At 57.6% G+C, this 49518-nt stretch carries 78 protein-coding genes and 1 tRNA gene (1 of these 79 only partly in view); 25 read left to right on the forward strand and 54 right to left on the reverse strand.

Annotation, left to right across the window (positions count from 1 at the left end; translation table 11 throughout):
• Positions 1 to 2: 2 nt before the first annotated feature.
• Positions 3 to 197, forward strand: a complete 195-nt coding sequence (csrA, locus tag D8U73_RS17935; RefSeq protein ID WP_007938114.1) for a carbon storage regulator CsrA — start codon at positions 3 to 5, stop codon at positions 195 to 197.
• A 91-nt stretch (positions 198 to 288) separates the two neighbouring features.
• Here csrA and D8U73_RS17940 read toward each other — a convergent pair whose 3' ends face one another.
• The 3 genes from D8U73_RS17940 to D8U73_RS17950 all read right to left on the reverse strand — a co-directional run bounded on the left by D8U73_RS17940 (position 289) and on the right by D8U73_RS17950 (position 1870).
• Positions 289 to 744, reverse strand: a complete 456-nt coding sequence (locus tag D8U73_RS17940) for a DUF2214 family protein (protein ID WP_056853684.1) — start codon at positions 742 to 744, stop codon at positions 289 to 291.
• A 145-nt stretch (positions 745 to 889) separates the two neighbouring features.
• A complete protein-coding gene (locus tag D8U73_RS17945) occupies positions 890 to 1084 on the reverse strand; it encodes a hypothetical protein (RefSeq protein WP_056853685.1) in 195 nt (64 codons plus the stop codon).
• A 717-nt stretch (positions 1085 to 1801) separates the two neighbouring features.
• A tRNA-Ser gene (locus tag D8U73_RS17950) sits at positions 1802 to 1870 on the reverse strand.
• 184 nt (positions 1871 to 2054) lie between these two features.
• Between D8U73_RS17950 and D8U73_RS17955 the strand changes: the two genes are divergently transcribed.
• The 3 genes from D8U73_RS17955 to D8U73_RS17965 all read left to right on the forward strand — a co-directional run bounded on the left by D8U73_RS17955 (position 2055) and on the right by D8U73_RS17965 (position 3618).
• Positions 2055 to 2264: a hypothetical protein gene (locus D8U73_RS17955; RefSeq protein ID WP_130905276.1), complete on the forward strand. Its 210-nt coding sequence runs from the start codon at positions 2055 to 2057 to the stop codon at positions 2262 to 2264.
• Between the two features lie 254 nt (positions 2265 to 2518).
• Positions 2519 to 2887, forward strand: coding sequence for a hypothetical protein (locus D8U73_RS17960; protein WP_241668533.1), 369 nt, complete (start codon positions 2519 to 2521; stop codon positions 2885 to 2887).
• A 23-nt stretch (positions 2888 to 2910) separates the two neighbouring features.
• The gene (locus D8U73_RS17965; RefSeq protein WP_130905278.1) at positions 2911 to 3618 is read left to right on the forward strand and encodes an SOS response-associated peptidase family protein; all 708 of its coding nucleotides are present in this window, start codon (positions 2911 to 2913) and stop codon (positions 3616 to 3618) included.
• Here D8U73_RS17965 and D8U73_RS17970 read toward each other — a convergent pair.
• Positions 3615 to 3845 carry a hypothetical protein gene (locus tag D8U73_RS17970; RefSeq protein ID WP_130905279.1) on the reverse strand — a complete coding sequence of 77 codons (231 nt, stop codon included), beginning with the start codon at positions 3843 to 3845 and terminating at the stop codon, positions 3615 to 3617. The two genes, D8U73_RS17965 and D8U73_RS17970, sit on opposite strands and share 4 nt — an antisense overlap.
• Before the next feature lie 309 nt (positions 3846 to 4154).
• Here D8U73_RS17970 and D8U73_RS17975 point away from each other — a divergent pair, with 309 nt between their 5' ends.
• Entirely contained in the window at positions 4155 to 4418 is a 264-nt protein-coding gene (locus D8U73_RS17975) for a hypothetical protein (protein WP_130905280.1), read from the forward strand.
• Positions 4419 to 4451: 33 nt separating this feature from the next.
• Here the strand turns inward: D8U73_RS17975 and D8U73_RS17980 are convergent, their stop codons facing one another.
• The 11 genes from D8U73_RS17980 to D8U73_RS18030 all read right to left on the reverse strand — a co-directional run bounded on the left by D8U73_RS17980 (position 4452) and on the right by D8U73_RS18030 (position 13637).
• Positions 4452 to 4964 (reverse strand): lysis system i-spanin subunit Rz, encoded by a 513-nt coding sequence (locus D8U73_RS17980; protein WP_130905281.1) that lies wholly within the window; start codon positions 4962 to 4964, stop codon positions 4452 to 4454.
• On the reverse strand, positions 4961 to 5386 hold the full coding sequence (locus D8U73_RS17985) for a cell wall hydrolase (RefSeq protein ID WP_130905282.1): 426 nt from the start codon (positions 5384 to 5386) through the stop codon (positions 4961 to 4963). The genes D8U73_RS17980 and D8U73_RS17985 overlap by 4 nt, the downstream gene beginning before the upstream one ends.
• A gap of 62 nt (positions 5387 to 5448) precedes the next feature.
• Positions 5449 to 5817, reverse strand: a complete 369-nt coding sequence (locus D8U73_RS17990) for a phage tail protein (RefSeq protein WP_130905283.1) — start codon at positions 5815 to 5817, stop codon at positions 5449 to 5451.
• Complete coding sequence (locus tag D8U73_RS17995; protein ID WP_130905284.1) at positions 5814 to 6149, reverse strand: hypothetical protein; 336 nt, start codon at positions 6147 to 6149, stop codon at positions 5814 to 5816. Before D8U73_RS17995 ends, D8U73_RS17990 begins: the two co-directional genes overlap by 4 nt.
• A complete protein-coding gene (locus D8U73_RS29545; protein ID WP_241667849.1) occupies positions 6149 to 7369 on the reverse strand; it encodes a hypothetical protein in 1221 nt (406 codons plus the stop codon). The genes D8U73_RS17995 and D8U73_RS29545 overlap by 1 nt, the downstream gene beginning before the upstream one ends.
• A gap of 23 nt (positions 7370 to 7392) precedes the next feature.
• Positions 7393 to 8052, reverse strand: coding sequence for a hypothetical protein (locus tag D8U73_RS18005; RefSeq protein ID WP_130905285.1), 660 nt, complete (start codon positions 8050 to 8052; stop codon positions 7393 to 7395).
• A complete protein-coding gene (locus tag D8U73_RS18010) occupies positions 8049 to 8405 on the reverse strand; it encodes a hypothetical protein (protein ID WP_130905286.1) in 357 nt (118 codons plus the stop codon). Before D8U73_RS18010 ends, D8U73_RS18005 begins: the two co-directional genes overlap by 4 nt.
• Positions 8406 to 8408: 3 nt before the next feature.
• Complete coding sequence (locus tag D8U73_RS18015; RefSeq protein ID WP_130905287.1) at positions 8409 to 11972, reverse strand: phage tail protein; 3564 nt, start codon at positions 11970 to 11972, stop codon at positions 8409 to 8411.
• Positions 11973 to 12030: 58 nt separating this feature from the next.
• Positions 12031 to 12642 carry a tail assembly protein gene (locus D8U73_RS18020; RefSeq protein ID WP_130905288.1) on the reverse strand — a complete coding sequence of 204 codons (612 nt, stop codon included), beginning with the start codon at positions 12640 to 12642 and terminating at the stop codon, positions 12031 to 12033.
• A 55-nt stretch (positions 12643 to 12697) separates the two neighbouring features.
• A complete protein-coding gene (locus D8U73_RS18025) occupies positions 12698 to 13048 on the reverse strand; it encodes a hypothetical protein (protein WP_130905289.1) in 351 nt (116 codons plus the stop codon).
• 94 nt (positions 13049 to 13142) lie between these two features.
• Positions 13143 to 13637, reverse strand: a complete 495-nt coding sequence (locus D8U73_RS18030) for a hypothetical protein (RefSeq protein WP_130905290.1) — start codon at positions 13635 to 13637, stop codon at positions 13143 to 13145.
• 472 nt (positions 13638 to 14109) lie between these two features.
• Here D8U73_RS18030 and D8U73_RS18040 point away from each other — a divergent pair, with 472 nt between their 5' ends.
• Positions 14110 to 14355 (forward strand): hypothetical protein, encoded by a 246-nt coding sequence (locus D8U73_RS18040; protein ID WP_130905292.1) that lies wholly within the window; start codon positions 14110 to 14112, stop codon positions 14353 to 14355.
• Positions 14356 to 14448: 93 nt separating this feature from the next.
• Here the strand turns inward: D8U73_RS18040 and D8U73_RS18045 are convergent, their stop codons facing one another.
• From D8U73_RS18045 to D8U73_RS18090, 10 genes are all read right to left on the reverse strand, one after another.
• Positions 14449 to 15213 (reverse strand): C40 family peptidase, encoded by a 765-nt coding sequence (locus tag D8U73_RS18045; RefSeq protein ID WP_130905293.1) that lies wholly within the window; start codon positions 15211 to 15213, stop codon positions 14449 to 14451.
• A 2-nt stretch (positions 15214 to 15215) separates the two neighbouring features.
• Positions 15216 to 15968, reverse strand: coding sequence for a phage minor tail protein L (locus D8U73_RS18050; RefSeq protein WP_130905294.1), 753 nt, complete (start codon positions 15966 to 15968; stop codon positions 15216 to 15218).
• A gap of 11 nt (positions 15969 to 15979) precedes the next feature.
• Entirely contained in the window at positions 15980 to 16321 is a 342-nt protein-coding gene (locus tag D8U73_RS18055) for a phage tail protein (RefSeq protein ID WP_130905295.1), read from the reverse strand.
• A gap of 3 nt (positions 16322 to 16324) precedes the next feature.
• Positions 16325 to 19339, reverse strand: a complete 3015-nt coding sequence (locus D8U73_RS18060) for a phage tail tape measure protein (RefSeq protein WP_130905296.1) — start codon at positions 19337 to 19339, stop codon at positions 16325 to 16327.
• Between the two features lie 27 nt (positions 19340 to 19366).
• Complete coding sequence (locus D8U73_RS18065; RefSeq protein ID WP_130905297.1) at positions 19367 to 19639, reverse strand: DUF1799 domain-containing protein; 273 nt, start codon at positions 19637 to 19639, stop codon at positions 19367 to 19369.
• Between the two features lie 47 nt (positions 19640 to 19686).
• Positions 19687 to 20070, reverse strand: a complete 384-nt coding sequence (locus D8U73_RS18070) for a phage tail assembly chaperone (RefSeq protein WP_130905298.1) — start codon at positions 20068 to 20070, stop codon at positions 19687 to 19689.
• 9 nt (positions 20071 to 20079) lie between these two features.
• The gene (locus tag D8U73_RS18075) at positions 20080 to 20727 is read right to left on the reverse strand and encodes a phage tail protein (protein ID WP_130905299.1); all 648 of its coding nucleotides are present in this window, start codon (positions 20725 to 20727) and stop codon (positions 20080 to 20082) included.
• 70 nt (positions 20728 to 20797) lie between these two features.
• A complete protein-coding gene (locus D8U73_RS18080) occupies positions 20798 to 21214 on the reverse strand; it encodes a phage tail terminator-like protein (protein ID WP_130905300.1) in 417 nt (138 codons plus the stop codon).
• Positions 21211 to 21807, reverse strand: coding sequence for a hypothetical protein (locus D8U73_RS18085; RefSeq protein WP_130905301.1), 597 nt, complete (start codon positions 21805 to 21807; stop codon positions 21211 to 21213). The genes D8U73_RS18080 and D8U73_RS18085 overlap by 4 nt, the downstream gene beginning before the upstream one ends.
• Positions 21804 to 22172, reverse strand: coding sequence for a hypothetical protein (locus D8U73_RS18090; RefSeq protein WP_130905302.1), 369 nt, complete (start codon positions 22170 to 22172; stop codon positions 21804 to 21806). The genes D8U73_RS18085 and D8U73_RS18090 overlap by 4 nt, the downstream gene beginning before the upstream one ends.
• 22 nt (positions 22173 to 22194) lie before the next feature.
• Here D8U73_RS18090 and D8U73_RS18095 point away from each other — a divergent pair, with 22 nt between their 5' ends.
• A complete protein-coding gene (locus D8U73_RS18095) occupies positions 22195 to 22497 on the forward strand; it encodes a hypothetical protein (protein ID WP_130905303.1) in 303 nt (100 codons plus the stop codon).
• Here D8U73_RS18095 and D8U73_RS18100 read toward each other — a convergent pair.
• The 16 genes from D8U73_RS18100 to D8U73_RS18170 form a co-directional block, all read right to left on the reverse strand.
• Positions 22494 to 22997 carry a DnaT-like ssDNA-binding protein gene (locus tag D8U73_RS18100; RefSeq protein ID WP_130905304.1) on the reverse strand — a complete coding sequence of 168 codons (504 nt, stop codon included), beginning with the start codon at positions 22995 to 22997 and terminating at the stop codon, positions 22494 to 22496. The two genes, D8U73_RS18095 and D8U73_RS18100, sit on opposite strands and share 4 nt — an antisense overlap.
• A gap of 57 nt (positions 22998 to 23054) precedes the next feature.
• The gene (locus tag D8U73_RS18105) at positions 23055 to 23462 is read right to left on the reverse strand and encodes a hypothetical protein (protein ID WP_347239001.1); all 408 of its coding nucleotides are present in this window, start codon (positions 23460 to 23462) and stop codon (positions 23055 to 23057) included.
• Positions 23453 to 23638 (reverse strand): hypothetical protein, encoded by a 186-nt coding sequence (locus D8U73_RS29735; protein ID WP_347239002.1) that lies wholly within the window; start codon positions 23636 to 23638, stop codon positions 23453 to 23455. Before D8U73_RS29735 ends, D8U73_RS18105 begins: the two co-directional genes overlap by 10 nt.
• A gap of 50 nt (positions 23639 to 23688) precedes the next feature.
• A complete protein-coding gene (locus D8U73_RS18110) occupies positions 23689 to 24657 on the reverse strand; it encodes a major capsid protein (protein WP_077046647.1) in 969 nt (322 codons plus the stop codon).
• A gap of 10 nt (positions 24658 to 24667) precedes the next feature.
• Positions 24668 to 25375 carry a hypothetical protein gene (locus tag D8U73_RS18115; RefSeq protein WP_130905305.1) on the reverse strand — a complete coding sequence of 236 codons (708 nt, stop codon included), beginning with the start codon at positions 25373 to 25375 and terminating at the stop codon, positions 24668 to 24670.
• An 81-nt stretch (positions 25376 to 25456) separates the two neighbouring features.
• The gene (locus D8U73_RS18120; RefSeq protein WP_130905306.1) at positions 25457 to 26125 is read right to left on the reverse strand and encodes a hypothetical protein; all 669 of its coding nucleotides are present in this window, start codon (positions 26123 to 26125) and stop codon (positions 25457 to 25459) included.
• 44 nt (positions 26126 to 26169) lie between these two features.
• Entirely contained in the window at positions 26170 to 27261 is a 1092-nt protein-coding gene (locus tag D8U73_RS18125; protein WP_130905307.1) for a minor capsid protein, read from the reverse strand.
• Positions 27236 to 28696 (reverse strand): DUF4055 domain-containing protein, encoded by a 1461-nt coding sequence (locus D8U73_RS18130; protein ID WP_130905308.1) that lies wholly within the window; start codon positions 28694 to 28696, stop codon positions 27236 to 27238. Before D8U73_RS18130 ends, D8U73_RS18125 begins: the two co-directional genes overlap by 26 nt.
• Complete coding sequence (locus tag D8U73_RS18135; RefSeq protein WP_130905309.1) at positions 28693 to 29994, reverse strand: terminase family protein; 1302 nt, start codon at positions 29992 to 29994, stop codon at positions 28693 to 28695. Before D8U73_RS18135 ends, D8U73_RS18130 begins: the two co-directional genes overlap by 4 nt.
• Complete coding sequence (locus D8U73_RS18140; RefSeq protein WP_130905310.1) at positions 29981 to 30442, reverse strand: DUF2280 domain-containing protein; 462 nt, start codon at positions 30440 to 30442, stop codon at positions 29981 to 29983. The genes D8U73_RS18135 and D8U73_RS18140 overlap by 14 nt, the downstream gene beginning before the upstream one ends.
• Positions 30443 to 30472: 30 nt before the next feature.
• Positions 30473 to 31096, reverse strand: a complete 624-nt coding sequence (locus tag D8U73_RS18145; RefSeq protein WP_130905311.1) for a putative metallopeptidase — start codon at positions 31094 to 31096, stop codon at positions 30473 to 30475.
• A gap of 338 nt (positions 31097 to 31434) precedes the next feature.
• Positions 31435 to 31638 carry a DUF2158 domain-containing protein gene (locus D8U73_RS18150; protein ID WP_130905312.1) on the reverse strand — a complete coding sequence of 68 codons (204 nt, stop codon included), beginning with the start codon at positions 31636 to 31638 and terminating at the stop codon, positions 31435 to 31437.
• A 69-nt stretch (positions 31639 to 31707) separates the two neighbouring features.
• Entirely contained in the window at positions 31708 to 31956 is a 249-nt protein-coding gene (locus D8U73_RS18155) for a hypothetical protein (RefSeq protein ID WP_130905313.1), read from the reverse strand.
• The gene (locus D8U73_RS18160; RefSeq protein WP_130905314.1) at positions 31953 to 32144 is read right to left on the reverse strand and encodes a hypothetical protein; all 192 of its coding nucleotides are present in this window, start codon (positions 32142 to 32144) and stop codon (positions 31953 to 31955) included. Before D8U73_RS18160 ends, D8U73_RS18155 begins: the two co-directional genes overlap by 4 nt.
• The gene (locus tag D8U73_RS18165) at positions 32144 to 32374 is read right to left on the reverse strand and encodes a hypothetical protein (RefSeq protein WP_130905315.1); all 231 of its coding nucleotides are present in this window, start codon (positions 32372 to 32374) and stop codon (positions 32144 to 32146) included. Before D8U73_RS18165 ends, D8U73_RS18160 begins: the two co-directional genes overlap by 1 nt.
• Positions 32375 to 32433: 59 nt before the next feature.
• The gene (locus tag D8U73_RS18170) at positions 32434 to 32769 is read right to left on the reverse strand and encodes a phage holin, lambda family (RefSeq protein ID WP_130905316.1); all 336 of its coding nucleotides are present in this window, start codon (positions 32767 to 32769) and stop codon (positions 32434 to 32436) included.
• On the opposite strand from D8U73_RS18170, the gene D8U73_RS29215 reads away from it, so the two are divergent.
• A complete protein-coding gene (locus tag D8U73_RS29215) occupies positions 32759 to 33253 on the forward strand; it encodes a hypothetical protein (protein ID WP_177435536.1) in 495 nt (164 codons plus the stop codon). The two genes, D8U73_RS18170 and D8U73_RS29215, sit on opposite strands and share 11 nt — an antisense overlap.
• Positions 33254 to 33438: 185 nt before the next feature.
• On the opposite strand, the gene D8U73_RS18180 is transcribed toward D8U73_RS29215, so the two are convergent.
• The 9 genes from D8U73_RS18180 to D8U73_RS18220 all read right to left on the reverse strand — a co-directional run bounded on the left by D8U73_RS18180 (position 33439) and on the right by D8U73_RS18220 (position 39258).
• Positions 33439 to 33651 carry a hypothetical protein gene (locus D8U73_RS18180; protein WP_130905318.1) on the reverse strand — a complete coding sequence of 71 codons (213 nt, stop codon included), beginning with the start codon at positions 33649 to 33651 and terminating at the stop codon, positions 33439 to 33441.
• A 120-nt stretch (positions 33652 to 33771) separates the two neighbouring features.
• Positions 33772 to 34317 carry a hypothetical protein gene (locus D8U73_RS18185; protein WP_130905319.1) on the reverse strand — a complete coding sequence of 182 codons (546 nt, stop codon included), beginning with the start codon at positions 34315 to 34317 and terminating at the stop codon, positions 33772 to 33774.
• Positions 34318 to 34648: 331 nt separating this feature from the next.
• Positions 34649 to 35251 (reverse strand): recombination protein NinG, encoded by a 603-nt coding sequence (locus tag D8U73_RS18190; protein WP_130905320.1) that lies wholly within the window; start codon positions 35249 to 35251, stop codon positions 34649 to 34651.
• Positions 35248 to 35718 carry a hypothetical protein gene (locus D8U73_RS18195; RefSeq protein WP_130905321.1) on the reverse strand — a complete coding sequence of 157 codons (471 nt, stop codon included), beginning with the start codon at positions 35716 to 35718 and terminating at the stop codon, positions 35248 to 35250. Before D8U73_RS18195 ends, D8U73_RS18190 begins: the two co-directional genes overlap by 4 nt.
• Positions 35718 to 36512 (reverse strand): hypothetical protein, encoded by a 795-nt coding sequence (locus tag D8U73_RS18200; RefSeq protein ID WP_130905322.1) that lies wholly within the window; start codon positions 36510 to 36512, stop codon positions 35718 to 35720. Before D8U73_RS18200 ends, D8U73_RS18195 begins: the two co-directional genes overlap by 1 nt.
• Positions 36499 to 37470 (reverse strand): phage replication protein, encoded by a 972-nt coding sequence (locus tag D8U73_RS18205; protein WP_130905323.1) that lies wholly within the window; start codon positions 37468 to 37470, stop codon positions 36499 to 36501. Before D8U73_RS18205 ends, D8U73_RS18200 begins: the two co-directional genes overlap by 14 nt.
• Position 37471: 1 nt before the next feature.
• Positions 37472 to 38194, reverse strand: a complete 723-nt coding sequence (locus tag D8U73_RS18210) for a Rha family transcriptional regulator (RefSeq protein WP_130905380.1) — start codon at positions 38192 to 38194, stop codon at positions 37472 to 37474.
• Between the two features lie 149 nt (positions 38195 to 38343).
• Complete coding sequence (locus D8U73_RS18215; protein ID WP_130905324.1) at positions 38344 to 38766, reverse strand: phage regulatory CII family protein; 423 nt, start codon at positions 38764 to 38766, stop codon at positions 38344 to 38346.
• 276 nt (positions 38767 to 39042) lie between these two features.
• Positions 39043 to 39258, reverse strand: a complete 216-nt coding sequence (locus tag D8U73_RS18220; RefSeq protein ID WP_130905325.1) for a YdaS family helix-turn-helix protein — start codon at positions 39256 to 39258, stop codon at positions 39043 to 39045.
• A gap of 87 nt (positions 39259 to 39345) precedes the next feature.
• Between D8U73_RS18220 and D8U73_RS18225 the strand changes: the two genes are divergently transcribed.
• The 15 genes from D8U73_RS18225 to D8U73_RS18295 all read left to right on the forward strand — a co-directional run bounded on the left by D8U73_RS18225 (position 39346) and on the right by D8U73_RS18295 (position 46610).
• Positions 39346 to 40011 (forward strand): S24 family peptidase, encoded by a 666-nt coding sequence (locus D8U73_RS18225; protein WP_130905326.1) that lies wholly within the window; start codon positions 39346 to 39348, stop codon positions 40009 to 40011.
• A 2-nt stretch (positions 40012 to 40013) separates the two neighbouring features.
• Complete coding sequence (locus tag D8U73_RS18230; RefSeq protein ID WP_130905327.1) at positions 40014 to 40214, forward strand: hypothetical protein; 201 nt, start codon at positions 40014 to 40016, stop codon at positions 40212 to 40214.
• A gap of 67 nt (positions 40215 to 40281) precedes the next feature.
• Positions 40282 to 40992 (forward strand): hypothetical protein, encoded by a 711-nt coding sequence (locus D8U73_RS18235; RefSeq protein WP_130905328.1) that lies wholly within the window; start codon positions 40282 to 40284, stop codon positions 40990 to 40992.
• Positions 40993 to 40994: 2 nt separating this feature from the next.
• Positions 40995 to 41522, forward strand: coding sequence for a PIN domain-containing protein (locus D8U73_RS18240; protein WP_130905329.1), 528 nt, complete (start codon positions 40995 to 40997; stop codon positions 41520 to 41522).
• 92 nt (positions 41523 to 41614) lie between these two features.
• Positions 41615 to 41851 (forward strand): hypothetical protein, encoded by a 237-nt coding sequence (locus D8U73_RS18245; RefSeq protein WP_130905330.1) that lies wholly within the window; start codon positions 41615 to 41617, stop codon positions 41849 to 41851.
• Between the two features lie 128 nt (positions 41852 to 41979).
• Complete coding sequence (locus D8U73_RS18250) at positions 41980 to 42231, forward strand: DUF1654 domain-containing protein (RefSeq protein ID WP_130905331.1); 252 nt, start codon at positions 41980 to 41982, stop codon at positions 42229 to 42231.
• Positions 42232 to 42642: 411 nt separating this feature from the next.
• A complete protein-coding gene (locus D8U73_RS18255; RefSeq protein ID WP_130905332.1) occupies positions 42643 to 42915 on the forward strand; it encodes a hypothetical protein in 273 nt (90 codons plus the stop codon).
• Between the two features lie 320 nt (positions 42916 to 43235).
• Positions 43236 to 43658: a hypothetical protein gene (locus D8U73_RS18260; RefSeq protein WP_130905333.1), complete on the forward strand. Its 423-nt coding sequence runs from the start codon at positions 43236 to 43238 to the stop codon at positions 43656 to 43658.
• Positions 43655 to 43846, forward strand: coding sequence for a hypothetical protein (locus tag D8U73_RS18265; RefSeq protein ID WP_130905334.1), 192 nt, complete (start codon positions 43655 to 43657; stop codon positions 43844 to 43846). The genes D8U73_RS18260 and D8U73_RS18265 overlap by 4 nt, the downstream gene beginning before the upstream one ends.
• On the forward strand, positions 43843 to 44037 hold the full coding sequence (locus D8U73_RS18270; RefSeq protein ID WP_130905335.1) for a hypothetical protein: 195 nt from the start codon (positions 43843 to 43845) through the stop codon (positions 44035 to 44037). The genes D8U73_RS18265 and D8U73_RS18270 overlap by 4 nt, the downstream gene beginning before the upstream one ends.
• Before the next feature lie 156 nt (positions 44038 to 44193).
• Positions 44194 to 44931 (forward strand): hypothetical protein, encoded by a 738-nt coding sequence (locus D8U73_RS18275; RefSeq protein ID WP_130905336.1) that lies wholly within the window; start codon positions 44194 to 44196, stop codon positions 44929 to 44931.
• Positions 44928 to 45491 (forward strand): siphovirus Gp157 family protein, encoded by a 564-nt coding sequence (locus D8U73_RS18280; protein WP_130905337.1) that lies wholly within the window; start codon positions 44928 to 44930, stop codon positions 45489 to 45491. Before D8U73_RS18275 ends, D8U73_RS18280 begins: the two co-directional genes overlap by 4 nt.
• Before the next feature lie 7 nt (positions 45492 to 45498).
• Positions 45499 to 45741 carry a hypothetical protein gene (locus D8U73_RS18285; protein ID WP_130905338.1) on the forward strand — a complete coding sequence of 81 codons (243 nt, stop codon included), beginning with the start codon at positions 45499 to 45501 and terminating at the stop codon, positions 45739 to 45741.
• A complete protein-coding gene (locus D8U73_RS18290) occupies positions 45738 to 46202 on the forward strand; it encodes a hypothetical protein (RefSeq protein WP_130905339.1) in 465 nt (154 codons plus the stop codon). The genes D8U73_RS18285 and D8U73_RS18290 overlap by 4 nt, the downstream gene beginning before the upstream one ends.
• Positions 46203 to 46283: 81 nt before the next feature.
• Positions 46284 to 46610 (forward strand): hypothetical protein, encoded by a 327-nt coding sequence (locus D8U73_RS18295; protein WP_130905340.1) that lies wholly within the window; start codon positions 46284 to 46286, stop codon positions 46608 to 46610.
• Here D8U73_RS18295 and D8U73_RS18300 read toward each other — a convergent pair.
• On the reverse strand, positions 46597 to 46845 hold the full coding sequence (locus D8U73_RS18300; RefSeq protein WP_130905341.1) for a hypothetical protein: 249 nt from the start codon (positions 46843 to 46845) through the stop codon (positions 46597 to 46599). The two genes, D8U73_RS18295 and D8U73_RS18300, sit on opposite strands and share 14 nt — an antisense overlap.
• A gap of 103 nt (positions 46846 to 46948) precedes the next feature.
• Between D8U73_RS18300 and D8U73_RS18305 the strand changes: the two genes are divergently transcribed.
• Positions 46949 to 47350 (forward strand): hypothetical protein, encoded by a 402-nt coding sequence (locus D8U73_RS18305; RefSeq protein WP_130905342.1) that lies wholly within the window; start codon positions 46949 to 46951, stop codon positions 47348 to 47350.
• 39 nt (positions 47351 to 47389) lie between these two features.
• Here D8U73_RS18305 and D8U73_RS18310 read toward each other — a convergent pair whose 3' ends face one another.
• From D8U73_RS18310 to D8U73_RS18320, 3 genes are all read right to left on the reverse strand, one after another.
• On the reverse strand, positions 47390 to 47605 hold the full coding sequence (locus D8U73_RS18310) for a hypothetical protein (protein WP_130905343.1): 216 nt from the start codon (positions 47603 to 47605) through the stop codon (positions 47390 to 47392).
• Positions 47606 to 47746: 141 nt separating this feature from the next.
• Positions 47747 to 48097 carry a hypothetical protein gene (locus D8U73_RS18315; RefSeq protein ID WP_130905344.1) on the reverse strand — a complete coding sequence of 117 codons (351 nt, stop codon included), beginning with the start codon at positions 48095 to 48097 and terminating at the stop codon, positions 47747 to 47749.
• Positions 48090 to 48470, reverse strand: a complete 381-nt coding sequence (locus tag D8U73_RS18320; protein WP_130905345.1) for a DUF6864 domain-containing function — start codon at positions 48468 to 48470, stop codon at positions 48090 to 48092. The genes D8U73_RS18315 and D8U73_RS18320 overlap by 8 nt, the downstream gene beginning before the upstream one ends.
• 224 nt (positions 48471 to 48694) lie before the next feature.
• Here D8U73_RS18320 and D8U73_RS18325 point away from each other — a divergent pair, with 224 nt between their 5' ends.
• Positions 48695 to 49518, forward strand: the 5' portion of a protein-coding gene (locus tag D8U73_RS18325) for a DNA cytosine methyltransferase (RefSeq protein ID WP_130905346.1). Its footprint extends 739 nt past the window's final position; the window shows 824 of its 1563 coding nt (coding positions 1-824); the start codon lies at positions 48695 to 48697; its stop codon lies off the right edge, out of view.

Below are 49518 nucleotides of genomic sequence, written 5' to 3' on the forward strand. Positions count from 1 at the left end.
CCATGCTGATACTCACCCGCAAAGTCGGTGAAAGCATAAACATTGGTGATGACATAACGATCACCATCCTCGGCGTAAGCGGCCAGCAAGTCAGGATTGGCATCAACGCCCCGAAAGACGTTGCGGTGCATCGCGAAGAGATCTATCAGCGCATTCAGGCTGGCCTGACTGCTCCGGACAAGCCGCAAACTCCCTGAATCCTGATGCAGTCAGTAGCCAGCCCGTTCACCCCCGGAACGACGGCTGGCTAAAGATTCTCGAAATGCAGCGCCGTTCCCCCCACACTCGTTACCCAAACGTCACGCCACGCGCCATACCAGTGGCTGCCATGACCATCAGCAGCATCAACATCCCTTCAACGTGACTGATGCGCGCAAACAGCTTCGCCCGCCCAGCCTCGATCGCCGTACCGCGCGCCAGCGCTACTCGCCATTTGATCAGCGTGATCATGGGCGCTACTTCCAGCAGCAGAATCAGTACAAACAGGGTCATCTTCAGATGAAACAACGGCTGTTGCAGGTAATAGTCCGTGCCCTTTTCAAATCCGCCAAACGCTCGCATCCCACCGGTTACCAACAGAATGAGCGCGGAAATTCCCCAAAGGTTGTCTGCGATCAGCACACTGCGAACTTCCCCCGTGCCAGCCGCCAAACGTCGAAAATTCGTACCACGCACAAGAACCGCCCAGAATCCCAGCACAACCGCTAAAAGATGCACGGCCGCAAGAAGCCAGTGAGTCAGCATCGAGACACTCCTTTCAGGATGAGTTGAATCAGCCTGTCAGTAGTAGCCCATCAATCAAAGGATTGCACTGGCGAGAAACTGCCGGGTTTGCCATAGCGATCCATACGCCAGATACGAAGAGCCCAGCGCAATGGCTGGGCTCTGGTTATTTTCTGTTTTCCATCATTTTATCGGCGAGGGCCTTGGCCCTTTCGATCAATAGATTCTGCCTGTCTTCGTGAGTCGCACCGCCGACGACAGGTGCCGTCAGATTACTTTCGGCAATCAACGCAGCGCAAAAATATTGATCCCAAACAGTCCTGTTTTCGGACGACTGCTGGTTCGTTTGATCGGAGATCATTGGTGACTCCTTTGGATCAGATCACGCCCGAGTCACAGCGTTACAGGATCCATCTTAGAAGTACATGAGTGGCGATCCACGGTGATGCTTGAACCACAGCCCATTGAAGCAGAAGGCAAATGAACAGGTAAGCCGCAAAGAATTGCATCATCGCACGCTTCCCCATCAACACCTCTCCTGCCTCATGAACCAAGTCATGCGCCTGGCCGCCCGTTCTGATTGGATGAAGTTTGATGGTCGCAGTTCAATATCGAGCTGAAATGATTGTCATTTGGACTGCATCGAAGGTGCAGAAGCCTTCTTTTCCTCCAGGCTGGCATTCTTGCCTTCGGCTCGGCAGCGCCTGCAAGTGGTGGGTACGGGAGCCCAGCTGCAGTGATAGCGAAATTGCTCGCCGCATACAGAACAAATTGTCTCCGGCCACTCCCTGTTTCTACGTTCGCTCGTCAACGTTGCTTTCAGCTTTCGCATCGACTCGAGATTCTTCGCGCCCATGAAAACTCTCCGGTTTTTTTGCTCACGGCCAAACGTTTTTTTCTTTAATCACCGACTGGCGCACTGCCGACGAGTTCAATGCAGAAGCTTGAGCGGTATGATGTTTTAGAGGGACGCGCTGAACTGGCGTTCTGAGGTGGGTGCTTTGCAAATCGCAAAAAGCAAAAAGGGGTTACCGTTTCCGGTAACCCCTCTAGACCGCCCAGCAGAGCGGATTTTGTTTGGTAGGCGCGATTGGACTCGAACCAACGACCCCCACCATGTCAAGGTGACCCCGAAACCTACGCAACCATTTGATATATAAGGAAAATATAGCAAATCTTAGGAGGTACGAAATCGCTACGTCACTCTATAAGAATCAATAACTTAGCGTTGTATATTCCTACAGTAGTTCCCTCCCCACGGTGTCATGCCAGTCGTTAAATATCCTTTCAACGCGGTGCTACGCTTCCTTGATCCACGGAGGAAAAAGCACATGCCGAACTCAGATCTACTCCCTTCCCTGCTCTTCAAAATCAACGAGAACCAGCTTGCCCTGGAAGCGGCCATCATGGAGCTTTCAAACTGGGTCGAGCAGCGAGGTGCGGCCGACGTTGCCGAAAACGTCCGTGGCGCCTTGGACGCGATCGACCGAAACGAGGAGTTCATCAAGATGACGCTGGCAGTGATGATGACTCCTGAATGACCCTCGACAGGAGCAGGCGCGACATTTAATTATGACGTCAACGCGGGGACGGATGGGGGATAGGCCGTGGATTCAAGGGCCAAACCTTTCCGATTCCCCGCCCTGCTCCGACACTCCCCGCAAAATTGGCCCAAGAATTGGCCCAGCCATCCCCGGCGTTCTGCCAAACAAAAAACACTCCCCGTCGCCTCGCTCTCGCGGAAATGTCGCGCCTCAATTACTGTATATGCAAACAGTATTGGTAAGGCATTACCGTGGATCCCTACGAAATTGAAGACACCAGCGACTGGCTCGGCTGCCCGACTGAGCTTGAGACATGCCGTCACTTTTTGCGCATGTACGAAAATGAAGTCCAGGAATTGACCCTTCAGCTCCGCAAGTCCCGCAGAGACATCTTCAACCTGGTGCAAATGCATGCGGAGGTATCCGAGGAGCGTGATCGACTGCGGGCCGAACTGAACCGGGCGCTCATCTCTGCGTCAGATGCCAATAGAAGGGTCACGGATATCGAGACCAAGACCAATTGGGAGCTAATGGCCAACACCAAGGTGATCAGCGAGCTCCATGCAAAGCTGCGCGAGCTGACCGGCGTGGATCCGTTCACCCAAATTGCGAAAAGCTGATTGCCCATTCCAGGATCCGACCTATGTGTGGACGACTCTCGCAATACGATGGCATACACGATTTCGTCGCGGCGTTGAGCATGCCCAACCCATTGGTGAACAACACCGGCGAATTGCCGTTTCAACGCTACAACGCTTCGCCGAGTACGCAACTCGCCCTCTTCCACCAGGAAGGCGACTACTTGCACGCCGACATGGTGCGCTGGGGATGGCGGCCGCATTGGGCCAAGGATCGTGCCGCGCCGATTAATGCCAGGGTCGAAAAGGTCGCCCACGGTCCGTTCTTCCGGGCGATCTGGCCACACCGGGCGATTATCGCGATCAACAACTGGTTTGAGTGGGTGGACGAAGGCGGACCGAAAAAGCAGCCCTACCTCATTCGCCGACGGGACCGAGCGCCGATCCTGTGTGCTGCAATCGGCCAATATCCAAATTCGGAGCATGAGCCGAGCGAACACGATGGCTTCGTCATCATCACCGCTGACAGCGCTGGTGGCATGGTGGATATCCATGACCGTCGTCCCGTGACGTTATCGCCGGAACTGGCCAGAGAATGGTTGGATCCTTCCACACCCAAGGAACGCGCCGAGCAAATGGTATTGCTGCAGGGTGAGCCCACTGAGGCGTTCGAGTGGTTCAAGGTGGATCGGGCCATCGGCAACGTACGGAACCAAGGTCGAGACCTGATCCAACCAGTGGAAGGCGAATCAGAAGGGAACACTTTGTTTTAGGTAGAGGCCAGGGACTTGAGTCGATCTTCCAGCGCCGTTTCAAATATGATGTAAAGCCGCTCTGCATCACCTGCACGCAAGGCTCCCACCGTCTCCATGCCCAACACAAAACCCTCGGCACGGGCGCCGGCCTTAACAGCAACGATCATCGACTCAGCTCGTTTGATTTGTGCAAGGAGGCGATCAGCTTCACGCCGCGGCTTGGGGCCGAGTACGACATCTTCCACTCACCGCCTCCCCCTTTATCTGCACTACGACATCCAATACATCACCAGGACGACCACTGCCACCCACCCCAAGGTGAGCAGGAACGAGAGTCCGGCAAGTTGCTTATCCATGGCCGATGCCTCATCCCCCTGTCGAAGAATCATGGGGCAACCTGACACCGGTGACAAGAATGGCGGCATGCCATCACTGAGCAAGCTGTTAACGCTCATCCCGAGCCGACGCTAAACATCTAATGACAACGGCCGATAGCACTGGAAACGCCTCATATTCGAGGCTTATCCCGATTGACAGCTACAAAGGCAAAGCTGATGAACAACATTTACCTTCTCATTGAGCATGGCCAGGACCAAGGCGAAGTGTACGTCCTCGGATGGTTCGACAACGAAAAGACAGCAAAAGATGTGGCCGAGGAAAAGGAGTGGGAGGAGTATCGCGCCAGCATGAAAGCCGAGCACTCGTGGTCAAATCACAAGCCGTTGTCGCCAGACCAAACAAAATACCGTCGTTTTTGGATCAAAGAGATTTCTAAGTTTGATCGCGTGCCAGTTCCTAGGTCTTCGGCTGTTCATTGAACCTCTGCTGGAACTTCAAAGCAGGATGCCAGTTTAGCGGGGAGTGCTGATTTCCCGCACATAGGCCTGGCACGCAGCCAGCGCGATCAGTCCCCGGTCGCCTTCAACGGTGATGGCGATAATTCGTTGAGCATGCGCTGGGTCAAGTTCGGCTCGAACGGCTCCATGAACCAAGCCGACGGCGCCGGCGGCGGCAGGCACTGAACAGCCACCGGCTGAACCATGGGCGAGGACGACTGACAGCCGCAGATCAGAAGTAGCAAGACGATCGCGCAGGCGAGCCTGATCTTTTTGGGCATTGGTTAAAGTCTCGTGGTGGGATTGGGCGCTGGCCGCCAGGCGCTGCTCGAGCACCAGGCGTTTGTCCTGCTCGGTTTTCTGTGCCGCAGCGCCGACCATGGCCAGTTGATTGAGGGTGTCGGTGTGTAGTCGCGATTGCTCGGCCAGTTGCGCGCCGTACCGCCAGCACTGAATCTGCCAAGCACAGATGGCGCCCAGCAGAACAAGCGCCAGCGCGCCGACCACCCTCAACGCCACCGGGCTCATGGCACATCCTTGAAGAACACATGACCGCCCAACTTCAGCGTCTGCTTTGCCTTCGCGGCCCATGCCGGCGGCGTCTTCATGGCGATCGCGTAATAGTGCGTGGAGCCGCCGGTTGGATCTGGCACCTTTCCATCAATCACCTGGTCAGCGGCAATCCGCGCTTGTGACAGTTCGCGGAAAGGGATCTGCTTCACGCCAATCAGAAATTGATAGTTCGGGTCAGTCTTGTTCCAGCAGCTGAACTGGTATGGCTTCTGGCACACACCGGCATAACCCTCCCCCCACCACGACTTGGTCTTGCTGTCGTCCACACGGTTGCGAATAGTCCAAGCCACGGCGATCTGCCCCGCCAATGATTCCCCGCGAGCTTCACCCCACAGCGTGCGGGCTAGTATGTTGCGGTCCTTTTCAGTTACAGGCATCACTTTTCTCCAGGCAAAAAAATACCCGCTCGATGGCGGGTGGTCGGTGACGCTTGTGCGTTTTAAGCGTCCGGTGCTTGCAGCGCTTCAGGATCGGCGGCAATCACAGGGATGGCTGGGATGGTCGGCCACGCCGGTGATGCATGCCAGCCCGGTTGCTTGGTGACTTTGCCCAAGGCGAATTTATAGGCCTTCCAAGCGGCCAGGCTGGTCATCAGCGCCGCCTGTTCAGCTTCGTCCTCTTCTGTCGCCTCTCCGGCATCAATGCCGTACCCGATCGTCTCGATTCGATCTTGGATGCGCGCAATCTGTGTAACGGCCTGGGTGTTGCGCCCTGCAAGTTCAGCCTTCATCAACGCTAGGTGCTCGGCATCGGCAGCGGCTTCTTTCATTTCACGGGTTACCAGCTGCGTCCAGTCGATGTTGATCATTCTGCAACCTCCTGCTGCGGTTCCGGATCAGGGAGCGGTCGTGGCAATGCTACGGGACCGTCAGGAACATTGCTCAGCAATTGCGGAGTGGCTTGCTCCGGGCTGTAGTTGGCCGGTACAGGGTAAAGAAGTGACAACTTGATCACCCCCTCTTCTTTGGTGATCTGACCCAGAGAAAACCATTTCGAATGCACTGCTGTGCCGGGTAAGGAGTCCCCATCCTGCAACGGCGACAGATCGAACTGCTCGCCATTGATGAACAGGCTATCGCCCTGTTTCACCAGATCGAATGGTTCATTGTCCAGGCGCTGGCCGTATACCGTGATATCCATTACTTCCACCTCCCGACAGCCAGAACTGAAATGATGATGCTTCCCGTAACCAGCGCGGAGTGATACGCCGCCCATGTGCCCCAGGTCGAAGCCGTGCCGAACAATTGTTGGCCTGCCCAACCGCCGCCGCTCGCAGAGGAAATGCCGAACCCAAACATCTCGTAATCACCGACAAAAGGCACAGCAAAAGGCCCCATATCGAAGTTCACGCTTTTGAACACGTTCCCGTTCGCCGCAGTACCGCCACCGATGGTGACTTGTTTGCGATTCAGCAGGGACCCATCGGCGCGCTTCTCGTAATAGCAACTGTTGATGTAGCCGCTTTCGAGAATCGCGCCATTCGGAACACCTGCAGAGTCGGAAACAGTGCCGACGATGTTCGATTTCTTGTACGCATCGGTAAGTCCGAGCGCGCTCAACAGCGCCGTGAGCGAGGTAACACCGGTGCCGCCCTGGGCAACGCTCAGAAATGTCTGGCCAGTTGGATACAGGCAGAAGTAATCGTCAGGAGCCCAGACTCCCGCGCTCTTCCGGCGAAGTGCGACCATCGAAGCCGTTCGGTTGACGATGATTTGGCTTTGATGATTCGCGGTCCAGGTCATCGCAATACCGCTCGAACCTGCGGCGAACGGCACAGTGGTGCTGCCCAATGCCCACGGAATGTTCAAGGCGCCTGTATTGATGCCGAACTTCTGACTGACCGCGATTGCGTTCAGGTCGGTAGGATTGTCGGATGACAAGGCGCCCCAGCCCCATGCGCCGTTGAGCATTACCCGGCCAGCAGTTGAATCGGTGAGGCTGGTTTGGATATTCACCACCGCTGCGGTGCCAAGACCTAGCCCTGTCCGCGCATCGACCTGGTTGGCGCCACCCGTACCACCCTTTTCAACCGGCAACACTTCGTAGTTGCCAGTGGTTCCGAGTGCCGCGAGCTTTGCGCCGTAGGTGTTCACCAGAGTTCGAAGTGCATCTGCCGAATCTTTGACGTAGCCCTGCATGGGCGCAATGGCGTACGAACCAGCTGCGGCGGTCGCCCCCTTATAGGTCGGCGAGATCGCCATCGCCGTATCACTGGCGATGTTGGTGATTTCATACCAACCGCCGTCCGGGCCGCGAAACGCATCGCCCACCCGACCATTGGACAGAAAAGCGGTCCCCGTGCCGATGACGGCATTGGAATTCAAGGTGACAGAGACCGTTCCTGATTTGTACCAAGGCATTGGTTATCTCCAGAAGAATTTGATCAGGCCAGTAACTTGGCGCAGAGGAATGGCCGGTGGCCTTGATCGGTCCAGGCGTTGGTGGCGAGGCTGTACATCCTGATCTGGCCATTGGCGTAATCCACGCCCAAGGCGCAACCACCGCCGGATGAGGCGTTATGGCAGTTCATGGCAAACGGGTTCAGCGAGATGTATTCCCCTGAACCGAGCAGTTTGTTGATCGCCCAGATGTAGCGCCGACCTACGGTCAGCACCTCGTCACCGATATAAACCCAGTTGCCTGCGGCGTAGGTCACCACAACAGCCGGCGCGCCGCTGTCGTAAACCAGAGCTCCAGTCGGCCCCCACAAACGCATGCCGTATGCTGCGGTGCCCATCGACGCCCAGGCCGCGACGAAATACTGTCCACTGAGGGTGGCGGTAACGTTCGAGGCTTTCATCGTGAAACCGGTCCAGTTCCCAGGACCACCGGTGAACCAGACGGAGATCGGAACCTGCATCACTCCGGCATCCGGCCGGATAAACACAATCGGCGGATCCAGGCTCGTAATGGGTCTGGCGAAAACCCCGGAGGCGTCCGTAGTGCCGGCGTAACTCCCTCTCGTCAGCATGCACAGCCGGGGCAACTCCGAGTCGATCTGAACAAAGGCATTGTCGTTGATGCTCTGAAATCCATAGCTCATGTGGCGAACCTTATCGCGTAGCCCTTGGCGACGATCCGTGTCTGGCCAACGGATGCGCCGGCTGAAGGGTTTTTCGGCAGGACTGTCACAACCCCTGTACCGGTGGTGACATAGGGGTATGACTTGGTATTGCCCAAGCTGTCGTTTTCCGCCGTTTGCACGTCCTGTGCCCTGGTCGGGATGATCATGAACACGCAGTTGGCCGGATTGAAGCCCGGGATGCTGATCGTGTAGCTGGGCACGGCTCCGCTGAAATCGATCACGCCCTGCCATAGCACCTGGTAGGTGAAGCTGTTGGTGTCCATGGCGAGCTGACCGCTCTCGTTGAAGACACGCAGGCCAAATAGAGCCATTAATTACCCCAGATAGCCGAGACGAACACGCAGTACGTTGTTCGCGTCGTAGACCGACACGTTCAACGAGTTGATCACCAACCGCCCCTGACCCGGGACGATGCCGTTGATCTCCAGTGTTCCGTCTTTGTTGAGAATCCAGCCTTGCTGGCCAGCGATGTAGTTCGTCGAGCTGATGTAGCTGCCGATCTTGGCGTTGGTGATGGTGCCGTCCTGAATGAAGGCAGAGTTCATGAACACCTGACCACCCTGAACCGCGAACGGTACCGAGATCGCGCCGCCGGCGATGGTGTTGACGATGGCGAACCGGTCCGCGCTCACTAGGAACTGACTCTGCAAGCCGGCTCCGGTGTTTTCGATACTCAGGCCAATGCCCGCGGCGACATACTTGCCGTCCGCCGTGAGCTGCATCTTCACCGACCACATGGTCGAGAGCTTCCCGGCGGTGTCGGCGTAGGCCGTGGCCGTTTCCTGAATAGCCGCCGTGTTTTCGCCGACCTTCACGTTGACCTGAGTGATCGCCGTTGCGGTGGCTTCCTTGTCGGTGGCCACAACCTGCCGCAGATCGCTGACATTAGCCTCGTTCTCCCCAACCACAGCAGTCAGCGTGGTGACCTTCTGCGCAGTGGCGAGGTTTTCCGAGGCCCGCACTTTCTCTTCGTTCGCGATCGCGGCCGTACTGCTCCAACCCTTCAGCGCATCGGCGAGATCGCCTTCCCCGTTGTCGTCCCGGTATGCAGCACTCAAAGCCTGAAAGGCCGTGGCCTGCGCCGTGATCTCGCCGTCGAGCTCGATGATGTCGGCCGTGTTGAAGGCAACCTGCTGCGCCAATCCGTTCGCCGTTTCGATCGATTTGCCGATGTCCAGCCAGTAGGCCGGGTTCGGCGGCGGCGTGTTGATCGGCACGGCGCCAGTGGCTTGGTATAGACGCTGCCCCATGCGAACCATGTCTTCATCGACATAGGTCTTCTCCGGGTCGTACAACAGGATGTCATCCAAGGCATCGATCTGCTCCTGCAGGCCGGGGATCTTGTCGATTTCATCGAGGATGTCCTGGCCCAGTTCAGTGCGCCCGATCTGCCCGGCGATCATTTCCAGAATCGGCGCAGCCTCAGAACTCGACTGTCCCTGCACACCAAGCCCCACCGGATACCACGGACCGATGTTGCCGATCCGGTCGACCAGGCGCGCCCAGAAGTAAAAGGTCACGCCGGCGGCCAGGCCGAGCATCGAGAAGTCGCTCTGCGGGTATGACAGGTCCGTCAGCTTGGTTGCCGCCTCCAGGCTGGTCGACGGCCCATACCAGATTTCCGTGCGCTGGGTGTCCTCGGCGCCAGCCGGGAAGCCCCACTTCAGGTAGATGCCGAACAGCAGCGGCGAGGCCGTGAGGTACGACACCGCCGGCGGTAGCCCTTGCTTGCCGCTGAGGTTGGTCAGGATCGAATTGCGCCAGATCGACGAGATATCGAAGGCGCTCACCGCGCGGACGCGGGCCACGTAGGCACCGGCGTAAATGCCGACCACGTCAATGCTGGTACCGCCTGTGCGTTGCAGCTTGATCCAGTTGCCGCTGTCCTTGCGCCATTCCACGTCATAGCCCACTGCGCCGTTCACCGCAGGCCATGTAATGGTCATGGTGGCGACGGCGATGCCCTGGGATACCACCGAGTTTGCAGTTAGGGTGACGCTCGCCGGCGCCGGTACCACGGTGATTGGGATGACGCTGATCGGCCGCTCTTCCAGGCGAGCGCCGGTATCGATGTGCGCAAATTTGCTCGGGTCGTACTGCACGGCCGAGATCTCGAATACACCTGGCTCTGGCCGCGAAACGGCGGTCACCCTGTACAGCGGCACGGCCAGGTCGTCGGCATCCAGCGCCCAAATTAATTCAGGCTCAGGCGCGATCGAATAGTCGACGGTCACAGTTACAGCGCGGCCGGCCACAGACTGTACTGTGCGCCCCTCACACTTGCCGTTCGGCAGGTTCAGGATCAGCCGGTCCCCTGCCTTGGCCTGGGTATCGCGCTCCAGCGTGACAGTGCGGCCGGCAACTGCGGAGATGCGCCCACCTATCGGCCGGCCCGCGAGGAGCTCGTCCGCAATGGGGATGACGTAGCCAGGCAGTGGAATACGGCCATCTAGCCCAACGCGGAAACTGACGGCGCGATCCTTGGAGTTGGTGAGCAATGCCCATTTACCCCGGCGCTGAGCCTCAGACTCGCGGTTGCAACCGATTGCGCTGATCTCCAGTACGTTGTCGCCGTAGCGCCGCTGCAGCTTGGCATCGGTCACCGCCGTTACGTCGGTGTCGTAGTTATTCTCCGGGTTGTCGTAGCTGATCAGAGCGCGGCTGTATCTGGTCCGCTCCGATGCGCTCGAGTAGGTGAACTTGCCGTCAACAACGTTCGCCCGGGTGTAAGCGAAGTCAAAATCGGTCGCGCGCGGCATGTCGGACAGCGTGAAGACCTGGCCCTGCGCCCAGTAGGTCATGCCCCGGTAGATGGCCGAGATGTCACGCAGTAGCGACCAGGCGTCAGCTTTGCCCTGAAGGTTGATATTGCAGAGGAAACGCGGCTCTTGCCCGCCCTTTCCATCCGGTACCAGTTGGTCGCAATACTGGGCGATGCGGTACAGCTCCCACTTGTCCACCTGCCACGGCTTGATGCGCCGGCCCAGGCCAAAGCGGTCGTTTACGGTGATGCCGTAGGTGATCCACGCGGGGTTATCGGTCCAGGCTTCCTTGAAGGTGCCATCCCAGATGCCCGTGTAAGAGCGCGTGTCCGGGTTGTAGTTGCTCGGGACCAGCCATTTGCGGCCTCGGCATTTGACCGTCACCGCCGGAATATTGCGAAACTGCTCTGCCGAAAACTCGATGTAAAGCAGCGCAGTGTTCGGGTACCGCAACTTCGCATCGATCACTTCAGTGAAGCCGGCGATATTCATCATGTCGGCGATTTTGTTGTTGTTTTGGTTCGGCGTGATGCGGGTGACGCGCATCAGCCACCCACTGGTTGCCGCAGGCAGATCAATACGGCGAGTGCGCTCGTATGGGCTGGTGGTTTTGCCATCCACCGCTTCGCTAAGCACCTGTTGATAGGCGCCGCCGTCGGTTGCCAATTCCACTTTGTATTCGATTCGGTACCCGTTCACGTTGCCGCTGGCATCAACGGATTGTAGGGCCGGCCAGGCGAAGCGCAGGCGCACAGCCGAAAGCTCAGTGTTGCTGATCCCTCGTACCCAGGGCGTACCGCTGCGCAACTCAACGCCCAAGGTTGTTTCGTTCTCAACCGATGGAATGCCCTGGATATAGTTCTGCTCAACCGAGCCGCTGCGGAACTCCCACTTCACGTTCGGGAAGTTCATGTTTCCCTGTGGGTCTTGCAGCGGTGTGTTGTCCAGGTAGATGTCCTGCGCGGTCGGGTTGCCAGCGAACTCGCCCTCACCCATCGCAATAAGTATCTTTGCCAAGGCCACCGAGCGCAGGCTGTCCGGCGCTTCGGTCGGAGTCTTTGGCTTGTCCGATCCGCCCTTGGCTCCAAAAACTTCCAGCTTCTGTGCTGCGCCCATGCGTTTCTCCAGGCAATAAAAAACCGCCTCAAGGGCGGCCGGGTATTCGTAGGTCTGGTTACATTTGGTCTTCGGCGTAGATAGCGGCGCTGATAATCGCCCCGCCCCAACGGCGGTCGCCTGCGCATAGCGGTACCGGATTGCCAGATGCAGTGGTATTTTTGGCACTGCCGAATGCGTAGCCAGGGGTGTTTTCGGGCGCGGCGCTGGTCTTGAGCCCTTTTGCAGCAGGGCTGAGCATTTGGATTACGCCGCCGATGACCATAGATGCGCCCATGGTAATAAGTGCAGACCCAAATGGTGCACCAGCGCCGAACGTACCACCCGTGATAATCAGGCCGACGACGATCAGTACTGATCCGATAATCGTCTGCAGGCCGCCAGCCTTCTTGCTCCCCGTGATGATTGGCGCGATTCGAATATCGCCGTCACCGCTGAAGCCCAGCTCTTCCTCTCCAATATTGGTTTTCCCGCGGAACACTGCGAATTCAATTCCCCGTGACTTCGCGTTCGACAGGAATCGTTCGAAGCCGGGAATTTGAACGCAGAGCGCTTTGATGGCTTCAGCTGGCGACCGAACAGCGAGTCGGAAGGAACGGCCAAACTGCCGGAGTTGGCCATAAAGCTTAACCGTCGTCATCGGCTGATAGTTGATTGCCAGAGCAGACATACTTTTCTCCAGGTAATAAAAAACCCGCCGGAGCGGGTTTCAAAATGGTTCGTTTTCAGAGGCAGCTTTGCAGAGCCGTCAGTCGTTTTGCGGAGATCCAGTTGTTCAGCACTGCGTAATACTTTGCTACGGCACCGGACGCGCCAGGCTGGATATCGACGAAATATTCGGAGCCTGCCGTGAATACTGTGTAGCCGCTGTCTCGACCCGGCTGCAACGTGGCTTCAGGCGTTACTCCGAAAAGGGATTGGTTCTGCCACTCGTACTGGACACACTGAGCGACGGCCTTATCGGACTTCTTCGAGTACAAAATTTTGTCCGGCCCCTTCTGCCTGGCTTCGTTCATCGTCGGCGCCATGCACCCCGCCAGCAGCATCACGGCCACCGCCCCTATCAAAATCCGCATGATTCTTCCTCGTCCTGAAAGGGGCGACTGTAGCATCGGGGTGACAGAAACGAAAAAGCCCAACATCGGGTTGGGCTATGTCTAACACTCCGCTTTAAACGTTAGCAGCGAGGCGAGGTTTTGATCTAATGGTGATCTCCACTTGCTCGGTGGTGACTCCGTATGTTTCAGCGAGAGCATCGATAGCGTTATCCATACTCAGTAGACCGAAGACGTCGGGCTGAGCCTTAAACGCCACTGGATCTCCGATGGTGAAGAAAAGCTCATTTTCAAATGTGCTCAGGAAGACGCCAAATCCGTTGTTCCTGTATTTTCCGAAGGCTTCCTGATACTCCGGCATGCTGCCTTTGCCAAAAACGTCACGAACTTCAGAGAATCGCACAGTCAATGGCCCCCCCTCTGTTCGAGGAATTACTATTTCCTTGATTTTGGCTACCCACGTAGGCACGTGTTCAGAGCAAAGAATTAGATAGTCGACACCAAGCCATCCTGCATGCTCATTCACACTCGCATGAAGTGGCATTCCCCTTTCGACAAGGATGGCAGCAAATTGATTCGCGGAAAGTCGAATAGAAACGGCATTGACCATAATGACCACTCATTGAGAAAACACCGACTGTACAGTGGCACTGTCCACCTATCCAGCGTGGATGAAAGGCCAGTGGCATGAGATGAGCTTTGAGTAGTAGCGTTGTGCCTCCAAAAATGCGACACAGGGAGTCTCAGCATGGCGTTAGTTACGGCAGAAACAAGACCGCTGGTTTTGAATACCAATCAGCCCGGCAACGCTCACTGGAATACGCTTTACGGAATTGGCGAAACCGTACCCGTATCCGGTATCTACCGTTGCGAAGGCTGCGGTGATGAAATCACTTCAAATGCCGGGGACCCGTTCCCACCTCAAAATCGGCACCAACATCAAAATCGATCCGTTGCCGTTCATTGGCGACTGATAGTCCGCACACAAACAAGTTGATTGAGCAGAGTGCCCAGTTCTTTGCCTGCATGCCCAAGGACTGGGATTGCGCCAATTTCGGCGCGTTTATGACCCGGAGGTCGATGTGAAGTACGAAGTGAAACCTTTTGAGCACGGCGTTCTCATGGCGCTTTTGTCGCTTACTCATGCATTGAAACAGACACCAGGGTTCAATGAAGAAGCGCTGCAACGAGCAGCACAGTTTTTCAAAGAGGTGCCTGCAGGTGGGTGTGAAAGCGGCGAAGCAAGAGACGCCTACGAATGGCCGCTTGAGGTCATTCTGAAAGATGTTTCCTACATCGAAAAAATGCTGGAAAACAAAGGCAACTAACCCTTTGTTAGCCGCCAGACCGGTTCGCCACTGGCGGTTTTAGCTGCTGACTCAATTACACTTTGCATATTTTTCTCCCGCGGCGACGCCGCATCACGTAGTTGGTTGTGCATCTTTGTGCCTGAGGATCAGCCGTGTTTTGTCCAACCACGGCCCGCCGAAAACAATGACCTCTGACGGCCTGCCGTACAGGTGGTGCAGCAGGAACGGACCGGGGCCGAACGTCGCCGCATCCTCACCCGGCAGCGCCGGATCAGTGCCAAGGAAGATACCGGCGTGGTTCGGGTAAACCGTCCGCCCTACTTCCATCACAATCATGTCGCCGCGCTGCGGCTGGTCAACTCGGTAGAAGCCGGCGGCCTCGTAGTTCGCTTCGTACAGACTGGTGTTGTCCTTGCTCTCCCACCAGCCATCGGCACGCTTGAAGGCTTCGAATTCCAGCCCCCACTCGCGCTTGTACCAATCGGCGCAAACCTTCCAGCAGTCCCAAGCACCATGCACGAATGAGCGTTTCAGCAGCGGTACTTCACCGGTGGGAACGATGGTGCGCAGGTCGCCTTCCGGCCAGCTCAGAATGTGCCAGGGCATGGCCGTCGCTTCGCACATGGCGAGGTCACGCGGTGACGGCCTGCTGGTGGCGTCCGGATGTGAATGAACCACACCGATAACCTCGCCGATGTCCTCGGCCGCGGCGTACTCCTCCGGATCGATCCGGAATTCCTCGTTCGGCTCGGTTGAAACATTGCGGCACGGGTAGTACTGCTGCTTGCGACCGAAGCCCAGCAGCAGCCCGCAGCACTCTTTCGGATACTCAGCTGCCGCGTGCGCCTGGATCGCGTTGAAGATGTGTTTTCGCATCGTCAGCTCCTTGCGATCAGGGACACCGCGGGGAATCCGCCGTGAGGAAGTTGGTTGTTCTGGCCGAAACGCAACTTGCAGGATTTCAGACCGCCCTTGCACTCGTCCTTGCTCGGGTCATCCGTTGGGTTGTCGTCGTCATCGAACATCGCGCCACCGGTGTAGTTGCAGTTCGGACCACGGTAGCCGCCGGTCATTGCCCAGTGGCAGAAAGTGGTCATCTGGCGCCCGGGCAACCCGTGATTGTCGATTTCCCCAGGCGATGAAAGCTCCCATTGCACAACCTCGCCGTCCTCGCCGGTCTTCTGGTCGATGAACCAGATCTCCAGGGCCTCCTGGGTTGGATCAGCAGTCGGATTTCCCTCGGGAAAATTCGCCGTATCCAGGTACTTGGCCAGGGTTTCGCGCACGGTGAGCTGAAACTTCAGCAGATCATCGAAAGCCAGGCACAGCGCTGTGATTCGCCCATTGACGTTGCCGGCCATAAACACTGGCCGCGTTGCGCTGCCGTTGCTGTCAGCGCCGATGCCGTCGATCTGCACCGGCCAGGCAGCGTACTCATTGCCCTGCCACCAGATCGACTTCGCGGGGAGTTCCTCGACTGAACCTTCGTAGGCCAGCAGCTCTTCGGGCGTGTGCGGAATCGCATGGGCATGAAAACGTAGCACGTCGGCGCCGTACTCCGTGCCATCGATTTCAAACAGACGAATTTCGCCACCGGGCTCCAGCTTCTGGATGTCCGTGATGAGTGCCATGCGGCGTTACCTCAGGGATGAAAGGTTTGTTCGAACGTTGCGGCAAGGCTGTAGACCGCGCCGCCTTTGTGGGATGGCTGATAGCCGTCCGGGCATTTGTACAGACCGAGTTCACCAAGTGGCGGCGTCCAAAGGAACGCCTTTGCCCCCTGATGGCGATCGAGGAAAGCAATGATCTCTTTCACCCGCTCCGCGCTCCCGGTGTAACTGATCGGCCAGGACTGCACTTTGTTGTTGATGCCATCCGAAACGGACTGGCTGTATCCATCGCCGAATTGCTTGCTGCGGGTGCACTGCTTGATGCTGCCAGTCGCACCCTTTTCAATCGGCCAGGTGAATCGTTCGATTGCCATGGGTTACCCCTTGATTGCCCGGTTGATCTTGCCGCCTTGGCGCAGGTCCACCGCCACAAGCTTCTGGTAACGTTGGTCGACGAAGTCCGCCAGGTCCTTACCGAACTGCTGGTAGGCCGGATCATCGGTAGTGGAACTGGTCGATCCGTCGCTGGCCACCATGACCTGGACATTGATCTGCGCTGCGCCGCCGGCGATCCCACCACCCATCGCGGCAAGGTTGACCCCAGAAGTGAGCGGAGTAACGCTGCCGCCATTCGCGCCGGTCATGAGAAACGACCGATCGCCCTCGTTGTAGAGTTCAGGACCGAGCTCATTGACCTCATACAGGGAGTTGGGCGCCACAGGACCGCCGGCTGCCCGGTAGCCGGAAAAGTCGACATTGCTGTAGCCGGCCTGAGATGCGCCCGCATTCGAGGAGACGGCGCCAGCAGAACCAGAGGCGAGACCATTGCCGCTGCTGCCGGTGAAGTACCCAGTAGCCGCACCAACCAAACTACCCAGCAGCGCCGAGCTGGCCTGCCGCGTGGCGATCCGCGCCATGTCCGCCAGGATCGACTTCGTGAAGTCCGCGAATGACAGCTTGCCGGTCATGGCGAAGTTGACGATCGCGTCCTCCATCGAACTGAAGGCGTTGGTGAACAGGCTCTTCGTCTGCCCGGCAACGTCCCGCGCTGACTCCAAGTAGTTCTGCCACGCCGACGATGCACCGGCGCTCCAGTCCCCCTGTGCGGCGGTCATGTCGTCGTAGTTGGCCCGCACAGTGTCGTGCAGGTCCTGTTGGGTGGCTTTCAACGCGGCCAGCTTCTGGGTGTACTCGTCAAGGCTCATGCCGCGCGAGCCGTCGCCGTATTGGTTGGCGAGTTCCAGGCGCTGCTGGTTGAATCGGTCGTCGATCCCGTTCTGCTGATCAGTCAGCGCACGCTGCCGATCACCCTGGCCGAGGCTCGATGCCGCGCGCAGGCCCTGCTGCCGAAGCGTGTCGACCTGCTGCTGCAGGGCGCTGGTGTATGTGTTGACGGCCAAGGTCTGCTTGCGCAGTCGCCCTTCTTCGTTCGTTGCAATGACCGCCAGTTCGCTGTCGCTGTCCTGCTGAGCCTTGACCATCGCGGTTCTGGCGTCGGCGATCTTCTGGTCAATCTGGATGATCTGGGCACCAGTGGTGCCCTTCTTCGCCTTGGCCGCTTCAAGCGCATCGATCTCCGCCTGGTAGCCCTGGGCGACTTCGTCGGCCTGCTGCTTCAACAGGCTGATCCGCTGCTCGGTGTAACTCGCCTGGCTGATCACGCCGGCGCGCTGGGATGCTTCCAACTCCTTGTCGGCGTTTTTGTAGTAGGCCAAGGTTTCGGCCAGTGCGTTCTTCGCGTTGTTGAAACCGGTGGTGTCGACGCTGCCGGCCGGCGCCTTGGGGTCCTTGAACTGCTCGTTGATGTTCGCAATGTTCTTATCGATGGCCGCCTGGTTTAGCCGGGGATCCGTCGGAGCGACCTTTCGAATGTCGTCGAGCTGCTTTTTGTATTCCTTGAGTGCCTCCGCGCGCTTTTGCTCGTTGCTGAATGCGGATTTGGTCAGCGCATCCACTTTGCCCATGGCGACAACTGCATCACCCTGGGCCTTTGCCTGCTCACCTTCCCATTTTGCGATGTCAGCAGCCGCAGCCTTCTGGTCCTCCAGCATGTTGAGCTGGTTGCTATAGAGCTCGACCATTTCTTTCTGGTTTTGAAACGCCCCGATATCTCCAGCCTGAGCTGAAGCCAGATTGCGCCGAGCCTGCTCGATATCAGCGTCGATATCCGGGCGACCGATATTTTTGAGGTTGTCCGCTGCCCGGGCGACAGCGTTGTAGCCTTTCTCCCAGAAGCTCAGGTTTTCAAGGATTCTCGGCGTGCGTTCGTTGATGGCGTCGGCATATTGCTCAGTTGCCAGTTTGACCGCGCCAGCGTGGTCGCCCTGTTTCTCCAGTGCGGCGATTTGCGAATAAACCGACGCCGTGAGGTAGTGGTACTGCTCATTGAGTGCTGCAGACGCTTTGACCGGGTCGTCTGCTAGTTTCGAAAATTCGGCGACCGTTTCGCTCACGGCTTTGCCGGTCGCTTCCTGCATCGACACTGCGGCCTGGGCGATACCTGCGAAGCTGTCGCCGGCGATCTTGCCATTGCCTGCCAGCAACGCCAGAACTTCAGCGGCCTGGCCGGTCGTACCCACGGTAGCGCTGACCTGGCGTGCCATTTCGCTGAGTTGCCCAGCGCTCACCCCAGCCGAGTTGCCGGTGAGGATCAAACCTTTGCTGTAGGCATCCTGTTCTTCGCTGCCTTTGTAGTAGGAATAGGCGAGCGCGCCCACAGCGGCGGTGACCAGCGCGATCGGCGCCAGAATGGCAAGCAGACCGGCTGCCGATGCGCCAGCGCCTGCACCCAGCTGAGCCACGGCACGCACGCCGCTACCCCAGTCGCCGGAGGACAGCGCATTTCCCAGCTGAACGACGTTTTCCTGAGCCTGGCGGGTGCCCAGCTTCAGCTTATCGAAGCCGGTCGCCGTTTTTTCGAGCTTCGCGTAGTCCTTGTCGATCTTGCCCAGCGCGGAAGTGAACTCATCCTGGCTGATGCGACCTGCATCCAAATGCTTGCCCAGGTCCTCGACCTGTTTGTCCAGCTTGGCCAGCGCCGCCTTCGCCGGGTCGATTGCGCCCAGCAGGCTGTTCAGCGCTTTTTGTTCATCCAGCGTCGACTTCGCCAGCGCCGCTTGCTGCTTGTCCAGTTGCGCGGTGATCTTGGTGAACTCGGCCTCGCCGTACGCGCCGGTTTGGGTCAGCTTCGCGAGGTTTTCGCGCTGCTTGGCCAGTTCCTGCGTGGTGGTCGCGCCTTTCGACAGTGACTTCTCCAGCGCCTGCATTTCGTTCATGAGGCCGACGGCGGACTGCTCAGCGCGATCACCAGCCCTGGTCAGCTTGTCGAGATCGGTCGCAGCGTTGGCGGCATCAGCCGAGTCGACCTTGATGCCGAGTTCTGCAATGTTCATCGACTCACCTTGAATAAGTGCCCGTTCTCACGGGCTGTTGTCGCGGGCTTCCGCCGTAGCCGCGAGAGCTTCTGATTCCATAACGCGGATATCGTGGAACACGCCGGGGCGATCCTTCGCCGGGATGCCGACGAGCTTCATAACGTTGGGCAGCACGCCATAATCGAGACCGGTTGCGCCGCATGCGCCAGTGCGCCACTGGGTGCCCATCGCATCCATGACAAGAAAGGACGGCCAGTTGTCTGGCCAGACTTCGATGGTTTCGTCGTAGTCCTCCGGCGAGAAGCCGAACAAGGCCATCTGCTCCGCCGATCCTTCAGACTCATAGAGCGCACGGGCGGCGGCGGTCAGTTTCCCAAGCGGGCCTTGCCGAAGGCTTCGCTGTAAGCCTTCACCACTGCATCCGATACGCCGATGCAGCTCTTCACCAGGGCAGTGATAGATTCATCGCTGAGCTTGTCGGCGAAGCCCCAGGACACGACCAGGTCCTTGATCTGCTCGACGCCCTGCTCAACCTCTGCGGCGGTAATTTCAGAAAGCGTCGGCTCAGTCCCCTTAAAGCGCTCACCAATGGCCTCTGCTCTTTCTTTCCAGCTGTCGAACAGTTCAGCCAGTGCAGTGCGGTCACGATATTTGAACGTGAATGACACCATCGCCGGCTTGCCGCCGACCTGGGGGATCGCCACATCGACGGTGAACGTCGGCTTCGGCGCGATGGAAAACTTCGGCATGGGAACCCCTTAAGCGTTGTAGCGAGTTGGGCGGGAGGCGAACGAAAGAGTGATGGTCCGCGTCATTATGTTGTTACGGCTCAGCGTCGGGGTCGCCGTGATCGACACGTATGCGAAGTAGTAAATGGTCGCACCGCCCGGGAGGTTTGCGCGAATCAGGCGCGGCTCTTTGTCTTCGTCGGCAGCTTCAACAATGGCGACATATGCTTTGGCCGGATCATCCGCTACCGGCAGGGTCATGCTGCTGGCCGATTTGGTGGTCGGCAGTTGACGGTCATCGTCGTCCTCGAGGAATCCGTAGGTCAGGAACTGCTGCTCGCCACCGTTGGCTGTAGGCTCAGTGATTTGGGAGATCTGCGTCCAGCCGGAAGCCGCACGGACGGTACCCGCGCCAGAACCTGCTGGGTAATTCTTCACGCTAGTGGTGTCGATGCCTTCCGCAGCGAAATCGCCAGTATCCGAATCGATAACGCGAGCCGGTCGGCCGTTCAGCTTCGCCCAGGCGGAATCGATCACGATCACGTCGCCATCGACCAGTCCGTGGGCTGCAGCGGTGAGCACTGCGGGGCTTGCATTGCTGATCGCGGTAAACGCTTTCGGGGCGCTCAGGGTGGCTGCAATCTCGAAGGTGGTGCCGTTGGGAATCTTGACGCTCATGGGTTTTCCTCTTTGCAGAAATGACAAAACCCGCTCAATGACGGGTTCTGGGTTTGCCCAACGGGCTTATTCAGTTGGTGTCGGCTCGGTACTGGAACGAAACCGGCACGGTGTAGGTGGTGTCGTCGGGAATGCCGGGGCCTGGGTCTACCGGACTCATGGTCACCACGGTAAGCGCGCCTTTCGTGATGCGCTCGTACAGAGGGAACAGCGCGGCAATCTGGTCGGCTATCGCGCCGGCCGCGCCACGGTACTTGCCGGACGGCGTCACGATGCTGACCTGAAACACTCCAGTGAACAGCTTGTGGTCACCGGCGAGCGTGTTGCTCGCGGTGTCAGCTGGTAGCGCGAACGCATTCAGGTATGTCACGCCGTTCACAGGTGTATAGGCCTCGTTCTCGACGACGACCTTTAGTGGTACCGGCAGCGCCTTCGCCCAGGTGATTATTCTGGATTCGTAAATCGAGGCGATGATGTTGTGGCTCATACCTGGTTGTTCCTGATGGCCTCCAGCACGATCTGCTGGAAGCGGGCCACGGTGATGCGCACCATGCCGCCGGGCGCCTGGGTCGAATGTCCGAACTCGAGCGGAATCGCGTACGGCAGGTTGTTGATGAGGTAGGCGGTCTGTCCGGCAGTGAAGTCGCTCACGGCTGAAACCAGCGCGGCAATTGTCGACTGGCCACCGGGGTCAACCTCGTCAAAAGTGACGTTCTCGACGACATCAATCGAAAGGTGCCAATTGGCCCGGAACCGCCCGCCGACATAGCCTTCTGGTGCAACGATATCCATCCCGTCGTTCAGTTTGCGGCCTGGCTTGAGTCGGCCGGCTTTCGTCAGGTTGGTCGGATCGCTGCGCAGGCTGCTGTTGTGATCGTCAACGGCCTTGTTGTACTGGCGGGCCACAGTGTTTTGCGCCCAGATCTCCGGGTTACCCACCGGCGACATGCGGATGACACTACTGCCGACCTCGATGATGATCTCGCGCAGGCTGGCGTCGATGGCCTCCGTGGCTTGGGCTGCGAACTCGGCGAGACTCAGGGCGAAGCTGCCGGATTGTCCGGCGCCGGCCCGGCTCACGACCGCACCTGCAGCTCGTAAAGTATCGGCGCCCCGGCAGGATTGATCTCTTTCAGCGGCGGGACGATTGACCAGGTGCGACCTTGAACAATAATTTTGTTCAGCAGATCAGGCGCCCATTCAAGCCCCTGCGCGGCAATCTTGAGCTTCTTGTCGCCCTGCTTGATCAGGCTGTTGTTCTGGAATTCTTGACCGGTGAAGTCGAGTAGGATGCCTTGAGCGGTTTGCTCAGTGATGGTATCTGGCGGCGCGGTACCAGTTTCCGGGTCGTACTCGCCGACAGTGATTGCCCGGATGACCACGGGCTGACCGAACTCTGTGATTAAATCTAGGGTGGTAGCGGCCATTTCATCGTAAAAACTCAATTCCACTCTCCAAGAGGTACGCATGACAGGTTCAAGCGGATTACAAAAATTGAAGAAATCTGTAGATGATCTGAAGCACGCTATGGCGAACAACCATGGAAATATTCCCGCCAAAGCACTGACAGTTAAACGGTTGCTGGCTGAAGAGATCGCCACTTCCCCCCTAAAAGATCAGTACTTAGAGATTTATGATGACTGTTTCCCTCATGGAGGCTCCCCTAACATTGACCTTTTGGATGAGCTTGCGAACGGCGGTATGACCAAGAGATTGCCACTCACCGGTAAATATTGGTCTAGTAAGTTAGAAGAGGCCCTTGGGCTCTAGGCCCTGACGGCGAAAAGCCCCCGCTTCTGGAGATAGTCTGCAAACTGCGTGGCGCTCGGCCGACCCGGCGCCGCCGGCAACAGCCGCCCGCTGGTATTAGGGATCGTCGCGTACTCGCGAGTTACCGCCCCCTCAACACGCTCGAGTGTCACCGCGCCTTTGCGCTTCTCGACGGGGTCGATATCGTCCTGATGGATCTCCGCGGCTAGTGCCATCTGTCCGTACTGGATGCGCGCCGGCAGGTAGTTGTCTGGCTTGATTTCCTGATCCAGCACTACGCCGCGGCGCGGCCAGGCCAGAGCCTGCTCGCTATTGGTCTTCCGCCCTTTCCACGTCATGCCATCCATCGCCAGAGCGGCCCGACGCAGTAGCGCTTCTTGCGCAGGAATTTCCGCAGGAATAACCACGCCAAACTTCACGGCGTACAGGGCAAGGTCCTCGGCAGATGCGTAGCTTTCGGCGTCTGGGTTGCCGGTACCGTCCTCAATGATGAGAGTCATGAATCAGCTCGCTGTATGGGTTGGAGTCGGGCGCCGCAAACCCTGGCACCCGAATTATTACGCCTTTGGCAGGTCGGCAACTGCCTTTTCCAGCGATTCTACCGAAGCATTCGCCCGATACGTCACGTTGGCGGCGTCGAGCTGCGCCTTGAGGCTTGCGATCTTCTCGGCATTGTCGACGGGCTCCGCTGCCGCCTTGAGGCTTGCGACTTCAGCGCGGAACAATTCGACCTCGCCCGCCAGAGCATCGCGTTCACCCTCGATGGTGACGACACCTTCGTTGATGGCTTTCAGCGCATCAAACAGGCGGATCGGCAGTTCGCCAGCCCCCGGATGTTCCAGCTCCGACAGGCCTTCGGCGGCGTCGATCAGCAACACGATGCCGTCACGTTCTGCGTTCAATTTGTCGATCAATTCCTGTAACGCAACGCCGTCAAAATCAACGCTGTCGGCGATCAGCAGCACGGGGCCGAGTCGACCTGTCGCAACGTAACTTCTGGCAGATCCTCAGCCTCATCCTCGCGGCTTCCGGTGGCGTTCGCGTCGACAATGCGCAGACCGTTTTCCTTGGCCAGCGCCTTCACATCTTCCTGGTACTGGTGGAATGGACCGGGCAAGTACCAGATATTTTTTTGGCTCATGATCATTACCTCGTCGAGCCGGGCACGTCGCCCGGCTCAACATTCAGGAGTTACTTGGAAGCGTCACCGATCAGAGCCACACCGGCGGTGTGCTTGATGCTGGTGGCAGTCTTGTCCCAGTTGGTACCGGTCGCCAGTTCGGCGTCGGTTGGCGACTTGCCACCGGTGGTGGTGTCCCAGGTGTAACCCTTCAAACCCAGGCCGAAGGTGTAGTCGGTCTGAAGCGTGGTTTCGATACGCTCCTTGCCGTTGGTGGTCTGAACGTTGCTGATGATGTCGCGACCGTCGTGCACCAGCGCCGCGCCCTGCACCAGGGACAGGATGATCTCCTTGTTCGGGGTGCCGGCCTGCATCAGTGCCGGCGCGTCCGTCACTACGGAAATCTTGCCGAGGATGTCCACGACGCGAACGTTGCCCGCCTGGAACAACTGCTGCTGGTTTGCCAGGTTCTGTCCGACCAACTTGTGATAGCTGGTGCCCTGCATCACCTGGGTGACCAGGTTCTGGCTCGCGTCGCCGAACTTCGCATGGGCGTTGTTCAGACCGGCGTAGGTGATGCCTGCGGTTGCCGACACGTCGTTAACAGCAGCGGCCTGGGCGGTGATCGCGGCAACCAGTGCAGCGATTGCAGTGTTCAGCTGGTCCTTGAGCAGGATCTCAGCGAACGCGCGGCTCGCCACTTCGACACCCTGCGCAGTTGGACGCTCCAGCCAGGTCATCTGCGATGGCTCGTAGCGGATCGGACCGAAGCCGCCGGCTACCTTCACAGAGGTGTTCTTCAGCTCGGTCAGGTCGGTCGCAGCCACAGTGGCGTTTGCGCTGTAACGATCCACGCGACGCTGGGCAGCGGCCAGGGTCTGGAAGAACGACTCTTGAAGGAAGTCGCCTGTGAAGCCATCCGGGGACAGCACGATTGCACCGCGGCTTGCGGCGTTGAAAGCGGCGAGATACTGATCCAGTGTCTCGAGAGTCGCCGGCATGATGTATTCGTTGAAAACCTGCATTTGCGACAGGGACATGAGTTATTCCTTACGATTGAGGGAGATCTGGGAACCGGCTCGCGATTGCGGCCGTGCGTTCCTCTTTGGTGCCGCCGATTTTTCCTTTTGCGGCCCCGCCGCCACCTCCAGCACCAGCAGCCCCGCCGCCCGATGCCTTGCTACCTGCGATCAACGGCGCGAACGCCGTATCGTTTGCGAATTCCGCTTTCAGCTCATCCAGCGTTGCCGCTGAGAGCTTGCCCTGTGGGTCGAGCACGACCACCACGGGCTTCCCGTCGCGCTGCTCGACGGCCAGGCGGCGCTCGATGTGCGGCAACAGGGCTTTGGCGCTGCCAGGGATTGCCAAGGCAGACGCGATATCAGTAGCGGTACGGCCGACAGTCAGATCCCGGATCTGCCCGCTCAGCGTTCCACGCTCCTGCTCCAGCATGCCGTTCAGCTCAGCTTCGCGGCGGTTGTATTTTTCAGTCCAGGATCGTTCGAGCTCTTCGACGTTGCCGGACTTGCGAGCGGCTTCCTCGCGATCAAGGCGGGCCTGCTCTTCAGCATCCTTGCGCGCCTTGTCGGCGGCCTTCTTCTCGTCCAGCAACTCTTGCACCTTGGATTTGAGGCCGGACACATCTTCTTGCTGCGGCAGACCTTCAATGCCGAGTACGAACTTGCCGTCCTTCTCGGTGTAAAGAGCGCGCACGGCTTCGTCGACACCATCCAGGCTGTCCAGTTGAAATTTCAGCATTGGTTGTCTCCCAGAGACGTAGGTGCAGGCCCTGCCTGCGGGCATAAAAAAACCCGCCGAAGCGGGTTTGTAGTGAACATCCTAGATCCAGTTGTCGTAGCGATTGAGTAGAACGTTGTCCATCTGCCTGAGGCTGATTTCCCGACCAAGCTCCTCTTCAAACAGGCTGCGGATCTGCATATAAAACGCGATATATACCGCATAGTTTTTTGACATTCCCGCTGTGGTAGGAGCAAAAACCAGCCCCTCCTCGTCCGCAATCCATTTCAACGCTTCCCTAGCGCGCGAATCAACCATTGGGAAAAGCGTTGGATAATGGAAGTGCAAGTATTTCGATGCGAAGCTGCTAGCGTCTTTTTTGGTTACTTTAGTGACGGCCTCGCAAAGTCGAGAGTGCACCTTGTTCACAGCAGTACTTACAGACCCATTAAGCCGAGCGCCAACAGGTAACAGGGACGCTTCTAGACTTAAGTCTGAGCTGCAAATAGATTCAGCTAAACGTGCATAGAAACCGCCAGTAGAGCCTTCGTAGCCGTCTTCATCATCCTTGGCGCGCCGCTCCACTGATGCTGCCAGACTACGTCCAATGATCAGCGCCTTTGAAGCTACCTGCACAAGGTCGGTATGGCTGGGGTTCTCCCGCACAAAGCTATACAGCGCTTTATTGGCAGGGATGAATATTCCGCACCCTGCATCCGTGCCTATAAACACGTCTGATAAGTAATGCCGTTTTTCCTTTTGTAACTGCATGCGCCTCTCCTCAGTTGAGGCTTAATCATGCCATTTCATTACCATTATTTGGTCAGTTGTGCTCTCTCAAACGCCAGCGGCTCCAGATCTTTCATCTGGCTCAGGGTAAGTGGTCTAAAATTCCGATCCAGCTGAAGCTCGGAGAATCGCTCGATGCTCAGCCCGCCTTCGCGGAACAACTTTGCCCGGACCGGTCCGATAGCCCTGTCCTGAAACGCTGCCGGCTGCTGCTTGAGCCAGTCGTAATAGCTGAGGTCTGCCCTCACCTGCTGCGCGCCACTGTCACCGATGGATGCCCGGGTGGCGTCCTTGGCGAACAGGGCGCTGAAGCGGGTTACCGCGACCACCGTCGAGCGGCAGTTGATATGTATCGGCGGCCGCGGCCCCTCCGTCAGCTTGAACCGGCGCTTGTCGAGCGTCCGACACTGGCTGGTCGTCTTCGTGTCCAGGGTGCTGACCCACTCCACCGACTGTACGACATCGGAATTCTCTCTCAGCGTCTCCATGCGCGCCTGGGTGGCGACGTGCTGCACCGCTGTCCGTACGATCGCACCGGCGTTCCGGTTGGTCGTGGCCAGTATGCCGTCGTTGTACTTCAGCGCCTTGGTACCGCGAATGGTATTGAGGATCTGGAAGTTGGTCTGGCCTTCGAAGAAGCCCTGCCGGATCGCGCCTGTGAGTCGTTGCCGCTCGGTACTAGTGAATCCCTCAATAAACGATTCGAGCAGCTTCCCGCCGTCCGCACCGCGCACGCTGAGCGGATTGGAGAGGATGGCAGCACGAATTGCAGCAGCCCCTGGCACCGCGGCGTCGAACGAGACACCCACCGGCGCCGCTCGGGTCAAACTGGTAGATTCAAACTCAGCCTCGTAGTTGGCGATATCCACCAGGTCGAGTTTCAGCTTCTCGCTGTACCGATCGAAGATGCCTAGCAGCAGGCTGTCGACTTCGCTCAGCAGTCGCTCCAGCCGAGCGACGGTGTAATCCGTTAGGTCGGCCCGGGTCAGCCGCTCGCGGATCGAGCGGTCGATCTCCTTGAGGAAAGGTCCGAACTTCGCAACCTCCCCGGATTTCAGTTGCTCAAGAAAGACCGCGTGCCGAATCGTGGCATCAAGGATCGCTTGGTTTGCTGCCATTCGGGGTTACCTCATCGTCTTCCAGGTCAGGACCTGGATTCTCCGTTTCCAGTTCGTCTCGGATCTGGTCGTCGGTCTTCTCGGGATCGATAACACCGCGATCGCGCAGGTACTGCCAAAAGTCCCCGGCCGGCAGCTTGCCGCCCTGCACCGCATTGAACAGCGCAGCGAGAATCGTCGCGTCCAGGGTGATCTGGCTGAAGTCCTGATTGAGCTTGTAGAGCGTTTCGCCCGTGGCGTTCACAAACTCAGCCATCCAGACCAGGCACTGGCAGTATGCCTCGCTGACGTTGCTGACCACCAGGGACAGGACGCTGTGTTCGGCGGCGCTGTCGTTGTCAGCCTGGGTCGCGGTCTTCACCGCACTGCCCCGTTCAATCAGTCTGGCTCCGAGGGACACCATGTCCTCTTTCTTGGCGTCCATGGCCTCTTTGGCCACCGTGTTCGGCTGAGCCTGCCAGACGCCGCATGTGCCACTGACTGGCAGGAGCCACGGTGCGCGGGAGCCGAGGAAAATGCCGTTCTTCTCCATGTGGTCGCGCCACTGCTCATCGAGCCCCGCCATCCACGGTTGAGGCTGGCCTACCAGGTAAGCCGCTTCCTCATAGTCAGCGCTGTTGCGGTAATGCCCAATATTCACTTCGGCCATGTCGTACAGCGGCGAGTCGTCGACCGTGGTGTCGTTGTTCTCACTGCCCAGAAACTGGAACGGAATGATCCGCCACGGCTGGCCCAGGCCATTCAATGGTGCGAAGGGCGCGACGGTCATTGCCGTCTGAGTGGAGCCCTGCTCCCATACCTCTTGCGTATAGACGCCGGTGGCATCCAGGCGAAGCACGCGGTATTGGACGACCTGCTCACTACCAAAGCCGTCATCAGTATCGACGTCGACCGTCTCGCGCAGAACGACGAGGCACAGCAGGTGCTGGCCACCGACCTGACGGGTCTTCCAGTTGATGATCGATTCGGCCGGGTAGCTGGCGACGTTCGCACGAGCTCGGCCTGCTTGTTCGTCGGCCTTGCTCACGGTGCCGGCCTGGACAGCCGCGTAATCCACCAGCAGCCCGTGGCGGCCAACTTCGAGCAAATGCCCAATGACCGATTGAGACTGCTGGTAGATGCTCACGCCTTGCCCGTCGATATCCTTCGAGATGTAGTCGAGAGCGCTTGGAACATTCAGCGTCGGCCAGGTGCGGAACACCGCACCAACAAGGCTGTGCTTCGTCCTGCCTGTGGCGTTGTAGAATACAGCGCGCTTCTTGTACGCATCGTAGCGGTCCCGGTTGTCCTGGCTAGTGTCCGATGCGTTCGGCCGCGGCAGATATCGGTCGCCAGCGGCTTTGATAGTTTCCGATCCTTTGCAGACGTCGCGCACCAAGCGCCAGCGGTACTGCGCCGCGTCGTACTCGGGACGGGTAAAAGTGACGTCCGTCATCGGGCGACTCCCATTTTCATTGAGGTGACCGGCTTCACGATCGGGTACTCGCGGTGGATGAAGTAACCGCCGCCGTCGTTGGCGTGGTCATTGCCCTGGCTCTTGTCTGGCTCGCCGTTGGGCGCCCAGATTTGCTGCTCAAGGCCGTCTGCATAAGTCGGGCAGGTAAATGGATTGACCAGGTAACGCCGCTCGCCCTGCGAATTGCAGAACATGGCGTTCATGGCGTTTATTCGATCCTTCACCGGTGGGTTTGCCGCCGGTGCGATGACTGCGAAGCCGGCCTGTTTCAGCATCGCCAGGTCCGTGACGCTCGCGTTGACCGACTTCCTTGAGTCCCCCGAGGCGTCCGGATAGATCCGGATCTCGCAGGTTTTCTCGAAGTCGTTGCCGTTGTGCCGCCAGTAGCGCTCCTTGATGCGGCGAATCATGTCCGGTGTGTCGTAGCCATCCATCAATTCATCCACGGCGCGCGGCAGACCCTGGTCGCGTTTGACGTGGGTGATCGCCGCCATCTTGCCGACGTTGAAGTCCATGCCGATGAAAAGAGGCTCGCCTGGCTGCACAGTGTCAAAGCACTGGTTCAGCTTGCGGTCGTAGGCGTGATAGATCGAGCCAGAGGTCAGGTTGACGAACTGGCCATTGAGGTATGCGCGGATCAGCTGCTCGGGGTATGACTCCATCAGCGAGGCGATGTAGTCGTCCGGCAAGTTGAGTTCGTTGTCGAAGGTGCTGGCCTGAATCAGGCCGTACATTTCCTTCAGCGCCGGCTTATCGCGCAGTTGCTTTACGAACTGGAGAAAGACAAATTTGAACCCTTCCGGCGTCGTGGTCACATCCACGCCGTTCTTAAGCCCGGGCAGGTTGTAGCGCATCCGGGCAATGATCTTGCGCCAGGCCTGCTGAGCCTTCAGCGACGTCAGCACGTCCAGTTCATCCACCAGGGCGTGGCCAATCTTGAAGCCGACGATTGTCTGGGGCTTCTCCATCGAGCGACAGATCACAGTGCCGCGATACTGCCGGCCGCTGTAAATGTAAACCTCATGGTTCGCCTGGTTGATCTTGGTCTTCAGCCCCCAGTCGTAGGCCACCTCCTCCATCGTGGGATAGAAGATGTCTCGAATCTGCGGGTAGGTCGGCGCGAAGTAACCAGCGTTGACGCCTGGCCACTCCATGAAATGCTTGCTAAGTGCCGAGCAGCCCACCCAGGTCTTCCCTGAGCCGAAGCCAGCAACGAAAGCGCGAAACTTGTGGGGCAACAGAAGGAACTGCGACTGCGGAACGTTAAGGCTCGGCATTCGGCTTCCTCGCATCCACTACATCAACCTGGATACGGGTCGGTATCGCCGGCTCGTCGTCGGGCTCGTCTTTCCGGTTGCGGTTGACATAGATGTCGCCGACTTCCTTCGCGGCCTGCTCCAGGATCTGCATGGCCAGGCCGATGTTCTTCATCGTCTCGGCCTTCTCCACAAATCGACTCATGGCACGAAGGCGGAACGCTCTGTTAGCGATCGGGATCTCGGCTGTCTCTTCACGAAACCGCTTACGGGTGTCGTGAAACAGGGTCTGCCACTTCGCATGCAGGTTGCGCCCTACGTATTTCGTCGGGTCGTACGCTTCGCACTGTTGGCGAGTGACATCGAGACCGAATCGCTCTTTGACCGACGCAACAACTTGCGATGGCGTGTCAAAGCAGGCGAGTGCCTGTACTACAAAGGCTTTCACCTCGTCTCTGAGTGCGGCCATAGATGGGCATCCGTCAAAGTACTGTCAAAGTCAGGCCGACTTGAGCAGACAGGTTCCGCAGGCCCTCGCAATGTTCAATTTCCCCACCTCGGCGGGCTTGTTCGCTGCATCCACCAGCACCTGCACGTCAGCACTCGCACCATAGCGGCGGACGACACCGACGAACTCTTCAACGTCATGTCCCTGCAGCTTGATCTTCGGCGCGCCGTCCTGGGTGAACGCTGGTTGGCCATACTTATCGGTCGCATGAGCCAAGTGATACAGCTCGTGTTCAATCAGGGCGCAGAACTCAAGGTCGCTGCATTGGGCGCAGTAGTCAGCAGCCAAGGTGATGATGAAGGTCGGCACTTCGCCGAACCAATCACGCATCTGTTGTTCCATGCGGGCTTTCTGCCAACCACCGGCGCGGAACGTGACTTGCTCGGCTTGGCCAAGCACTGTGCGCCCCTGCTTCTTGAAGGCTGAAGAGGCCCACATGACTCGGATGTTTGCATCCAGTAGATGGGCATGGTCCTCGTTGTGGATGCTGCCGGTGTCTGCAAGGATCTCGGCTTGGAGCCACTCCCATACCTCAGGTGCTGGACTAAGACAGATACCGAAATCGTGCAACTCTGACAGCTCGACCAGTGACGCGGGAGGACGCGGCCGATTCATACCAGAAGAACCTTTTCAATTCAGAGTTCGCCCCCAAAAGAGGGGCAGATTGCCCGCCAATGCGCGCGCCAGCCGGGCCTAATGGGCGCTCATAAACCAATGAGGCTCAAAAGATGAAAAAAGTGATTTACTCAGTGCTTGCAGTAGCAGTCATCATTTTCATGATTGCGCCGGAATGTGTAGAGCCCGGAATTATTGCTTGCCTGCTCAGTAGGCCCTGATATTTGCAATCTCGGCTGGGTAGGCACTGTCGATTGCCTCCCAGTCGGTTGCTTGGTTGTCATTTGCTCTGCAGATATAGAAAGCCCCGCAGTTGGCGGGGCTCAGCTGAATATTTGTTAGCTTCGTCCGCGATACGCCTCGTCTACTGCCTTCAACGAAGCCACATCGAAAACATCCTGGTGCTTAGTCTTTCCGTCGAACCAAACACACATCGCACCATCTTCGATGCCTCTCGTTTCCCAGTTTCCGAGGTCCTGAATGGTCATAGCTGGACCGCCACTTTTTAACTCAACAACATCACCCTTCGTAAAGTCTGACATCTCACAGCTCCTTGCATGAATGAGCTGCAAACATATGCGCCGGACGATATCATTTCAATAGCAGTGGTGTCAGTCAGTCTCTAGCAGCACATCAATCAACCTCTGCTCACCGAGGCGCATGGCGCCGAGGCATTGCAGGTCGTCGCACTTAGGGCCCAACCCAAATACCGTCACCTCCCCTTTGGGCCCCATGAGGGTCAATGCGCCCACGGTGCACTCCGGATGCACACCAGCATCGAGGTCGTCTGCGATCTTCCTCAGCGTCTTGGCAGCATCACGCCATCCATCACGTTTGAACTCAACGAGCTTTGCCGTCATGCCTTCACCATGTTGTGGGTCTGTGCGTGAGCGTGCCCGTGCAAGATGGATACGACCAAGCCTTGAGGCAGTCCAGCGGCTTTGGCCGCGTCGATCGCCTTGGCGATGGCGCCATCCAGTTCGGTAACTGCTTGGTTGATCGCAGGGCTCAGTGGTAGCGCGTGATGCAGGCACGTCACGGTACTCATCAGCTGAATGGATCAGCGGGTTTTGCGATTGAGCGCACAAACCACATGAAGCCCTGCTGCAGATTCGTTTTGGCCAAGGCCAGCAGCCGAAGGTCGACGCCCTCGATCTGGCCGATCTGCTTGAACAGCTCGCCGGCGTCTGCCTCCAAGGCCTTGATCGAGTTCATCCCGTCGATCTCGCTCTGGGTGAGGTCGCGGTAGCCAGTAATCTTCTTGTGCTGGTTGTCCATGCTGCGTTCCTCATCGCGTGTCGCGACACAATTTATGGGCTCGATAAAACGTGTCGCGGTTACTGACCCGCCCCACGTGTTGGGAATCTGATTTCGGCGATCCGATCGGCGATGTCAGCAAGCTTCTTCACGCCAAGGAAGCCGATGAACACGCCAGCAGCCGTCGCCAGGTTCTGCGGCAGTCCGAAGTACTCGAGGACCGGAATCAGCCCGATGGTAATGAGTGTGCAGATCGCCGCTTCGAGAAGGGCTTGGCGCCGAGTTCCTCCGCCGTAGATGATCCTGATGCCAGCCATCAATGCGGAAAGGCCCGCCGCGTAAAGCGTTGGCGAGTGCTGGCTCAGCCATGCAAGCACGATGAGCCAGGTGTCTGGTTTGTCTGGCATGTTTGGCATCTCGATTCCTCCCCGTCAGGGAGTCAGGAATAAAAAAGCCCGGCAAAAAGCCGGGCTCTCGGTGTTGGGATTGTCACATCCCGAAGGATGGACCGGATCTGCTTTTCTTTCGCTGCCTCTCCGCCTCAGCCTCCTGATGGAGCTCAGCGTCGGCTTCCCTCTGGCGCTCGGCCTCAGCTTCCGCATCTCGCTGCTCAAGCAGCTTGATATAGCCCTCGGCTTGTTCGCGGGACGGATACGGATTGCCAATGGTCTTCCCGCCGATGAACACCTGATAGAGTTTCTGGCCCGTTTTGGAGCCACGACCTTCATTGATGTGGTACTTCGACATACGATTCCTATCCGCGATGACAAAGTGCCACTCTACCAGAGGCAAGAACGAAAAAGCCCCTGCAAGTGGACGCCCTGTATAGGTGCGCGGTCTTTCCCGCTGTCCGCCAAAGACCTTCCCAACATCGACGCCCCTATGCATCGATCTCGCTGATTCAGTCTCGCGCCACCCTGGAAGCATTGGTGTGCAGGGTACGCGGGCTGCCGGTGTTGATTCCGTACGTCGCACTATCCGGCTATCGACGTCCAGGCATTCCCGAGGGCTGCCCTGGCCACAGGTGAATTCGAGGCAATAAAAAACCCGGCGCGGAGGCCGGGTTTAGTCGAGGCTGGAAAGCCTCAGATGGAGCGGGGAACTGCACCAGCAGCGATGCAGCTACACCAGATGGCGGATACCACGGTTGCAACAGGCTTGAGAAACAGCGCGGTGAAACTTTGGATCTCGATCATCTTACTACCCTCGTCCGCGAGCGAAATAACTGTCGCGGTCAGCATTTCTGGAGTTGTGTAAAGCACGGTCATGAAGACCGCCATAACAAACAGCAATGCCATCTGGGTAGCTGTGAGAGCTGCCGGAATCGAACCGTTCGCCCCCCGAAGCTATTTCGTCACTCCTCGATACACGCAGGAATGACAGGATGGGTGAATAATGGCTCATTGGCTCACTTGCCGTCAAGCGGCTTGTGTACCAATAAGTCCCTCTGCATCCAACAGGACTTGAGCAGACATCAAAGCCTCATCCACTTCGCGCTCCAGCGACTTGCGGATATCCCTCCTCCACCGCTCTTGGGTCTTGATCGGGTGCGGCTCGTTTGACCAGTTATCCATCTCGTACCAGCCGGCCGGCAGGACGTTGGTCGACCGCTTCCCGTCCACGCCCGCCAGCTTCGGCAATGCCCAAGTAACGACAGCACAGTGAAGGAACCGCTCAGGGGCCGGAGACCGCATGACCTTGGTGAGCTCGGCGATTGCTGCGTGCTTGCGCTCGGTGTGCGTCGAGAACTTAGCGACCAGTGCCCGCCAGTGCACGGCAGACAGTGACTTGTGCAGCCGGCCGAACACCCAGCAGTCGGTGAGGAATGCAGCCTCTTTGCCGACGATCTCACCATTCTGCTTGGCGCATTGCACCTTGGGTTCAAAGTCGCAGCCGCCAGCGGAGTTGATTGTTTCGGCGGCGAGCGCGCGAACCACTGCTGATACCACGTTGCGATACATCATGCTGCAGCCTCCTGACCGAATCGTGATTGGGTAAGGTATTCTTGCGGCCCCTTTAGACTCGCGACTCTTGAAACATGTATTACGCACTCTGGTTTGTGATCTGTTCGGATTACACAAATGCTTGTTCCGCACCTCGAGCCGTTGAGGCCGTTTTTCGTTCCGAGCATGGATGCATGGAGGAGGCCAAAACCTGGCAGGGCCAATTCGGCGGATACCGAGATAAAATCCTTTACGTCCATTGTCGCCCATCCCTCGCTGGCTTCCCTCATCCATTGAAAGGGATTCGCGAGGAACCATAGGCTTCGCATCTTCAATCGGTATCCGGCACTTTTCATGCTGCTGCCCTCTTGAGTTCTTTGATCATTGCTCGGTATTCGGCCTTGATGGTCTTGATTTCTTCTACGGAAAGTTTGCAGGGCGGGTGAGGTCCTTCGATCCACGCTACTTTGTCCGCGCCGATGCGCTGCACTAAGCGAACGCGGTACTCGACCGCGTTGCCGGACAGATTGCGATTGCACTTCACGCATTGCCGGTGGATGTTCAGCGGCTCGAATCGCAGCTCCGGACAGGCACCCACGGAGCGATAGTGCCCAGCGTCCCAGCGACTGCCGGTGATCAAGTCATGGTCGTTGGGCAGCGAGTCGCAGCTGATGCATGGCAGGTCTGCATCGCGCAGTCGGACGAATTCATTCACTGCGGCCTGGGCCTCCCGCAGGTGTTCCGCCCTACTCTTCAGTTTCTCTTTGCGAACCTTGATCTCGCGGCGCTCGCGCTGATCAATGGCCTTGCGCGCTTTGTCCTGGTTCTTCGGCGCATCGATCATTGCGCATGCCGGGCTGCAAACTGCCTGCCCCATACGCGCGGGGACGAATGAGGCCCTGCAGGTAGCCACGCGGCATTTCTTCGGCTTGGGCTGCTTCCGTTCAATCGTCATGCAGCCTCCTGGCTCAGAAGGTCATCGAAGTACACGCCCTGCGGTGCGAAGCGCGCGACGATGCGGTCGGTGTAGGCTATGCCCTGGGCACGGTTGAACAGGCTGGTCACTGGGAATCCGTCCGGACCGAACAGCTTGCAGCCGCCCATCATGGCCAACTTGGTCTCGTACGGTAGGTGGCGGATAACCCGGTACCACTCAGCTTGGAAACCGGCATCCTCGTTCAGCAGGATCTGCACGCCTATGTGCAACTTGCAGTACCGGCGGGCGTCCGCCTCATCACCGATCTGGGTCATCTCGGCGATTCGCTTGTACATCGCGAACCACAGACGGTTCTGGTCGAGGGTGCGGTCCTTACCCGGGCGCAGGGAAACCACAACGAACTTCTTGTCACGGAACATGGTGCTGAGTTTGGTGATGGCCTCGGAGAGCTTGGCTTGGCAGTTGACACTGATTTTGTAGGTCATCACAGGTGCTCCTTTCGCATCAGTTGCTCTAGCGCTTTTAGTTGCTCAGCCTTGCGTGAGGCGAGTCGCCGGCGCTCTGCCCGCGCATCCCATCGGGATTGAATTTGTTTGCGGCGGCGGAGTACCTGCAGGTCGTCCCTGACTTGCTGCCAACGAGCCCGAAGCTTTGCGGATGGCTGCACAGCTGTCCCTGTTAGCAAGCCAGCAATGGCCTGGCCATCTTCGGTGATTGGCGCAATGCGAAGGTCCTTCAAGTACTGGGCGCCGGTTTGCTGGCTGATCAGATGCATGCGAACGGCCGATTCAATGGCCGTTACCCGCCGCACTGGGTCATGGCCTAGCGAAAGACTCCAAGACACCGGGGTCGCTTCGGCGCGAGCCTGGGCTACCAGGCGTTCGTACGCACTCATGAACGCCATTCGCGCGCCGACCTTGTCACCCAATCGAAGGATCGAATCAGCCGCAGTCATGGCTTGCTGGATCTCAGCGGTGAGAACGACAGTTTCGCTTTCGTCGTGCCCGCAAAGAGCAATCGACCATGCCTCATCCTTGCCCGGGCGGCCGTCGGCGGCCTGGACGCGCTGCAGGATGTCCGCCATGGCCAGCTTGCCCTTCACCTCGAAGCGGCAGCCTTTGAGCGCAGCTTTCACGACGGGCACGGAGTAAGCGCACAGGTCTTCAGCCATCATCGCCGCAGTACCTGGGTTCATCTCCTGGCCCATGGCCTCAGCCGTGGCGCAGATCGCTGCCGCCAGCCCGGCAACCTGCTGGTCATTCATCTCAAAGGTATTCATTGCGTGCCCCCGCCTGGCGCTTGGCCAGAACCATCTGGGCTGCCTGCTCGGCTGCCGATGCGTTCGCTTCAGTGCGCTCCAACTGGCGCGCGGTGGCACCGTTGATGCGCTGACCAGTCACCCACTGGGTGTGATAGCTCTCGGCGTTGGCCAGCAGCTCGTTGAGGCTGTGGCACTTGCGAAGGACGGCGGCATCGCTGGTTTTCAGGAAGTGAGCCGCGACGTGATGGGCGACGTCGGCGCCGAGGCGGTCAACGAGTTGGCCGAGCTGGCCACCGACTTTGGCGTTCCACACTGGCCAGGTGCTGTAGCGTTTGCGATAGGCCATGGCGTAGTTCGCCCAAGCTTTGAAGGTTTTGCAGGACTGGTCTTTGGGGCCCGGCATGTCGGCGGGAATCTCGACGCGGGGACCGTCGGTGCGATCAACCACCAGCACCAGGTTGCGGGCCGGCTTGTCCGGGCCGGCTTGCAAGTCCTGACTGGTATCCTGATTGGTACCCTGATGATTGGTATCCTGATTTGTCGGAGATTTTTCCGACCCTTGCTCGGATTTTTCTCCGACCTTGCTCGGATTTTTTTCCGAGGTAGATCGGATTTTTTTCCGACCCTTGTTCTCTGGAGGGGTCGGATATTTTTCCGACCCATCAAGCTTCTGATTCCACTCGATCGCCTTCTCGGTCAGGCGGAACAGCGTGATGTTCGAGGTGCTGGAAAGCTCAATCAAACCGGCCTCTTCCAGGGCCTTCAGCATGCGGTAAGCGGTGTCCGGCTTGTCAGTGAGCAGCGGCAGCTCCTCGATGATCTTGGCCTTGCTCAGCGCGAAGAAGATCCCATCGTCCGTCTTGATTGGCTTGGTCCAGCTGGGGCAGCCATAGACGAAGGCGAACAGCAGGGCCTGCTGGGAGTTCAGCCCCCACTCCAGCGCCTTCACCTGGTTGATCGTGACGGTGAATTGCATATCAGGCCTTCCCGACCAGTTTGGCCAACTCGAGGAAGCGATCCACGTACCAATGAGGCTGCGTTTCGCGGGGAGTTTGAGGGCTGGTGAGGTTCTTGCCGAAGGCCATGCCCTTCTCGGTGATCGACCAGAACGGGACCATTTCCTGCTTAGAGTTCTTGCGTTTGAGTTGCGTCAGGTAACCCCTGGCCTCAAGTGCACGATTGAATGCCGCCGGCGCGTAACGGATGCCATGGTCTTTCAGCAAGGCTGTGGCTGACTTGGTGGGCATCGAGGAACCGCCAGCTGCGTCGGGTGCAGCGTCCACCGCGTAGCCTGGGAGAAACCTCGGATCTAGTCCGTTGTTCTGTGCGATCTTAGTCAGCATTGCCATCTGGCAGGACTGGGCGGGCTTCAGCAGGCGCGTGAAGCACTCCATGATGGCGATCTCGCCGACGACCTTTGTGCCATTGAGCAGAACCTGCTCGCGGGCGCCCTGCTGCTGTTCAAGCTCGCGCCACCGGCGAATCACCTTCATGCGCATCGGCGCGCTGTAGCCGGTGAGCAGGCAGTCGGTGTGCTCGCGATCAAGCATGTATTCGACCTGCTCGCGGTTCTGGCCATCCAAATAGATGTGCTCAAAACTGAGTACATCTGATTTCAGTTCTTTCAGCATCCCGGTGATGTCGCGCTTCACGTTAGCGTGCCGCTTACCGGTGACGTTGGCGATCTCGCGGGAAGACATCGTGGTACGCGACACGTTTTCAGAATTAACAAAACGTGTCGCGACATTGGTCGAGGTATTGCTTGAATTGGGTTGGCTCTGCATAATCCGCCTCATTGAGTGGTATCGAATTAGCCGGGGCGCAATCCCGGCTTTTTTGTGCCTGGGATTCAGGCGGCCTTCACCGATGCATCCATCACGTCCAGGCTTTGCCGGACGTGGTTGATCTCTTGGCGAATCAAAGATTTTTCGAAGGTGCTGACATGGTCGTCGCCGAGCGCTTCGTGCACGGCGATAGTCAAATCGGCCACTTCCTTGCCGACATTGATGAGCGATTTGGTGAGTGCCTGAGGCTTAGGAGCAGACTTGGCGACCAGGTCGAAGCCGAATTCATTTGCGAGCGTAGCCAGAGGCCGCATGTCGCCGGTGTGCAGCAAGATTCCGAACAAATGCTCCACGGTCAGGTGGTGAGCATCGTTGTCTGGGTTGGCACGCTGGAGCAGGCCAACGTGCGACACACCCATCTTTGCCGCCAGTGCTTTGGCTTCGTTATCCAGAACAGCGCTTTGGCAGGCCCGCAGAAAATCTTCCATTCGTAAAACCTCAAATTTGTTTCCGTGGTGGCTTTACGCCAACAAAGCGATGATCTGGTCATCAACTGATCAGGGACGCATCCATGACCACTCACTCCGAATTACAAGGCGAGATAGCCGCCCTTTGCTGCCTGGTGGCTGCCTTGGCTTCCACCCTTCCCTTGTCGTCTCAACTCAGGCTGTGGCCTGCATTCGAGCGGATCGCCGATCCTTTACGGGATCGGCTCTGCACTGACGAGTTGCGTGGCTTTGAACGCGCAACCATTGCGCTGAGCTCTAAGCCGCCATCTCCGCCCAGGGAAACGATGGGCAAAGGGTCTCTTTCTTGAATTTGCCCTGGGTCAGGTCCTCAGCTCGCTTTGCGACAACTGCAGACATTCCGTGCTTGCCGCGAACCCAGCCAGAGACCGTGCTTTGATCAACCTTGAGCCTCTCGGCCGTGGTTTCCTGCGTCCCGAAGAAGGTGACGAGGTCCTGGAAAATAGTGTTCATAACGCCCCCCCATACGGGAATACCCATATAGTAGTTTATGGGAATACCGATTTGCAACAATATGGGAGCGCCCGTAATACTTGCCGGATGGAATTTAAAGATCGTTTAAAGGCCGCAAGGCGCCATGCAGGTCTAAATCAGGTTGAGTTGGCCGTACGCGCTGGCATCACCCAGACATCGATTTCAGACCTTGAGCGTGGAAAATCTAAGGCCACTGCACACGTGGTGAAAATTGCTGACGCCTGTGGTGTCAGCGCCAAATGGCTGTCCGATGAAATTGGCCCGATGACTACGGGTGGCGGCAATTCAGGCGCTGAGAGCTCAAACGTCGGCGAAGCCCGTCAGCCAGTAGAGTCCTTTCGCTATCCGGTTATCAGCTGGGTCGCCGCGGGTGCTTGGGCCGAGGCAGTCGAGCCCTACCCGGCCGGCTTTTCCGATCGCTACGAATTCTCCGAATACGACTCGAAGGGCCCAGCGTTCTGGCTCGAGGTCAAAGGCGACTCGATGACCTCACCTGTCGGGCAAAGCATCACCGAGGGCACGCTGATCCTTGTGGATACTGAAGCCGAGGCTGCCCCTGGCAAGCTCGTGATCGCGAAACTGCCGGACAGCAATGAGGCGACCTTCAAGAAGCTGGTCAACGACGGTGGGAAGCTCTTCCTGAAGCCGCTGAATCCCGCCTGGCGGATTGAGCCATTCACCGAGGACTGCCGGATTGTTGGGGTAGTGGTACGTGCGCTTCAGAAGTTTTGACCATGCCGGAGAAGAAGTCAGACCCTGCTATTGCAACTGCTGCAGACATTGAGAGATCCATCCTGGCTCTGAACAAAATGGCTGAACGGTTATGGGGTGATGGTCGGGAAGCCGAGGCGAAAGCGCTCCTCGATGCCTTGGATGCCTTGAACCGGGCATTGGACCGGATCAGGATTGGCGAAAGTCGCAAGACTCTTCACTAAACCCTAGAAATGCGATGTTGACGAATGCCTATAGTGATTGAAATGGACGCGTGACTATAATCAAGCAATGAAAGAGTTAACGCTTTACCTCGACGACCTCACCCCCGGCCAGCTTTCAATGAAGCGGCTTGCGGAATACCTGCGTGCGCTATCCGCGTTGTACGGGTCAGAGGACTCGGTTCATTTCGACTCGGTGCAGGTTGGCTCGGCTCAGCTGAAATCATTCATCGAAGATAAAGCATTCCCGGTCGTGATGAACCAGGTTAGAGAAGTGTCTGGAGGCCTCGGGAAGAAAAAAGCCATAACCGCCTACGAAAGGCTTTCCGAACTGATGGCTGCCGATAGAACTGGTGCATCTATTAGGTCGGAGGGAGCACAAATTTTCCAGTTCCCCAGCGTCAAGAACGAAGAACCACCGCTCAGAATCATAAAGCCATCCAGTATCCAGGGCAGACTTTATAGCGTGGGTGGGAAGGATGAGACTGTGCCGGTGAGGATTGAAGGCGCGGATAACGAAACGCTGCACTGCGAAGCTGGAATCGAAGTAGCAGAGCGTTTAGCACAGGTACTTTTCAAGCCCGTTCGTGTTCATGGCGATGGAGAGTGGGAGCGCTCGTGTGACGGCGCGTGGAAACTGGTCAAGTTGAAGATCAGTACATTCACCAAGCTCGAAGATGTTGGCTTCAAGGAAGCTGTAGCCAGGCTTAAAGCCGCAGGAGGGGTTAACTGGAACGACGTGTCTAGTGCCCATTCTGAGATTTTGGAAACTAGGGGCTAGGATTGAAGATCGTCATTGATACAAATGTTCTAGTCCAGATAATGCAGAATGAAGGGGCTCGGGATCTCAGAGATCCTGAGACAGGCGAGGTCGTTTCAAATTCATTCATGCGGGCTCAGGCCCTAGTTGAAAGGATAGAATCGGTCAGAGGGGTCGTTGTTCTCCCAGCTCCGGTAATCGCCGAGTATCTCATGGGTATTGAAAGGCGTTGCTATCAGCAGCACCTCGACATAATCAACGGAGTTAAATGCATTGAGATAGCGCCGTTCGATCAGTTGGCTGCGATTGAATGTGCAATGCTTGTGACAAACCAAGAAATGAAGATGCTCGACCCTGATTCGACAATGGCTAAACTCAAATATGATCGCCAGATACTTGCCATTTCAATCGCCTCAGGCGCCAAAGAAATATGGACACATGACAAGCAGCTCCTCAAACGCGCTGGAACGGTAGGCATTTTGGCGAGGTCCTTGGCGGAAATAGACGCCAATCCGGAGCAGTTAAATTTCCATACAGAAATACTGGTTTAGATAGTAAGAATTTCGCGTAAAGCCCGGCCCAGCGCCGGGCTTTTTGTTTCCCTTCCACTGGTACGCTTTCCTCATCAACTGGAGGAAAAGCCATGCCAGACGAACTCACCCCCGCCCTACTCCACCGCCTCAACCAAAACATCATGGCCATCGGCTGCCCCGTCGAAGAGATCGGTATGTGGATGGATCAGCGTGGCTCTACGGACGTGGCGACCAGGATTGAGGATCACTTGGCCGTGCTTTCCGGGAATGCGGATTTCATTGCTGAAACCATCGTTGAGCTAATTGCCAAGTGTGAGCCTTACGAAGAAATTGATCCGGAGGACTGATCGCAGGGATGGTGGCTGTACACCATGCTTCAGTTGGTATGTCCGAAAGGCTAAGCCGCTCCCCTCTTGTCAAAATATTACAGGACCAATACTGTATGTTTATCCAGTATAAGCAAGGAGCGTTTCCCATGCACAAAATCGCGTCACCCGTAACGCCCTCCCGAGAATCCTATGAATTGGTGGGTCGGCGAATCCAGCGCCTGATTGCAGCGCCTGGCGTTCAAAAGGTCCAGGTCATCACAGTCGCGCGCAACGACGACGAGAGCCCCGAGGCCTGGCGCCAGGTGATCCAAGAAATTGAGGACACAAGCGGCGTGCGTATAGATCGCCTGGACGGCGACACCGTCCGGATCGGGTGGCGAGAGTATTGCGAAGTCTGAAACGAGCCCGCCACAGAGCGGGCTTTTTATCGGTCCCGATAAAATATATGGGAATACCCATTGACGCCAAATATGGGAGTACCTATATTTGCATCCAAGCCAACGCATCACCGGCCCAGCAGCGAAAGCCGCGCAGCTCTTTAACAGTCAAGAATCTTCGCGGATCGATCCCCGGAAACGGGCACAGCGCGAAACACAAATTTCGATCTCCATGCAGGCTCTGGAACCTGCCGGACTCCCCATATGGGAGGACGCCAAACCATGCAAGCCAGCCGGCGAAGAACACCGAACACGAAATGTGTGACGCCGGCTAGGTGGGGAAACCGCGGCGACGCGCATGGAATGGAAAACAGATTTCACTGGCTGGCCTTGGCGACAGGGCCAGACGGGAAATCAACCGGAGACAGCAGCATGCAAATCAACCAGCAGAAAATGGTGCAAGTCGACGTGACCGAACTGCACCTGCACATCAAGGTGCGCGACGGCTTCGCTGCCGGCCTGAAGGATGCACAGGGCGAAGAAGTGGGAAGTTACGAAGGTTACGTTCCGGACTTCTTTCCGGGCACGCACTACGGCGACTACCTGATCCTCAACATCGATCTGGAAACCGGCCAGATAAAGAACTGGAAGAAGCCAGCTGCGGGCGATATCGAAAAGATGCTCGCCCAGGGCGAAGACGACTGAACAACCAGCGTCACGTCAGCCTGACGGTAACTGCCCGATGCCTTGGTACTCCCCAGCACCAGGCCGCATCGGAGTGTGATCTGAATCCTGCCGCCAAGCAGCACAGCTTCCATCCAGCGAGATCCGGAGGAATGAACTCGGATCGATGCAGGGATTGGCTCCTGCCAGATCGCACCCCGATGCGGATGATTCTGCACCGCGCAATGCGGCCCCCTGCATCGCTTATCTGAAAAGTGGAGCGCCCCTAATGGCTCGCGGTCCATATCTTTAAAACGGATGGGCGGCCCTCGCCTACTCCACCTCGCCCTCTGGAGGCGGCCATGAATCCATTACAGCTTGCTCAATTGAGACTTGAACGTCGCCTGCCGCCTCCAGTGAGCGAAAGCCCGCATGATGACGCTCGGGCGGAGTGGATTTACAACGCGGCTGAAGAGTTGCTGCGCGGCAACAATGTGTCCTTTCAGCGCCGAATGCATGCCCCACAGGGCGTGACTGCTGAGGAGTTCGCCTTGGCAGTGGATGAATACGTGAACAACCGACTTGCCGACAGTGAAGTTCATACACCGGCGCTCGGTTGGTTGCTGATTACTGCGGCGATTGGGAGCTCGGACAAGACCGCTGTAGCGGAACTGCTCGGCAATAGCGACCATCCGCTGGGCAAGCTTGGAGAGATTGCCGAAGCCCTGCTGGAACCGCTCGCAGATGATGCGCTGATCGCCCAGTCTGAGGACGCTGAACTATGAGCCCGCATATCGCTATAGATCAGTCGCTGGAAACCCTTGAGCATCCCAGCAACTGGGATATCGACGACAGTCTCACCGAGGGTCTGATCGTCCGCCACTTCACTGCTGGCGATATCACCGCCGAAGAATTCCACCACTACAGCGCCCGCCTGCTGAAGATCAGTCGACAGCGCATGGAGGCTGCATGAGTACACCACTCGTGACATCGCTCATCGACGAGCAGCTCGATGACATCGAGCGAAAAATCGCCCTGCTCGGCTTCGGCCTCCCCTTTAACGAGGTAATCGGGCGCAAGCGCGAAGATCTGGTCGTCAACCTTCCTCGGCGCCTGGCCGCGACCATGAAGGGCGGCCGAATCGCTGTGAGAGTTCGGCCATGACCTCTTACCAGCGCGCCAAGCGCCTCTACACCTGGCGCGGCTCAGCCATTGCCCTTCTGCTCTTCACTGCCTGGATGCTGGCAAGCGCTTACTCCGGCCAGCTCACCCAATAACTAACACTCTCAAACGCTGCGTGCATCGCGGCAAGGATTCCCCATGTCTGAGAACACCAGAATCTGGGACCAGGTCGACACGACCGATCCCAGCGCAACGAAAAACTTTACCGGCATGGGCGGCTTCAAGGGAACGGCAATCAAGCCGACCTACCTCATGCGCAAGGCGACCGAGGTTTTCGGTCCATGCGGCGAAGGCTGGGGCTGGACAGTGCTTGAGGACCGGTTCGACGAAGGCGCTCCTCTCCAGGCGCCTACGAAAGAGTGGCCCGAAGCCCCGCGCATTAATGCGAAGTTGCACACGTTGAAGATCGAGCTCTGGTACCTGGGTAAAGACGGCCAGAAATGCACGGTCCAGCACTACGGCCACACCCCGTTTGTTTACTTCCAGCAAGGGAAAATCATGACCGACTGGGAGGCGGCTAAGAAATCACTCACCGATGCCATCGGCAAATGCCTGCAACCCCTCGGCTTCGCCGCGGACATCCATATGGGACTGTTCGACGATGCAGCCTACGTCGAAACCGTGCGGGATGAAGTCGCGCTGAACAAAGCCGAAGACCGAGTCGCTGAGGAGGATCGCCAGAAACAGGAACGCCTGGACTACATCAAATCCGTGATCGACACCATGGCCGGCGCCCAGTCCGCGCAGGAGCTGAAGAAGATCCACGATATCGCCGTGCGGAAGCTGACCATTCGGAAGGACACAAAAGGTGCTGAGCGCATTTCACTGGAGTGGAAGCGCATCACTGAAGCCACTGAACGAGAGAACGCAGCATGACCCAACTCTACGCATTGACCGGAAAACTTGCAGAACTGCAGGCCATGGCCGACACGGACGACGAAAGTTTGAAAGAAGCCCTCCAATACGCCATGGACGACATCCAAGGCGAGTTCGAGGTGAAGGCCGACAACATTGTCATGCTGCGCCGCAATATCGAAGGCGACATCGACGCCATCGACAAAGAAGTCGAGCGACTCAATGAACTGAAGCGCGTGAAAAAGAACAGTGTCAGCCAGATCAGCGACTACCTGCGCCGCAACATGGAGGCCGCTGACATCAAGTCGATCAAGCGCCCCCTCTTCACCATCACCCTGGCACTGGCACCGGAGAAGGTGATCGTCGACAAAGAAGACGAGATTCCGGATGACTTCATCGAGACGAAGACTGTGTTCGCTCCCGACAAGAAGTCGATCGCGGCGAAACTGAAAGAAATCCGCGAGCACAACGAAGCCGTCCGCAAGCGAATGGCCGCCGGCGAAGACGCAGAACACGAACTCATCGAAGAACCAGCCTGGGCTCACCTTGAGCGTGGCGACAGTTCGATTCGCATCAAGTGAGGCCACCATGTTCAGTAACCACCTCAACCTGGTCGAGGCGCAGCGGCAGCGCGCCGAGGCGATCTCGGCTCAAGTCGCGCAGTTCCTAGCCGCCAACGGGCAGATCGAACAGTTGAAAAGCCCGCCGCGCAATCCCCTACCGCCACCCCGCTCGACCCGGATAGCCCCTGAAACGGTCCTCAAGCGACGGCCGAAGCCGATATCGGCCGCTGAGCGCAAGGCACTTCGCAAAATGGCGGACTCGCTATGAAGTCGAAACGCAAACCCAACAATAGCTTCGCCCGGGCAGAACGCAGCTGCCGGGCGTTGCTCAACACCAACCACGTTGCGGTGGTGAACATTGACCCCAGCGGCGCGCAGATCATGGCGAACTGGAAGAACTGCCGGCAGATCCGGAGCCTGGCCATTGCCAACGCACTGTTCGATTTCTCCTACTGCTGGACGATCTACATCAGTGCCATGTGTCGGGACGAGCGCGGCGTTGAGTACGTAAAATCCGTGGAGATATCGCCGGAGGGCATCTACAAGGTTGAGCGCCTGACGGATGCCATCGAGCATTACTACCTCGAGCTGCGAAACAGCTGCAACCCAAACCACCTGGTGGCGTCAGGTTGGATCGCTGTTCCTGCAGAGGTAACGCTTGAAGAAGCGCAGGCCGCGAAGCTGTTCTATGCGGCCGGGGCCTGGCATCAAGTGAAGGTCGCAGCGTGAGAAGGATCAACAACCAGGTGCGCCAGCGCCGACGACAGACATGGCTGGATATACCGGCCCACGGAATTGAAGAGGCAGGCGATGGCCAAGACCAACGCGGAGCGGTCAGCGAAAGCCGCGGCGAAGAAGAAGAGCCGCGGCGAAGAGGAAATCAGGCTGCACTGCCTCCCTGGCACGCGCCGAGCCCTTGCTGAACTTATGGCATGGAGCGGCATCGAAGAACAGGGCGAGGCCATCACGCTGATGATTCACCGCCTGCATGAATTGGGACCTCAAACGTCCGCGCCTTTGCTGGCCCCGCCGCGACACATTATCGAGCTATCCCAAAACGTGTCGCTGGCTTTTCATCGGAAGAGCCTGCTGATGATCCAGCAGGATCCGGGGGATGAGGTAGTCATTCCTGCTTGAGAAACTCATCTATGTATAACTGTGCTTGGGTCTGTGCCTCGGCCACAGCATCCCCTTCAGAGTTCCAAGCTCCAGCTTTGGAGGCAATACGCTCTTCGTTTGTACCGTCACTAAACTTTGCGTAAACGTTGTAGCGGATCACTGATTTCGATGGGTCCAGCATGACTTGCACCCGAAACTTGATATCCCGGTACATAAACATGTTGGTACGCCCTTCATAGCTGACAATCGACACAATTTCTCCTTGACCCGGCCCAATGCCGGTCACCCGTAATACCCCAACTCAAACCAAATTGCCACCACCGGTCACGGAGGGCGGCACCTGACTGGAGAAATACATGAGCCACAACTGCGCATACGTCCGGCAACACTATCAGGTGCCCGCCGAAATCGGCCGACGCGTGATCGCCCACGGGAAGCCCGGCGTAATCTTGGCTGATCGCGGCCACTACATCGGTGTGGTGCTGGATGAAGACCCGAAGAAGCGAATCGGCAACTACCACCCAACGCACGAAATGCAGTACGGCGAAATGGCCGAGACGCTGCCGCTGAAAGAGTGGTTGGTCCTGCCGTTCAAGCATGACTGGGAGGATCTCGACTGGAGCCGAGAAGCCTGCGACGATCTGGTCAGGGCGTGGGCGGCAACTCGAAGCCAGGCCAAGTACAAGGCCTACGAGCGGCTTCAGGATTACTGCCACAGCATTAAAGCGATGCTGCATTTCAAGGTGCGCCGCGCCTGACCCGCCCTCACCTATTGCGCTGAGGGCGGGGACTGAAACTTATTGGCGAGGAATCTGACTTTTGTAAGTGTCACAAAAGCTCTGCCAAGCACCGATTGCAACGGCCAGTTCTTTTTGAAGAGCATCAAACTCCTCGAAAATCGAATCATCCAGCAAATCAGGAGATCTAGTTTTGAAAGCTTCGATTGCGTCAGACTTTTCACCCATAACTGCTGAAAGTCGCGCGCACTCGTAGAAATATTCTTGTCTGGTCAATTTGCTCTCCTCTCCGGCTCCATGCCGGGCCGAACACAAATACCCCACTTCAACGAATCACGCCAGCCGGCGAGGCCGGCGCCGAAGTGAAGTATGCTTCAATAATTTTACATTCAATTCAATACGATCACTAAAAAACGTCTACTCACCTGTTGACCGCTCTTTCTTGCCAAACAAATACCCCATCGCCAAGGTTATTATTGGAGCAAAAACACTCCAAACATCCTTAAGCAGGGAAATACAGTTCTTGCCATCATTTTTATATATATCCACAACAAACAGGATCAGAATAATTAAAAAAGACATCCTCACAAGGCGTGTAATCAGATACCACACAACAGAATCTTTAGCCTGATCTCCCTTGCCAATAAGATTGGCGAACGGAGTATTAAAGTTAAATATGCTAGCCTTAACCTCGGCCTTTTGCTTCATATTTATCTTTTCAACGCTTTCTTCAGATCCGCTCGAAACTTCGATAATATCCTCACTCATCTCCCGCCTCGCCACTCACGTCAGAATCTTCCTTCGGAACAAGCATGAAGGTGTAACTGAAGTCGCGACTGCCGTTTTTATTGAAGCGAGACCTATACCCGAGACATAAGGTCCTACCATCGTAAGTACCAACCTTCATGAAGGTTTTTGAGCGACCAGCAGCATCCCCACCTTTATAATTTTTAAACGTTATATTTAGCTCCTTGCCTCCTCCTTGAAGATAAATCAAGGACTCACCACCATCCCTCACAAATAAAAAGTTAAAAGTAAGTTTGCCTATTTTTATGGTAATCGAATCTGACTGAGGCGGCACTATTAAGCTACCAGATGCTATTACCTCATTGCCATCCATGAAAACCGTCACATCAACCATACAACTCCCCCACCGAAACGACTTTTATAGAACGATACGAGATCTCGTCCATCTTTTAACAAATTGCTGCAAAGTATATTCAATCACATTCTTTTGCATCGACCCTTCAATGCGACAGGGTTAATTACGAATTACGGTACATCACCACACTTTGACCTGGTGGATGAGCCCCAAGCATAACACCGCTCCCTAAAAGATGAATGCCACCCTAGAGAGGATCGCTAATGCCCATTACTTATGGAAGCGTCTGCAGCGGCATCGAGGCGGCAACGCTTGCATGGAAGCCGCTCGGCATGCGCGCCACCTGGTTCGCCGAGATCGAGGCCTTCCCCAGCGCGGTACTGGCCCACCACTACCCGAACACCCCGAACCTTGGCGACATGACGAAGCTCGGGGCCTTGGTCCTGGCCGGCAAGATCGCAGCACCGGACGTGCTGGTTGGTGGGACACCCTGCCAAGCCTTCAGCGTCGCCGGCATGCGACAGGGTCTACTCGACCCGCGCGGCGCCCTCACCATCAAATACGTGGAGCTTGCAGATGCAACTGACTATGTTCGCGCCGGCCAGCGAAAGCCCGCCTGCGTTGTCGTCTGGGAAAACGTCCCAGGTGTCCTCAGTGACAAAGGGAACGCCTTCGGATGTTTTCTTGGCGCGCTTGCTGGGGAAGACTGCGAACTGCAGCCTTCAGGGAAAAGGTGGCCGGACGCTGGTTGTGTGTATGGACCCAAAAGAACAATCGCGTGGCGGGTCCTGGACGCCCAATATTTCGGCCTGGCCCAACGACGCCGCCGTGTGTTCGTTGTCGCAAGTGCTCGAGATGGATTCGATCCCACCGAGGTACTTTTTGAGCGAGAAGGCGTGCGCCGGGATACTGCGCCGCGCCGAGGCCAGGGGCAAGACGTTACCGGAACAGCTCCTTTCGGCCCTGCGCTCCAGTGCGGATGCGGAGAAATCTTTGCCGAAGAACTCGGGCCGTACGGCTGCGTGAACTGTGAGGGTGATGAAGGGCCGGCGGTCTCAATGTTCGGTGGGATACCGGCGTTCGGCGG

Source organism: Pseudomonas sp. Sample_22, assembly GCF_004307635.1.
Lineage (GTDB): Bacteria > Pseudomonadota > Gammaproteobacteria > Pseudomonadales > Pseudomonadaceae > Aquipseudomonas.

Bases quoted from the DNA above. Each gene is read 5' to 3' on its own strand.
- csrA (WP_007938114.1), top strand. From the start codon at position 3: ATGCTGATACTCACCCGCAAAGTCGGTGAAAGCATAAACATTGGTGAT.
- D8U73_RS17940 (WP_056853684.1), bottom strand. From the start codon at position 744: ATGCTGACTCACTGGCTTCTTGCGGCCGTGCATCTTTTAGCGGTTGTG.
- D8U73_RS17945 (WP_056853685.1), bottom strand. From the start codon at position 1,084: ATGATCTCCGATCAAACGAACCAGCAGTCGTCCGAAAACAGGACTGTT.
- D8U73_RS17955 (WP_130905276.1), top strand. From the start codon at position 2,055: ATGCCGAACTCAGATCTACTCCCTTCCCTGCTCTTCAAAATCAACGAG.
- D8U73_RS17965 (WP_130905278.1), top strand. From the start codon at position 2,911: ATGTGTGGACGACTCTCGCAATACGATGGCATACACGATTTCGTCGCG.
- D8U73_RS17975 (WP_130905280.1), top strand. From the start codon at position 4,155: ATGAACAACATTTACCTTCTCATTGAGCATGGCCAGGACCAAGGCGAA.
- D8U73_RS17980 (WP_130905281.1), bottom strand. From the start codon at position 4,964: ATGAGCCCGGTGGCGTTGAGGGTGGTCGGCGCGCTGGCGCTTGTTCTG.
- D8U73_RS17985 (WP_130905282.1), bottom strand. From the start codon at position 5,386: ATGCCTGTAACTGAAAAGGACCGCAACATACTAGCCCGCACGCTGTGG.
- D8U73_RS17990 (WP_130905283.1), bottom strand. From the start codon at position 5,817: ATGATCAACATCGACTGGACGCAGCTGGTAACCCGTGAAATGAAAGAA.
- D8U73_RS17995 (WP_130905284.1), bottom strand. From the start codon at position 6,149: ATGGATATCACGGTATACGGCCAGCGCCTGGACAATGAACCATTCGAT.
- D8U73_RS29545 (WP_241667849.1), bottom strand. From the start codon at position 7,369: ATGCCTTGGTACAAATCAGGAACGGTCTCTGTCACCTTGAATTCCAAT.
- D8U73_RS18005 (WP_130905285.1), bottom strand. From the start codon at position 8,052: ATGAGCTATGGATTTCAGAGCATCAACGACAATGCCTTTGTTCAGATC.
- D8U73_RS18010 (WP_130905286.1), bottom strand. From the start codon at position 8,405: ATGGCTCTATTTGGCCTGCGTGTCTTCAACGAGAGCGGTCAGCTCGCC.
- D8U73_RS18015 (WP_130905287.1), bottom strand. From the start codon at position 11,972: ATGGGCGCAGCACAGAAGCTGGAAGTTTTTGGAGCCAAGGGCGGATCG.
- D8U73_RS18020 (WP_130905288.1), bottom strand. From the start codon at position 12,642: ATGTCTGCTCTGGCAATCAACTATCAGCCGATGACGACGGTTAAGCTT.
- D8U73_RS18025 (WP_130905289.1), bottom strand. From the start codon at position 13,048: ATGCGGATTTTGATAGGGGCGGTGGCCGTGATGCTGCTGGCGGGGTGC.
- D8U73_RS18030 (WP_130905290.1), bottom strand. From the start codon at position 13,637: ATGGTCAATGCCGTTTCTATTCGACTTTCCGCGAATCAATTTGCTGCC.
- D8U73_RS18045 (WP_130905293.1), bottom strand. From the start codon at position 15,213: ATGCGAAAACACATCTTCAACGCGATCCAGGCGCACGCGGCAGCTGAG.
- D8U73_RS18050 (WP_130905294.1), bottom strand. From the start codon at position 15,968: ATGGCACTCATCACGGACATCCAGAAGCTGGAGCCCGGTGGCGAAATT.
- D8U73_RS18055 (WP_130905295.1), bottom strand. From the start codon at position 16,321: ATGGCAATCGAACGATTCACCTGGCCGATTGAAAAGGGTGCGACTGGC.
- D8U73_RS18060 (WP_130905296.1), bottom strand. From the start codon at position 19,339: ATGAACATTGCAGAACTCGGCATCAAGGTCGACTCGGCTGATGCCGCC.
- D8U73_RS18065 (WP_130905297.1), bottom strand. From the start codon at position 19,639: ATGGCCTTGTTCGGCTTCTCGCCGGAGGACTACGACGAAACCATCGAA.
- D8U73_RS18070 (WP_130905298.1), bottom strand. From the start codon at position 20,070: ATGCCGAAGTTTTCCATCGCGCCGAAGCCGACGTTCACCGTCGATGTG.
- D8U73_RS18075 (WP_130905299.1), bottom strand. From the start codon at position 20,727: ATGAGCGTCAAGATTCCCAACGGCACCACCTTCGAGATTGCAGCCACC.
- D8U73_RS18080 (WP_130905300.1), bottom strand. From the start codon at position 21,214: ATGAGCCACAACATCATCGCCTCGATTTACGAATCCAGAATAATCACC.
- D8U73_RS18095 (WP_130905303.1), top strand. From the start codon at position 22,195: ATGACAGGTTCAAGCGGATTACAAAAATTGAAGAAATCTGTAGATGAT.
- D8U73_RS18100 (WP_130905304.1), bottom strand. From the start codon at position 22,997: ATGACTCTCATCATTGAGGACGGTACCGGCAACCCAGACGCCGAAAGC.
- D8U73_RS29735 (WP_347239002.1), bottom strand. From the start codon at position 23,638: ATGAGCCAAAAAAATATCTGGTACTTGCCCGGTCCATTCCACCAGTAC.
- D8U73_RS18110 (WP_077046647.1), bottom strand. From the start codon at position 24,657: ATGTCCCTGTCGCAAATGCAGGTTTTCAACGAATACATCATGCCGGCG.
- D8U73_RS18115 (WP_130905305.1), bottom strand. From the start codon at position 25,375: ATGCTGAAATTTCAACTGGACAGCCTGGATGGTGTCGACGAAGCCGTG.
- D8U73_RS18120 (WP_130905306.1), bottom strand. From the start codon at position 26,125: ATGCAGTTACAAAAGGAAAAACGGCATTACTTATCAGACGTGTTTATA.
- D8U73_RS18125 (WP_130905307.1), bottom strand. From the start codon at position 27,261: ATGGCAGCAAACCAAGCGATCCTTGATGCCACGATTCGGCACGCGGTC.
- D8U73_RS18130 (WP_130905308.1), bottom strand. From the start codon at position 28,696: ATGACGGACGTCACTTTTACCCGTCCCGAGTACGACGCGGCGCAGTAC.
- D8U73_RS18135 (WP_130905309.1), bottom strand. From the start codon at position 29,994: ATGCCGAGCCTTAACGTTCCGCAGTCGCAGTTCCTTCTGTTGCCCCAC.
- D8U73_RS18140 (WP_130905310.1), bottom strand. From the start codon at position 30,442: ATGGCCGCACTCAGAGACGAGGTGAAAGCCTTTGTAGTACAGGCACTC.
- D8U73_RS18145 (WP_130905311.1), bottom strand. From the start codon at position 31,096: ATGAATCGGCCGCGTCCTCCCGCGTCACTGGTCGAGCTGTCAGAGTTG.
- D8U73_RS18150 (WP_130905312.1), bottom strand. From the start codon at position 31,638: ATGTCAGACTTTACGAAGGGTGATGTTGTTGAGTTAAAAAGTGGCGGT.
- D8U73_RS18155 (WP_130905313.1), bottom strand. From the start codon at position 31,956: ATGACGGCAAAGCTCGTTGAGTTCAAACGTGATGGATGGCGTGATGCT.
- D8U73_RS18160 (WP_130905314.1), bottom strand. From the start codon at position 32,144: ATGAGTACCGTGACGTGCCTGCATCACGCGCTACCACTGAGCCCTGCG.
- D8U73_RS18165 (WP_130905315.1), bottom strand. From the start codon at position 32,374: ATGGACAACCAGCACAAGAAGATTACTGGCTACCGCGACCTCACCCAG.
- D8U73_RS29215 (WP_177435536.1), top strand. From the start codon at position 32,759: ATGTTTGGCATCTCGATTCCTCCCCGTCAGGGAGTCAGGAATAAAAAA.
- D8U73_RS18170 (WP_130905316.1), bottom strand. From the start codon at position 32,769: ATGCCAAACATGCCAGACAAACCAGACACCTGGCTCATCGTGCTTGCA.
- D8U73_RS18180 (WP_130905318.1), bottom strand. From the start codon at position 33,651: ATGGCATTGCTGTTTGTTATGGCGGTCTTCATGACCGTGCTTTACACA.
- D8U73_RS18185 (WP_130905319.1), bottom strand. From the start codon at position 34,317: ATGATGTATCGCAACGTGGTATCAGCAGTGGTTCGCGCGCTCGCCGCC.
- D8U73_RS18190 (WP_130905320.1), bottom strand. From the start codon at position 35,251: ATGACGATTGAACGGAAGCAGCCCAAGCCGAAGAAATGCCGCGTGGCT.
- D8U73_RS18195 (WP_130905321.1), bottom strand. From the start codon at position 35,718: ATGACCTACAAAATCAGTGTCAACTGCCAAGCCAAGCTCTCCGAGGCC.
- D8U73_RS18200 (WP_130905322.1), bottom strand. From the start codon at position 36,512: ATGAATACCTTTGAGATGAATGACCAGCAGGTTGCCGGGCTGGCGGCA.
- D8U73_RS18205 (WP_130905323.1), bottom strand. From the start codon at position 37,470: ATGCAATTCACCGTCACGATCAACCAGGTGAAGGCGCTGGAGTGGGGG.
- D8U73_RS18210 (WP_130905380.1), bottom strand. From the start codon at position 38,194: ATGTCTTCCCGCGAGATCGCCAACGTCACCGGTAAGCGGCACGCTAAC.
- D8U73_RS18215 (WP_130905324.1), bottom strand. From the start codon at position 38,766: ATGGAAGATTTTCTGCGGGCCTGCCAAAGCGCTGTTCTGGATAACGAA.
- D8U73_RS18220 (WP_130905325.1), bottom strand. From the start codon at position 39,258: ATGAACACTATTTTCCAGGACCTCGTCACCTTCTTCGGGACGCAGGAA.
- D8U73_RS18225 (WP_130905326.1), top strand. From the start codon at position 39,346: ATGGAATTTAAAGATCGTTTAAAGGCCGCAAGGCGCCATGCAGGTCTA.
- D8U73_RS18230 (WP_130905327.1), top strand. From the start codon at position 40,014: ATGCCGGAGAAGAAGTCAGACCCTGCTATTGCAACTGCTGCAGACATT.
- D8U73_RS18235 (WP_130905328.1), top strand. From the start codon at position 40,282: ATGAAAGAGTTAACGCTTTACCTCGACGACCTCACCCCCGGCCAGCTT.
- D8U73_RS18245 (WP_130905330.1), top strand. From the start codon at position 41,615: ATGCCAGACGAACTCACCCCCGCCCTACTCCACCGCCTCAACCAAAAC.
- D8U73_RS18250 (WP_130905331.1), top strand. From the start codon at position 41,980: ATGCACAAAATCGCGTCACCCGTAACGCCCTCCCGAGAATCCTATGAA.
- D8U73_RS18255 (WP_130905332.1), top strand. From the start codon at position 42,643: ATGCAAATCAACCAGCAGAAAATGGTGCAAGTCGACGTGACCGAACTG.
- D8U73_RS18260 (WP_130905333.1), top strand. From the start codon at position 43,236: ATGAATCCATTACAGCTTGCTCAATTGAGACTTGAACGTCGCCTGCCG.
- D8U73_RS18265 (WP_130905334.1), top strand. From the start codon at position 43,655: ATGAGCCCGCATATCGCTATAGATCAGTCGCTGGAAACCCTTGAGCAT.
- D8U73_RS18270 (WP_130905335.1), top strand. From the start codon at position 43,843: ATGAGTACACCACTCGTGACATCGCTCATCGACGAGCAGCTCGATGAC.
- D8U73_RS18275 (WP_130905336.1), top strand. From the start codon at position 44,194: ATGTCTGAGAACACCAGAATCTGGGACCAGGTCGACACGACCGATCCC.
- D8U73_RS18280 (WP_130905337.1), top strand. From the start codon at position 44,928: ATGACCCAACTCTACGCATTGACCGGAAAACTTGCAGAACTGCAGGCC.
- D8U73_RS18285 (WP_130905338.1), top strand. From the start codon at position 45,499: ATGTTCAGTAACCACCTCAACCTGGTCGAGGCGCAGCGGCAGCGCGCC.
- D8U73_RS18290 (WP_130905339.1), top strand. From the start codon at position 45,738: ATGAAGTCGAAACGCAAACCCAACAATAGCTTCGCCCGGGCAGAACGC.
- D8U73_RS18295 (WP_130905340.1), top strand. From the start codon at position 46,284: ATGGCCAAGACCAACGCGGAGCGGTCAGCGAAAGCCGCGGCGAAGAAG.
- D8U73_RS18305 (WP_130905342.1), top strand. From the start codon at position 46,949: ATGAGCCACAACTGCGCATACGTCCGGCAACACTATCAGGTGCCCGCC.
- D8U73_RS18315 (WP_130905344.1), bottom strand. From the start codon at position 48,097: ATGAGTGAGGATATTATCGAAGTTTCGAGCGGATCTGAAGAAAGCGTT.
- D8U73_RS18320 (WP_130905345.1), bottom strand. From the start codon at position 48,470: ATGGTTGATGTGACGGTTTTCATGGATGGCAATGAGGTAATAGCATCT.